Source organism: Microbacterium sp. CJ77, from assembly GCF_002911615.1.
Taxonomy (GTDB): domain Bacteria; phylum Actinomycetota; class Actinomycetes; order Actinomycetales; family Microbacteriaceae; genus Microbacterium.
In genome coordinates, this window is the sequence record NZ_PQBR01000007.1 from 111,859 (window position 1) to 169,529 (window position 57,671).

Annotated in this window: 50 protein-coding genes and 1 pseudogene (2 of these 51 only partly in view); 24 read left to right on the forward strand and 27 right to left on the reverse strand. The window is 67.1% G+C overall.

The window, feature by feature from the left end:
- The 3 genes in view from C2868_RS06430 to C2868_RS06440 are tightly spaced (at most 5 nt apart) and all read left to right on the forward strand, a layout consistent with a single transcriptional unit that may run on beyond the window.
- Positions 1-670, forward strand: the 3' portion of a protein-coding gene (locus C2868_RS06430) for a lytic transglycosylase domain-containing protein (protein WP_100810848.1). The gene continues 53 nt to the left of window position 1, outside the view; the window shows 670 of its 723 coding nt (coding positions 54-723); the start codon falls outside the window, past its left edge; it ends in the stop codon at positions 668-670.
- 5 nt (positions 671-675) lie between these two features.
- Positions 676-957, forward strand: a complete 282-nt coding sequence (locus C2868_RS17690; RefSeq protein WP_100811339.1) for a hypothetical protein — start codon at positions 676-678, stop codon at positions 955-957.
- Positions 954-1,673 carry an alpha/beta hydrolase gene (locus C2868_RS06440; RefSeq protein WP_100810847.1) on the forward strand — a complete coding sequence of 240 codons (720 nt, stop codon included), beginning with the start codon at positions 954-956 and terminating at the stop codon, positions 1,671-1,673. Before C2868_RS17690 ends, C2868_RS06440 begins: the two co-directional genes overlap by 4 nt.
- A gap of 71 nt (positions 1,674-1,744) precedes the next feature.
- On the opposite strand, the gene C2868_RS06445 is transcribed toward C2868_RS06440, so the two are convergent.
- Positions 1,745-2,797, reverse strand: coding sequence for an AI-2E family transporter (locus C2868_RS06445; RefSeq protein ID WP_100810846.1), 1,053 nt, complete (start codon positions 2,795-2,797; stop codon positions 1,745-1,747).
- A 171-nt stretch (positions 2,798-2,968) separates the two neighbouring features.
- Between C2868_RS06445 and C2868_RS06450 the strand changes: the two genes are divergently transcribed.
- Both C2868_RS06450 and C2868_RS06455 read left to right on the forward strand, forming a co-directional pair.
- The gene (locus tag C2868_RS06450) at positions 2,969-4,846 is read left to right on the forward strand and encodes a glycosyl transferase (RefSeq protein ID WP_181003374.1); all 1,878 of its coding nucleotides are present in this window, start codon (positions 2,969-2,971) and stop codon (positions 4,844-4,846) included.
- Positions 4,843-5,823 carry a tetratricopeptide repeat protein gene (locus C2868_RS06455; protein WP_100810844.1) on the forward strand — a complete coding sequence of 327 codons (981 nt, stop codon included), beginning with the start codon at positions 4,843-4,845 and terminating at the stop codon, positions 5,821-5,823. Before C2868_RS06450 ends, C2868_RS06455 begins: the two co-directional genes overlap by 4 nt.
- A 54-nt stretch (positions 5,824-5,877) precedes the next feature.
- On the opposite strand, the gene glgB is transcribed toward C2868_RS06455, so the two are convergent.
- The 3 genes from glgB to glgX all read right to left on the reverse strand — a co-directional run bounded on the left by glgB (position 5,878) and on the right by glgX (position 12,291).
- Complete coding sequence (gene glgB / locus C2868_RS06460; RefSeq protein ID WP_100810843.1) at positions 5,878-8,067, reverse strand: 1,4-alpha-glucan branching protein GlgB; 2,190 nt, start codon at positions 8,065-8,067, stop codon at positions 5,878-5,880.
- Complete coding sequence (locus C2868_RS06465) at positions 8,064-10,031, reverse strand: maltotransferase domain-containing protein (protein ID WP_100810842.1); 1,968 nt, start codon at positions 10,029-10,031, stop codon at positions 8,064-8,066. Before C2868_RS06465 ends, glgB begins: the two co-directional genes overlap by 4 nt.
- A 178-nt stretch (positions 10,032-10,209) precedes the next feature.
- Complete coding sequence (gene glgX / locus C2868_RS06470; RefSeq protein ID WP_103663087.1) at positions 10,210-12,291, reverse strand: glycogen debranching protein GlgX; 2,082 nt, start codon at positions 12,289-12,291, stop codon at positions 10,210-10,212.
- A gap of 139 nt (positions 12,292-12,430) precedes the next feature.
- On the opposite strand from glgX, the gene C2868_RS06475 reads away from it, so the two are divergent.
- From C2868_RS06475 to ligA, 3 genes are all read left to right on the forward strand, one after another.
- A complete protein-coding gene (locus C2868_RS06475) occupies positions 12,431-13,630 on the forward strand; it encodes a cysteine desulfurase family protein (RefSeq protein ID WP_100810840.1) in 1,200 nt (399 codons plus the stop codon).
- A gap of 111 nt (positions 13,631-13,741) precedes the next feature.
- A complete protein-coding gene (gene mnmA, locus C2868_RS06480) occupies positions 13,742-14,875 on the forward strand; it encodes a tRNA 2-thiouridine(34) synthase MnmA (RefSeq protein WP_103663088.1) in 1,134 nt (377 codons plus the stop codon).
- Positions 14,876-15,228: 353 nt separating this feature from the next.
- Positions 15,229-17,484 (forward strand): NAD-dependent DNA ligase LigA, encoded by a 2,256-nt coding sequence (ligA, locus tag C2868_RS06485; protein ID WP_232711235.1) that lies wholly within the window; start codon positions 15,229-15,231, stop codon positions 17,482-17,484.
- A 43-nt stretch (positions 17,485-17,527) separates the two neighbouring features.
- On the opposite strand, the pseudogene C2868_RS06490 reads toward ligA, so the two are convergent.
- Both C2868_RS06490 and C2868_RS06495 read right to left on the reverse strand, forming a co-directional pair.
- Positions 17,528-18,460: pseudogene (locus tag C2868_RS06490) on the reverse strand (IS481 family transposase); the annotation flags it as partial.
- Between the two features lie 94 nt (positions 18,461-18,554).
- Positions 18,555-20,258, reverse strand: a complete 1,704-nt coding sequence (locus C2868_RS06495; protein ID WP_100810838.1) for a long-chain-fatty-acid--CoA ligase — start codon at positions 20,256-20,258, stop codon at positions 18,555-18,557.
- A 202-nt stretch (positions 20,259-20,460) separates the two neighbouring features.
- Between C2868_RS06495 and gatC the strand changes: the two genes are divergently transcribed.
- The 3 genes from gatC to gatB are packed head-to-tail and all read left to right on the forward strand — an operon-like array spanning position 20,461 to position 23,782.
- Positions 20,461-20,760 (forward strand): Asp-tRNA(Asn)/Glu-tRNA(Gln) amidotransferase subunit GatC, encoded by a 300-nt coding sequence (gene gatC / locus C2868_RS06500; RefSeq protein ID WP_100810837.1) that lies wholly within the window; start codon positions 20,461-20,463, stop codon positions 20,758-20,760.
- Entirely contained in the window at positions 20,757-22,280 is a 1,524-nt protein-coding gene (gatA, locus tag C2868_RS06505; protein WP_100810836.1) for an Asp-tRNA(Asn)/Glu-tRNA(Gln) amidotransferase subunit GatA, read from the forward strand. The genes gatC and gatA overlap by 4 nt, the downstream gene beginning before the upstream one ends.
- On the forward strand, positions 22,280-23,782 hold the full coding sequence (gene gatB / locus C2868_RS06510) for an Asp-tRNA(Asn)/Glu-tRNA(Gln) amidotransferase subunit GatB (RefSeq protein WP_100810835.1): 1,503 nt from the start codon (positions 22,280-22,282) through the stop codon (positions 23,780-23,782). The genes gatA and gatB overlap by 1 nt, the downstream gene beginning before the upstream one ends.
- 3 nt (positions 23,783-23,785) lie before the next feature.
- Here gatB and C2868_RS06515 read toward each other — a convergent pair whose 3' ends face one another.
- A complete protein-coding gene (locus C2868_RS06515; protein ID WP_157813912.1) occupies positions 23,786-24,391 on the reverse strand; it encodes a DUF2202 domain-containing protein in 606 nt (201 codons plus the stop codon).
- Positions 24,392-24,521: 130 nt separating this feature from the next.
- On the opposite strand from C2868_RS06515, the gene dinB reads away from it, so the two are divergent.
- The 3 genes from dinB to C2868_RS06530 are packed head-to-tail and all read left to right on the forward strand — an operon-like array spanning position 24,522 to position 26,731.
- The gene (dinB, locus tag C2868_RS06520; RefSeq protein WP_100810833.1) at positions 24,522-25,781 is read left to right on the forward strand and encodes a DNA polymerase IV; all 1,260 of its coding nucleotides are present in this window, start codon (positions 24,522-24,524) and stop codon (positions 25,779-25,781) included.
- Between the two features lie 52 nt (positions 25,782-25,833).
- Positions 25,834-26,154 (forward strand): hypothetical protein, encoded by a 321-nt coding sequence (locus C2868_RS06525; RefSeq protein ID WP_100810832.1) that lies wholly within the window; start codon positions 25,834-25,836, stop codon positions 26,152-26,154.
- Positions 26,129-26,731, forward strand: a complete 603-nt coding sequence (locus C2868_RS06530; protein ID WP_100810831.1) for a hypothetical protein — start codon at positions 26,129-26,131, stop codon at positions 26,729-26,731. The genes C2868_RS06525 and C2868_RS06530 overlap by 26 nt, the downstream gene beginning before the upstream one ends.
- 59 nt (positions 26,732-26,790) lie before the next feature.
- On the opposite strand, the gene C2868_RS06535 is transcribed toward C2868_RS06530, so the two are convergent.
- From C2868_RS06535 to C2868_RS06545, 3 genes are read right to left on the reverse strand one after another with little or no spacing between them, the layout of a single operon-like run.
- Positions 26,791-27,321 carry a DUF2017 family protein gene (locus tag C2868_RS06535; protein ID WP_100810830.1) on the reverse strand — a complete coding sequence of 177 codons (531 nt, stop codon included), beginning with the start codon at positions 27,319-27,321 and terminating at the stop codon, positions 26,791-26,793.
- Positions 27,318-27,623 carry an ATP-dependent Clp protease adapter ClpS gene (gene clpS / locus C2868_RS06540; protein ID WP_232711234.1) on the reverse strand — a complete coding sequence of 102 codons (306 nt, stop codon included), beginning with the start codon at positions 27,621-27,623 and terminating at the stop codon, positions 27,318-27,320. Before clpS ends, C2868_RS06535 begins: the two co-directional genes overlap by 4 nt.
- Positions 27,614-27,964: a metallopeptidase family protein gene (locus C2868_RS06545; RefSeq protein ID WP_100810828.1), complete on the reverse strand. Its 351-nt coding sequence runs from the start codon at positions 27,962-27,964 to the stop codon at positions 27,614-27,616. The genes clpS and C2868_RS06545 overlap by 10 nt, the downstream gene beginning before the upstream one ends.
- 134 nt (positions 27,965-28,098) lie before the next feature.
- Between C2868_RS06545 and C2868_RS06550 the strand changes: the two genes are divergently transcribed.
- On the forward strand, positions 28,099-28,428 hold the full coding sequence (locus tag C2868_RS06550; RefSeq protein WP_232212129.1) for a hypothetical protein: 330 nt from the start codon (positions 28,099-28,101) through the stop codon (positions 28,426-28,428).
- Positions 28,429-28,504: 76 nt separating this feature from the next.
- Positions 28,505-29,488, forward strand: a complete 984-nt coding sequence (locus C2868_RS06555) for a DNA-processing protein DprA (protein ID WP_082933605.1) — start codon at positions 28,505-28,507, stop codon at positions 29,486-29,488.
- A gap of 36 nt (positions 29,489-29,524) precedes the next feature.
- Here the strand turns inward: C2868_RS06555 and C2868_RS06560 are convergent, their stop codons facing one another.
- From C2868_RS06560 to mobF, 7 genes are all read right to left on the reverse strand, one after another.
- Positions 29,525-29,887, reverse strand: coding sequence for a hypothetical protein (locus C2868_RS06560; RefSeq protein WP_064862412.1), 363 nt, complete (start codon positions 29,885-29,887; stop codon positions 29,525-29,527).
- A 290-nt stretch (positions 29,888-30,177) separates the two neighbouring features.
- On the reverse strand, positions 30,178-30,936 hold the full coding sequence (locus C2868_RS06565) for a TatD family hydrolase (protein WP_064862411.1): 759 nt from the start codon (positions 30,934-30,936) through the stop codon (positions 30,178-30,180).
- Positions 30,933-32,207 (reverse strand): hypothetical protein, encoded by a 1,275-nt coding sequence (locus C2868_RS06570; RefSeq protein ID WP_064862410.1) that lies wholly within the window; start codon positions 32,205-32,207, stop codon positions 30,933-30,935. Before C2868_RS06570 ends, C2868_RS06565 begins: the two co-directional genes overlap by 4 nt.
- Entirely contained in the window at positions 32,204-32,626 is a 423-nt protein-coding gene (locus tag C2868_RS06575; protein WP_146048014.1) for a hypothetical protein, read from the reverse strand. Before C2868_RS06575 ends, C2868_RS06570 begins: the two co-directional genes overlap by 4 nt.
- A gap of 412 nt (positions 32,627-33,038) precedes the next feature.
- Positions 33,039-34,769, reverse strand: a complete 1,731-nt coding sequence (locus C2868_RS06585; protein WP_064862408.1) for a P-loop NTPase fold protein — start codon at positions 34,767-34,769, stop codon at positions 33,039-33,041.
- On the reverse strand, positions 34,766-35,617 hold the full coding sequence (locus C2868_RS06590) for a TIGR02391 family protein (protein WP_232711178.1): 852 nt from the start codon (positions 35,615-35,617) through the stop codon (positions 34,766-34,768). Before C2868_RS06590 ends, C2868_RS06585 begins: the two co-directional genes overlap by 4 nt.
- Positions 35,618-35,775: 158 nt before the next feature.
- Complete coding sequence (mobF, locus tag C2868_RS06595; RefSeq protein WP_232711233.1) at positions 35,776-39,387, reverse strand: MobF family relaxase; 3,612 nt, start codon at positions 39,385-39,387, stop codon at positions 35,776-35,778.
- A gap of 234 nt (positions 39,388-39,621) precedes the next feature.
- Between mobF and C2868_RS06600 the strand changes: the two genes are divergently transcribed.
- On the forward strand, positions 39,622-40,746 hold the full coding sequence (locus tag C2868_RS06600; protein ID WP_229745258.1) for a DNA cytosine methyltransferase: 1,125 nt from the start codon (positions 39,622-39,624) through the stop codon (positions 40,744-40,746).
- 7 nt (positions 40,747-40,753) lie between these two features.
- Here C2868_RS06600 and C2868_RS06605 read toward each other — a convergent pair whose 3' ends face one another.
- Positions 40,754-41,089: a hypothetical protein gene (locus C2868_RS06605; RefSeq protein ID WP_146048015.1), complete on the reverse strand. Its 336-nt coding sequence runs from the start codon at positions 41,087-41,089 to the stop codon at positions 40,754-40,756.
- A gap of 111 nt (positions 41,090-41,200) precedes the next feature.
- Here C2868_RS06605 and C2868_RS06610 point away from each other — a divergent pair, with 111 nt between their 5' ends.
- The 4 genes from C2868_RS06610 (at position 41,201) to C2868_RS06625 (ending at position 44,712) form a co-directional block, all read left to right on the forward strand.
- On the forward strand, positions 41,201-41,560 hold the full coding sequence (locus C2868_RS06610; RefSeq protein WP_026926287.1) for a helix-turn-helix transcriptional regulator: 360 nt from the start codon (positions 41,201-41,203) through the stop codon (positions 41,558-41,560).
- Entirely contained in the window at positions 41,557-43,461 is a 1,905-nt protein-coding gene (locus tag C2868_RS06615) for a cation-translocating P-type ATPase (RefSeq protein WP_100810823.1), read from the forward strand. The genes C2868_RS06610 and C2868_RS06615 overlap by 4 nt, the downstream gene beginning before the upstream one ends.
- On the forward strand, positions 43,458-44,033 hold the full coding sequence (locus C2868_RS06620) for a signal peptidase II (RefSeq protein WP_100810822.1): 576 nt from the start codon (positions 43,458-43,460) through the stop codon (positions 44,031-44,033). Before C2868_RS06615 ends, C2868_RS06620 begins: the two co-directional genes overlap by 4 nt.
- A gap of 76 nt (positions 44,034-44,109) precedes the next feature.
- Positions 44,110-44,712: a cadmium resistance transporter gene (locus tag C2868_RS06625; protein WP_100810821.1), complete on the forward strand. Its 603-nt coding sequence runs from the start codon at positions 44,110-44,112 to the stop codon at positions 44,710-44,712.
- A gap of 222 nt (positions 44,713-44,934) precedes the next feature.
- Here the strand turns inward: C2868_RS06625 and merA are convergent, their stop codons facing one another.
- Positions 44,935-46,314, reverse strand: a complete 1,380-nt coding sequence (gene merA, locus C2868_RS06630; protein WP_198519550.1) for a mercury(II) reductase — start codon at positions 46,312-46,314, stop codon at positions 44,935-44,937.
- Between the two features lie 95 nt (positions 46,315-46,409).
- Between merA and C2868_RS06635 the strand changes: the two genes are divergently transcribed.
- Entirely contained in the window at positions 46,410-46,799 is a 390-nt protein-coding gene (locus C2868_RS06635; protein ID WP_100811336.1) for a heavy metal-responsive transcriptional regulator, read from the forward strand.
- 289 nt (positions 46,800-47,088) lie between these two features.
- Here the strand turns inward: C2868_RS06635 and C2868_RS06645 are convergent, their stop codons facing one another.
- The 8 genes from C2868_RS06645 to C2868_RS06680 all read right to left on the reverse strand — a co-directional run bounded on the left by C2868_RS06645 (position 47,089) and on the right by C2868_RS06680 (position 55,457).
- Positions 47,089-49,659: a DEAD/DEAH box helicase family protein gene (locus C2868_RS06645; protein WP_100810819.1), complete on the reverse strand. Its 2,571-nt coding sequence runs from the start codon at positions 49,657-49,659 to the stop codon at positions 47,089-47,091.
- On the reverse strand, positions 49,652-51,328 hold the full coding sequence (locus tag C2868_RS06650; RefSeq protein WP_258034415.1) for an Eco57I restriction-modification methylase domain-containing protein: 1,677 nt from the start codon (positions 51,326-51,328) through the stop codon (positions 49,652-49,654). The genes C2868_RS06645 and C2868_RS06650 overlap by 8 nt, the downstream gene beginning before the upstream one ends.
- Entirely contained in the window at positions 51,325-51,969 is a 645-nt protein-coding gene (locus tag C2868_RS06655; protein ID WP_013601291.1) for an N-6 DNA methylase, read from the reverse strand. Before C2868_RS06655 ends, C2868_RS06650 begins: the two co-directional genes overlap by 4 nt.
- Positions 51,966-52,226, reverse strand: a complete 261-nt coding sequence (locus C2868_RS06660) for a helix-turn-helix domain-containing protein (protein ID WP_013601292.1) — start codon at positions 52,224-52,226, stop codon at positions 51,966-51,968. The genes C2868_RS06655 and C2868_RS06660 overlap by 4 nt, the downstream gene beginning before the upstream one ends.
- A 135-nt stretch (positions 52,227-52,361) precedes the next feature.
- Positions 52,362-53,498: an alpha/beta hydrolase gene (locus C2868_RS06665; RefSeq protein ID WP_013601293.1), complete on the reverse strand. Its 1,137-nt coding sequence runs from the start codon at positions 53,496-53,498 to the stop codon at positions 52,362-52,364.
- Complete coding sequence (locus tag C2868_RS06670; RefSeq protein WP_026926277.1) at positions 53,495-54,505, reverse strand: MAB_1171c family putative transporter; 1,011 nt, start codon at positions 54,503-54,505, stop codon at positions 53,495-53,497. Before C2868_RS06670 ends, C2868_RS06665 begins: the two co-directional genes overlap by 4 nt.
- Positions 54,502-54,966 (reverse strand): hypothetical protein, encoded by a 465-nt coding sequence (locus C2868_RS06675; RefSeq protein ID WP_013601295.1) that lies wholly within the window; start codon positions 54,964-54,966, stop codon positions 54,502-54,504. Before C2868_RS06675 ends, C2868_RS06670 begins: the two co-directional genes overlap by 4 nt.
- 59 nt (positions 54,967-55,025) lie before the next feature.
- Entirely contained in the window at positions 55,026-55,457 is a 432-nt protein-coding gene (locus C2868_RS06680) for a hypothetical protein (protein WP_013601296.1), read from the reverse strand.
- A gap of 310 nt (positions 55,458-55,767) precedes the next feature.
- On the opposite strand from C2868_RS06680, the gene C2868_RS06685 reads away from it, so the two are divergent.
- Together C2868_RS06685 and C2868_RS06690 are read left to right on the forward strand one after the other, a co-directional pair.
- Complete coding sequence (locus C2868_RS06685; protein ID WP_026926276.1) at positions 55,768-56,847, forward strand: ImmA/IrrE family metallo-endopeptidase; 1,080 nt, start codon at positions 55,768-55,770, stop codon at positions 56,845-56,847.
- Positions 56,847-57,671, forward strand: partial view of a bifunctional DNA primase/polymerase gene (locus C2868_RS06690; RefSeq protein ID WP_100810818.1) — the 5' portion only. Its footprint extends 108 nt past the window's final position; 825 of the gene's 933 nt are visible here — the first part of the coding sequence; the start codon lies at positions 56,847-56,849; its stop codon lies off the right edge, out of view. The genes C2868_RS06685 and C2868_RS06690 overlap by 1 nt, the downstream gene beginning before the upstream one ends.

A 57,671-nucleotide genomic window follows, 5' to 3' on the forward strand; every position in this document is an offset into this window, starting at 1 on the left:
CGTGTCGTCGACCCTCGCGCGTCGTACGCCCGCTGCTCGGCCGGTGCGCTGGTCCCGGCGTCGCGGGGTTCTCGGTGTCTTCGCGACGGTGGCCGCCGTGGGGTTCCTCGGTGCATATGTCGTCGTTCCGACCGGGGCCGCCCTCGCCGAGGCATCCGCGCAGGATGCCGGTGCAACCACGCTCTACGCGGCTGCGCGGAGCGACGCCCAGTCGCTCATCGTCGACATCGCGGGTGAGACGAGCGCGCCCGAGCTGTCGCGGGGCAGCTATCAGGTGTTCGTCAAACCCAAGCCGAAGCCGGTACCCGTCGCGGCAAGCAGCACCAAGGCCGCCAGCGGGTGGGCGCCGCCGAGCGTCGTTCCCGATCCCGGCTCGGCGCAGGCGATCGCTTTCGACATGGTCGCGTCGCGCGGGTGGGGGACGGGCGAGTTCGACTGCCTCGTCGCCCTCTGGAAGAAGGAGTCGGGTTGGCGCGTGAACGCGCACAACAAGTCCAGCGGTGCCTACGGCATCCCGCAGGCTCTACCCGGCACCAAGATGGCGTCTGCGGGCGCCGACTGGGAGACCAACCCGGCGACGCAGATCGCCTGGGGACTCGGATACATCGGTGGCCGGTACGGTACGCCCTGCGGTGCCTGGGGCCACTCGCAGGCCCGCGGGTGGTACTGACCGCGATGCCGCGGTCGAACCGACGCCGACCCGACCCTCCCGGTGACGGGCTCGAGCGCCTCATCGGCGGCTGGAAGAGGCCCGAGACGCGACGAGGCGTCGAATACACCGTCCAGCCCGTGTCTGCTCATCAGGCCGTCAAGTCGTACACCTGTCCCGGCTGCGGGCGCCCGGTTGCCGCGCACACCGCGCACCTGGTCGTCTGGCGCGCGGACGGCGTGCTCGGTGAGGCGGCCGATCTCGCGGCCCGCCGTCACTGGCACACGCACTGTTGGAGGATCGCATGACCGAGATTCGTGGACCGATCCAGCTGCCCGCCCGGCGCGAAGACATCGAGCTGCACACGCTCGACGACGTGACGCTGGTGGGGGAGTTGGCCCAACCGCTCGAGACGGAGCCGGTCGCAACGCTCGTGACGCTGCATCCGCTTCCCACGGCGGGCGGGTTCATGGATTCGCACATCCTGCGCAAAGCGGCCGGCCGTCTGCCCGCCCTTGCCGATCTCGCCGTGCTGCGCTTCAACACCCGTGGCACCACGTCACCGCGCGGGACGAGCGAGGGGTCGTTCGACGGCGGGCACGACGAGGCCTTCGACGTTGCCGCAGCGCTCGATTTCGTCCGGGAGCGGGGTCTGCCGAAACCGTGGCTGGTGGGCTGGTCGTTCGGCACCGAGCTGGCCCTGAAATACGGTCGAGATCACGACATCGCGGGAGTCATCCTGCTCTCGCCGCCGCTGCACCGCACGACCGACGAAGAACTCGCCGCGTGGGCGGGCGACGACCGGCCCCTGATCGCCGTGATTCCCGAGTTCGATGACTACCTCCGTCCGGATGCTGCGGTCCAGCGCTTCGCGCAGATCCCGCACGTCGTCGTCGTTCCGGTCGAGGGCGGGCGGCACCTGTGGGTCGGCGAGACGCAGACACGGCGGGTCTTGACCGAGATCGTCGCCGCGGTCAACCCGGCGGCGTTGCCGCTGCCGACCGAGTGGGACGGCCCGCTCTAGCCACGAATCGTGAACCCCGACGGTCCCGTACGGGCGCGGTCCGATCGTTGAGCAGCGACGCCGAGGCTGGATTACAGCTCGTTCATCCGCGGGATGATGACCTGCCGATAGATGATCAGGATGCTGGCTGCCACGGGGATCGCAACGAGCGCGCCGAGGAGTCCGAGCAGCGAGCCACCCGCGAGGGCCGCGATCACGACGACGGCACCCGGCACCGACACGGCTCGGTTCATGATGCGCGGCGCCAGCACGTACGCCTCGATCTGCATGTAGATCAGGTAGTAGATACCGGCGATCAGGGCGGTTCCCGGACTGCCGAGCCCCGGGATCAGGCAGGTCAGGACGATGATCGTCGAGCCCGTCAGCGTGCCGACGAGCGGGATCAGCGAGAAGAAGAACGCGATGACCGCGAGGACGGCGGGGAACGGCGCCCCGATGATCGTGAGCAGGATGGCGCTCAGGATGCCGTTGACGATGCCCAGCGTTCCCTGGCCCATGACGTAGTAGCCGACCGAGTCCGTGATCTGCTCCGACAGGTCGATGAAGCGGGCGCGACGCGATGCGGGAACGAGCTGGTACACGGCGGCCTTGAGGTTCGGCGTGGACGCCGTGAAGTAGATCGTCAGGATCAGGACGATGAATGCGCCCGTCAGGCCGGCCACGATGGCCGCGCCGAACGCCAGCACGCTCTCTCCGATCGCGGCGAAGTCGAGCGAAGTCAGCCAGTCATTGACGTAGGTGAAGACGTCATCCACCTTCAGCGTTGGGAATGTGGTCTGGAGCCAATTCCGGAGATCGTCGATGAACGTGCCCCGGGTGATGATCGTCTCGATCGCGGCCACGAGCTGACTGATCTGGGCAGCGATGATTGGCAGCACCATCAGCACGATTCCGGCGAAGGCCGCCAGCACGACCAGGATCACGATGAGGACCGCGACCCAGCGCTTCATCCGCCGACGTTCGAGGAACGAGATCGCGGGCTCGAGGCCGAGCGACAGGAAGAGCGCCGTGCCGACGTACAGCAGAATCGTCGAGAGCGTCTGAATACTCGAGATCAGGACGATCCCGAGCCCCACACCGAGCGTCGCGATGAATGCGACGCGGAACGGGTTGTGAATCTTCACGTGCACCTCCGGCTGCGACGCGCCCGACGCGCGTCACGTCAGAATACGGGCGGACCACCCTGTTCACGCGTTTCACGCGCGTGGGGCTGACATTCAGGCGTACTTCGGTAGTCTGGGATGTCCGCTTCCGCGCCGAAACTCTCCCGGGCGCGTCGATGGAGGAGTTTTCGTTTGCGTTTTGTCTGGGCTGTCGCGGCATTCGTGCTCGCCGCCGTACTGATCGGCGCGGGTATCGCGCAGCGGACGGTGTTCGTGGGCGCCGATACGACCGAGACCAAGATCAGCGCTTCCGACGGTCTTCCGTACACGCTGATCGATGGCGCGGTCCTGACAAGCGCACCGGGTTCGCAGACGCTGACGGCATCGGTCGACACCGGCCCCGTGTACGCCGCCTACGGGCGCACGGCGGACGTCACGGCCTGGCTCTCGGATGTCTCGTATACGCGTGTCACGCTGGATGACACGGGCGAGATCGTCACCGAAACGGTTGATCCGCAGAAGGAGGGCCCCGCAACCGACGGTCCCGCCGCGGATGGCGCTGCGGATGCAGCGACCGAGGGCGACACGACGTCAGACCAGGCCGCGACGGGGACCGCCGTAGGGCGCAACCCTGCCGGGTCCGACCTGTGGCTCGATGAGTTCACCGACGAGGGAACGCTCACGGCCCAGCTGCAGCTGCCCGACACGATGAGCGTTCTGCTCGCCGCGGATGGCACGGCAGCGGCGCCGGAGTCGATCGAGATCCGCTGGCCCCTCGACAACTCGACCCCCTGGGCGGGTCCGCTCATCGTGGCCGGAAGCATCCTGATGGTGCTCGGCGTGCTCCTGTACCTGTTGGGCATCCGGCACGCGCGCCGCTCGCGTGGTCCGCGGCGCAAGGGGCTGCCGCAGCCCGTGACGCAGCCCCTCGACACGATTCCCGCCGGAGATGCCGAGGCGAAGGGCGTGATCAGCTCGGGCGCTCCCTCCCGTCGTGCACTGCGTGGCGGCACCCGCGGCTTCGTCGTCATTCCGAGCATCGCCATCGCCGGGCTGCTCTTCACCGGCTGTACCGCCGAATCCTGGCCGCAGCTGGCGGCGTCGGCCACCCCCTCGCCGTCCGCGAGCGTGATCGCGGCGGACGAGCAGGACGCACCGGCCGTCACCGAGACGCAGGCGAAGCGCATTCTTGCGAAGGTCGCGCAGACGGTATCCGAAGCGGATGTCGCGGCCAACGGCGATCTCGCGGCGACGCGACTCGCGGGTGCCGTACTGGATGAGCGCAAGGCGAACTACCTGATCCGCAGCAAGGTCGCCGATCACCCGGCGCTGCCGGCGATCCCGACCGAACCGCTGCAGATCGTGCTTCCCCAGGCATACGACCTCTGGCCGCGGACGATCATGACGGTCGTGGGCGAAGAGGGCGAGACGACGGTTGCCCCGACCGTGGCCGTCCTGACGCAGCAGGATGCCTGGTCGGAATACAAGCTCACTTACCTCGCGAGCCTGGCCGCATCCGCTGAGTTCCCGGGTGGTGTCGCGCCCGCCACGATCGGTGCGGCGCTCGTGCCGCCAGACTCTCCGTTCCTGATTCTGGAACCCCAGGAGTTGGCCGCGGCGTACGCGGACGTGCTCAACAACGGAGAGAACAGCAGCTATGCGTCCCTGTTCGAGGAAGAGGGCGATCAGTTCCGCGTGAAGGTCGCGGAGGACCGCCGGACCCGTCTGGATCAGTTCAACCAGACCGGCGCGGAGACGGGCAGTCTGACCTTCTCGTCGGCCGCCGGCGCGTACCCCGCGATCGGCCTGGCGACTCTCGAATCCGGTGCGATCGTCGCCGTCAGCCTCACCGAGACCGACACCGTCAAACCGACGAACAGCGACGCCGTGATCAAGCTCGACGGCAACCCGACGGTGGAGGCCCTCGCCGGCACGGCCAGCTCGGCGTCCGGCTTCCAGACGAACTTCTCCGACCAGCTCTTCTTCTACGTACCCAATCAGGCCGACGGCGGACAGATCCGGCTGCTCGGCTATGCCTCGAACATCCTCAGCGCGGGAGTCATCCAATGAGTCTGAACGCCAATCCCGGCGCCGTCCTCCGCGGCGCCGTCGACCTGTCATCGCTGCGCAACCGCCCGCAGCCGCCCGCTCCGGGCGCCGCGGCCGCCGCGGCTTCCGGCGCCGGGGGCCCCGCCGCTGCGAGTGGCGGTGCCGGGCTGGTGCGAGACGCCACGGACGAGACGTTCGGTGAGATCCTCGAGCTGTCGCGTACGGTCCCCGTCGTCATCGATCTGTGGGCCGAGTGGTGCGGGCCGTGCAAGCAGCTGAGCCCGATCCTCGAGTCCGTGATCACCGAGCTCGGCGGACGCCTCGTCCTGGTGAAGGTCGACGTGGATGCGAACCCGCAGCTCGCCCAGGCATTTCGTGCACAGTCCATCCCGCTCGTCGTGGCCCTGGTCGGCGGACAGCCGGTTCCGCTGTTCACCGGTGCGGTTCCCGAGCAGCAGGTGCGCGAGGTGTTCGCCCAGCTCCTGCAGCTCGCAGCCCAGAACGGCGTGACGGGGACACTCTCCGTGACGGATGCCGAAGCCGGCGACGCCGACGGTGAGGCCGTCGAGCCGTCCGAGCCGCCGCTCCCTCCGCTACACGCCGCCGCGTTCGCGGCCATCGAAGAGGGCGACTACGACGCCGCCGTCCGGGCTTACGAGCAGGCGCTGGTCGAGAATCCGAGGGATGAGGACGCGCGCGCGGGCCTCGGTCAGGTTCGCCTGCTGAGTCGGGTGTCGGGTCTCGAGCTCGAAGCGGCGCGCGCCGCCGCGGCGGCCGCCCCCACGGATGTGCCAGCGCAGTTCGCGGTCGCGGATCTCGACATCGCCGGGGGACACGTCGATGACGCGTTCGGACGACTCCTCGACCTGTTCGCGGCGCTGCCCGACGACGAGCGTGCGCCCGTGCGCGAGCGTCTGCTCGAGCTGTTCGGGCTGATCGGCGATCCGGACCCGCGCGTCATCCGCGCGCGTGGCCGCCTGGCGTCGCTGCTCTTCTGAGAACGCGCCACGTCCGGGGCGGCGGGTCGATACGCCGCACCGGACGCCGTGCACTCACCGCGAGTGATGGAGCCAGATCACGCCGAGCGGCGGCAGCGTGATGCTTGCGCGAGCGGCACCGTCGCCCGCGGGCGCGGCGTTGACGATGCCGAAGTTGCCGACGCCCGAGCCGCCATACTCGACGGCGTCCGAGTTGAGGATCTCGGTCCAGACGCCGGCTTCCGGCATCTCGAGCTCGAAGTCGTGGACGGGCACGCCCGAGAAATTGCACAGCACAGCGACCGTGTTGCCGTGCCAGTCCGTGCGCGCGAAGGCGACGACGTTCGGGTTGTGCTGCGGACCGAACAGCCGCCGGAACGCGGCGCCGTCGTGATCGCGCGACCAGAGCGGTGCGTGCTCGCGGTAGGTCGCGTTGAGCACCGACACGAATGCCTGAAGCTGGGCGTGCAGCGGTTGGTCGAGAATCCACCAGTCGAGCGAGCGTCCCTCGGACCACTCCGAGATCTGCCCGAACTCCTGGCCCATGAAGAGCAGTTGCTTGCCCGGATGGCCCCACTGGAACCCGAGGAATGCGCGGGCATTCGCGAGCTTCTGCCAGTGGTCTCCGGGCATCCGTGACACCAGAGTGCCCTTGCCGTGCACGACCTCGTCGTGACTGATCGGCAGCACGAAGTTCTCGCTGAACGCGTAGACGAAGGTGAAGGTGATCTCGCCCTCGTGGTGCGCCCGGTACATCGGGTCTCGCCCGAAATACTGGAGCGTGTCGTTCATCCAGCCCATGTTCCACTTCAGTCCGAAGCCCAGTCCGCCCTGGCTGGTCGGGGCCGTCACACCGGGGTAGCTCGTGGATTCCTCGGCGATCATCGCGATACCGGGGTAGCGCTTGTACGCCGTCGCGTTGACCTCCTGCAGGAAGCCGATCGCCTCGAGGTTCTCGCGCCCGCCATGGATGTTCGGCGTCCACTCGCCTTCGTTGCGGGAGTAGTCGAGGTAGAGCATGGACGCGACGGCGTCGACGCGCAGACCGTCGACGTGGAACTCCTCGAACCAGTACAGGGCGTTCGCGACCAGGAAGTTGCGGACCTCGCGGCGACCGTAATCGAAGATGTACGTCCCCCAGTCCTTGTGCTCGCCGCGGTGGGGATCGGCGTGCTCGTAGAGCGGCCGTCCGTCGAATCGGGCCAGCGCGAACTCGTCCTTGGGGAAGTGCCCCGGGACCCAGTCCATGATCACGCCGATTCCCGCCTGGTGCAGCCGATCGATCAGGTGTCGCAGATCGTCCGGCGTGCCGAATCGGCTGGTCGGGGCGTAGTACCCCGTGACCTGGTAGCCCCACGAGCCCCCGAACGGGTGTTCCGCCAGCGGAAGGAATTCGACGTGGGTGAAGCCGAGTGAGGTGACGTGGCCGATGATGTCGTCGGCGGCGGTGCGGTACGTCAGGCCGGGGCGCCATGAACCGAGGTGGATCTCGTAGACCGACATGGGCTGGTCGACGGGCGTCGTGCGCGCGCGGCGTTCCATCCACTCGTCGTCCCGCCACTCGTGGCGCGCCTTGGTCACGACCGAGGCGGTTGCCGGCGGAACCTCGGCCCAGCGTGCCATCGGATCGGCTTTGATGATCCAGCGTCCGTCTCCCGTGAGGAGTTCGTACTTGTAGGCGGAGCCCTCGCCGACCGCCGGGACGAACAACTCCCACACGCCCGATCCACCCATCGAGCGCATCGGATGACTCTGGCCGTCCCAGCCGTTGAAGTCCCCGACGACCCGCACGGCCTGTGCGTTCGGCGCCCAGACGGCGAATGAGGTGCCCGCAACGCCCTGGTGATCGCGCAGGTGCGAACCGAGTACGCGCCAGAGCTCTTCGTGCCGCCCCTCGGCGATCAGGTGCAGATCGAGATCGCCGACGGTCGGAACGAAACGGTAGGGGTCATCGGCGGTCCACGCGGGTGCGGAGGCGTAGGTCGCCTCGATGCGGTACGGCACGGGGGCGCCGGGATGCGTGCCCTCCCAGATCCCGCTCCGCACGTGATCGAGAGCCGTGCGACCGCCGTCCGTGATCGCGGTCACCGTCTCGGCGAGGGGACGACGAACGCGAATCGTCGTGATCGCGTGGCCCGACGCATCCTGCCCGGCGTGATGCCCGAGCACACTGTGGGGCGAATAGTGCGAGCCCGTCGCCACCAGGTCGAGGTCGTTCTGCGACACGGTGTGTACTCCGTGCCCACGTGTCTCGTGCTCGGTCATCGGGGGCTCCTCACCATCAGAATGTGCACCGGCTCGGAGAAAGCATCGAGACGGACGTAGTTGCGGTCGCTCCAGGTCCACACGGCTCCCGAGACCAGGTCTTCGACCTCGAAGGTCTCGCCGGGCACCACGCCCCACTCCCGGGTGTCGAGATAGACGGTCGTTTCGCGCGCGGAGTGGGGGTCGACGTTCGCGACGACGATGAGCGTGTCGGACTCGCCCGTGGGGGTGAGCGCCGCATCGAGGTGCTTCGAGTAGACCAGGATCGCCTCGTCGTCGCTCCAGTGGATACGGATATTGCGCAGTTGCTGCAACGCGGGATGCTCGCCACGGACGCGATTCAGCATCCTGAGATACGGCGCGAGGGAATTGCCGGATGCCTCGGCACCGGCCCAATCGCGCGTCTTGTATTCGTACTTCTCGTTGTCGATGTTCTCTTCCGAGCCCGGTCGCGCAACGCTCTCGTACAGCTCGTATCCCGCGTAGACGCCGTAGGTCGGGGCGGCGGTGGCGGCAATGGCGGCACGCGTCTTGTAGGCGGCCCGGCCCCCGTATTGGAGGTACTCGGTGAGGATGTCGGGGGTGTTGACGAACAGGTTCGGACGCAGGAAGTCGGCCGTCTCGGTCGCGAGCCCCGTCAGGAACTCCTCGAGCTCCTTCTTCGTGTTTCGCCACGTGAAGTAGGTGTAACTCTGCTGGAATCCGGCCATCGCGAGTCCCTGCATGATCGCGGGGCGCGCGAAAGCCTCGGCGAGGAAGACGACACCGGGGTGTTCGGCACTCACAGTGCGGATCAGCCACTCCCAGAACTGCAGGGGTTTGGTGTGCGGGTTGTCGACGCGGAAGATCTCGACGCCCTGCGCGATCCAGTGCCGAAGCAGCCGCAGGGCTTCGGCGCGGATGCCGGGTCCGTCGTTGTCGAAGTTGATCGGATAGATGTCCTGATACTTCTTCGGCGGGTTCTCCGCGTACGCGATCGAGCCATCGGGCAGCGTCGTGAACCATTCGGGATGCTCCGTCACCCACGGGTGATCGGGCGAGGCCTGCAGCGCGAAGTCGATCGCGACCTCGATGCCCTCGGCGCGTGCCGCGCGCACGAACGCGCGGAAGTCGTTGAGCGTCCCGAGATCGGGGTGGATCGTGTCGTGCCCGCCCGCGGCGCCGCCGATCGCCCACGGCGAGCCCGGATCACCCGGTTCGGTCTCGAGTGAGTTGTTGCGCCCCTTGCGATGCGTTTCGCCGATCGGATGGATCGGCGGCAGGTAGAGAACGTCGAAGCCCATCGCGGCGACATCGGGCAGGCGCTTCATCGCGGTGCGGAACGTACCGCTCTTGACGCGTCCGTTCTTCAGGCGCTTCGCGCCCTCCGAACGGGGGAAGAACTCGTACCAGGCGCCCACCCCCGCGCGGCGGCGTTCCACGAGCAGCTCGCGCGTCGCGCCGATCGTCACGAGCGAGGCGACGGGGCGGGCCGCGAAGGATGCCGCGATCGAGGCGTCCTCGACGATCTCGAGCGCTTCGACATCCGTCACATCCGTGTCGCGAAGACGGGCAGCGGATGCCTGGAGCAGACGACGCTCGCCGGCCGGTCGGCTGCGTTCCGACGCGGCCCGCTCGAACAGGTCCGAGCCCATCCGACGCATCAGCGGTGCGTCGACGCCCGCGGCGATCTTCAGCCCGGCCGCATGGTGCCACGTCGCGTACTCGTCGGCGAAGGCCTCGAAACGGAAGGTCCACACGCCCTGTTCGAGCGGCGCGACGAGAACCCGCCAACGGTCGAAGCCGTCGTCGAGAGCCGTGAGCCGGTGCAACGACTCGTCACCGCCGGGGGAGAAGAGGCGCAGGTGCACGCCGATGCGATCGTGCCCCTCGCGGAACGCGGTCACGACGAACGGGACGGCCTCTGTCGCATAAGCCTTCGGCCGGTACAGGTCGCCCGGAACCGCCGGGTGCGGGTGGAACATCGGGATACGACCAGCCGCGGTCGTGCCCTCATCGGGCCACGCGACGGCGGGGCGGACGGGCAGGGCGGCGGCGCTCCGCCACGCTCGGGGGACAGCATTTGCAGAAGGGGCAGCCACACCCCGAACCTACCGTGCGTGCCCAGGCGACGATACGCCTTGCGCCGCCCGGCGAACGGTGTTATTCGGCGCGGAAGAGCCGCATCGACGTACCGGGCAACGGCACGAGATCACCCGGTTCGTAGGTCTCGGCGATCTCGGCCGGACGCTCGTCGATCGACGACCAGAGCTCGACGTAACGCGTCACCCCCTCGATGTCCGGCAGCGTGACGTCGATGGGCGACTCGTTGCCGTGGACCATGAGCAGGATCCGATTGAACGCCTCGTGCTCGGGGGTCGACGCCGCGACGTACTGAAGCGTCCGGTGCGCCGGGTTCGTCCAGCGATCGATCGACATCATGGCGCCGCTCTCGTCGTACCAGTCCATGACCGACGCGGAGGGGGTCGGCCGGTCCTGGACCGCGAAGCGGATCGGACGGAGCGCGGGGTTCTCGCCACGCAGCGTGATCAGACGACGGACGTGCGCCTGCAGGTCCTTCTGCCAATCGGCGTGGTCCCACGACAACCAGGTGAGGGTGGAATCGTGGCAGTACGCGTTGTTGTTGCCGCGCTGCGTGCGCCCGAACTCGTCCCCGGCGGTCAGCATCGGGATGCCCGAAGAGAGCAGGAGCGTGCCCAGTAGGTTTCGCATCGCCTTGCGTCGCGTCGCGAGGATGTGCGGATCGTCGGTCGGGCCTTCGGCGCCGTGGTTGAACGAGCGGTTGGTGTCCGCGCCGTCGCGGTTCTGCTCGCCGTTGGCGAGGTTGTGCTTGACGTCGTACGAGACGAGATCGCGGAGTGTGAACCCATCGTGGGCCGTGACGAAGTTGACGCTCGCGAGGGGCCCGCGCTCGTGCGAGAACGTGTTGGACGAACCGGCGAGGCGTGTCGCGAAGCCACCGATCCCGACAGGTGCCGTCGAGGCGCGTCTGGCGTAGTCGACGTCCGAGAGCCAGAAGTTGCGGACCCGGTCGCGATAGCGGTCGTTCCACTCACTCCAGCCGGCGCCGAAGTTGCCGGTCTGCCAGCCGCCCATGCCGACATCCCACGGCTCGGCGATCATCTTGACGTCGGCGAGCGCGGGGTCGTCCAGGATGGTGCGCAGCAGCGGGTGGTCCGGCGTGAAGTGATGCTGCGCGTCGCGGCCGAGGGTCGCGGCGAGGTCGAAACGGAACCCGTCGATCTGCAGGTCGTTCGCCCAGTAGCGGAGGGAATCGAGGATGAGGCGCGCCGAGGCATCCGTCGCCGTGTTCACGGCGTTGCCGCAGCCCGTCTCGTCGACGTAGGTGCCGTCATCGAGCTGGCGGTAGTACGAGCGGTTGTCGATGCCGCGGAAGCTCGACCGCGGTCCGCCCACGCCCTCTTCCGCCGTGTGGTTGTAGACGACGTCGAGGATGACCTCGAGTCCGGCCTCGTGCAGCAGGCGCACCATGCCCTTGAACTCGCGCAGGATCGCCTCGGGGCCCTCGCGTCGGCTGGCCTCGGTGGCGTACGCGGCGTGCGGGGTGAAGAAGTTGAGGGTGTTGTATCCCCAGTAGTTGCTGAGCCCGAGCTGGTGGAGGCGGGGTTCGCTCGCGAACGCGTGGACGGGCAGCAACTCGACGCTCGTGACGCCCAGGCCCTGGAGGTACTCGATCATCGCCGGGTTGGCGAGGCCCGCGTACGTGCCGTGGAGTGCGGGTGTGATCGCGGGATGGCGCTTGGTCAGACCCTTGAGATGTCCCTCGTAGATGACGGTGCGGTCGAGAGGTACGCGGGGTTTCTGGACTCCGCCCCAGTCGAACGATCCGTCGATTGCGACCGAGCGCCAGTCGCTGAACCCGCCGGACACCAGGCCACGGGCGTAGGGATCGAGCAGAAGGGTGCGGGGGTTGAAGGTGTTGCCGGGGCCGGTCGGGCCGCTGACGCGAATCGCGTAGCGCGTGCCGGGTCGGAGCAGCGGCGTGGTGACCTCCCACACCGAACCGCCGACGAGGCGCAGGGGAATCGTGTCAATGATCCAGTCGAGGTCGGTGTCGTCGAAGATCACGAGCTCGATGCCGTCGGCATGCCCCGACCACACGCGCAACCGACCGCCGTCGGACGTATACGTGACGCCGAGGTCATCGAGCGCGGGCGAGAGAAGTCCGGCGGGCGCGTCGGTCGTCGGTGTCGGGCTGACCATGGGGACAACCCTAACCAGCGCGTGAGTCCTGCGCGTTACGCGGAGGGGGACGTCCTCTCGGCGCACAGGCGTTCGTCGGGGCTCGGCGCGCACGCGTGCGTCTGAAGCCGCCGTGCCGCCGATATGTGAGAGTTGTGGGGTGAACGCCTACCTCGACCACGCGGCGACGACCCCGCTGCGGGCCGAGGCGCGTGCGGCGTGGCTCGAGGCATCCGCGGTCGTCGGCAACGCGTCGTCGATCCACGGTGCCGGCCAGTCCGCGCGGCGCCTGCTCGAGGACGCCCGTGATCGGCTTGCCGCCGCCCTCGACTGCCAGCCCATCGAGGTCGTCTTCACCTCGGGCGGGACCGAATCGATCAACCTGGCCCTCACGGGACTGCTGCGCGCCCGGCGTGCTGCGACCGGGCGCAACCTCCTCGTGGTGCCCGAGGGCGAGCACCACGCGACCCTCGACACGGTCCGCTGGCTCGAGACGAGCGGCGAGGCGGACGCGCGGTCGGTGCCGATCGACGCCGATGCCCGCATCGACCGGGACGCATGGAGCGTCGCTCTCGCGGACGAGCGGGTCGCGGTCGCGACGCTGCTCGGTGCCAACAACGAGGTGGGCTCGCTGCAGCCGGTGGCCGAGGCATCCGTCGCGGCATCCGATGCGGGCGTTCCCCTGCACGTCGACGCGGTCGGCACCTTCGGGCATGTGCCCCTGTCGTTTCGGGAGCTGCGCGGCGGGGCAGAGGGTGGCGCGGGGCTCGTCGCGCTGAGCGCGTCGGCGCACAAGATCGGCGGGCCGGTCGGGGTCGGGGCTCTTGTCGTGTCGCGGCACGTCACGCTCGAGGCGCTGCTGCATGGCGGCGGGCAGCAGCGGGGGCTGCGGGCGGGCACGCAGGATGTCGCGGGCGCCGTGGCCTTCTCCGTTGCCGCCGAGCTCGCGGTCGCCGAGTTGTCGGCGGAGGCCGTCCGGATCGGCGCGTTGCGTGACGAACTGGAGGCCGGTCTGCGGGCCACGATTCCCGATGTGGTCGTCTCGGCGAGCGGCGCGGATCGTCTTCCGGGGCACGTGCACGTCGTGCTGCCGGGCGCGCAGGGCGACTCGCTGCTGCTGCTGCTCGACGCCGCAGGCGTGGCCGTGTCGACCGGATCGGCATGTCAGGCCGGCGTGCCCGAGCCATCCCACGTCCTGCTGTCCATGGGCGTCGCGCCGGACATCGCGGCGGGTGCGCTCCGGTTCACCCTCGGCCGAACGTCGACGCCGGCAGACGTGGCGGCGCTGCTCGCGGCGCTCCCGTCGGCGTACGACCGCGCCCGGCGCGCGGGTCTGTCGTCCCGCACTCCGCGCGGCTGACGCGCGCGCATCGTGCTCGGCTGTCACACAACGGTGCTCCCGACCCGGCCGGGCGTCGATGTTCGACGAGCGGAGCGGCCCGCGCACAGGAGGCCCGCGTAGAATCGACGAATGCGTGTTCTCGCGGCGATGAGCGGTGGTGTCGACTCCGCGGTGGCCACCGCGCGCGCCGTCGATGCCGGACACGACGTCACGGGCGTTCACCTCGCCCTCTCGCGCGCCGGGGGGACGCTGCGCGCGGGGAGTCGCGGATGCTGCACGATCGAGGACGCGATGGACGCCCGTCGCGCGGCCGACCGTCTCGGCATCCCCTTCTACGTCTGGGACTTCTCGGAGCGCTTTCGCGACGACGTCATCGAGGACTTCGTCAACGAGTACGCCGCGGGTCGCACGCCGAACCCGTGCATGCGCTGCAACGAACGGATCAAGTTCGCCGCGGTACTGGAGAAGGCGCTCGACCTGGGTTTCGACGCCGTGGTCACGGGTCACTACGCGATCGTTCGGACCGGGGCATCCGGTGAACTCGAGCTGCACCGCGCGAGCGACGCCGCGAAGGATCAGTCCTACGTGCTGGGCGTGCTGACGGCGGAGCAACTGCCGCACACGCTCTTCCCGCTGGGTGAGACCCCCTCGAAGGCGCTCGTGCGGGCCGAGGCCGAGGCGCGCGGGCTGACCGTGGCGCAGAAGCCCGATAGCCACGACATCTGCTTCATCCCCGACGGCGACACGCGCGGCTGGCTGGCCGACCGCGTCGGCGCGGCGCCCGGCGACATCGTCGACGCATCCGGTGCCGTCGTCGGCGCGCACGAGGGCGCTCATGCGTTCACGGTCGGGCAGCGGCGCGGCCTCGCACTCGGTGTGCCCGCGGCCGACGGCAAGCCCCGGTTCGTGCTCGAGGTGCGTCCCGTGTCCAACACGGTCGTCGTCGGGCCGCGCGAGGCGCTGGCGATCGGCGAGATCTCCGGCGCACGGTTCACCTGGGCGGGATCCGCGGCGTTGTCCGTCGGGTCGGATCTGGCCTGCCATGTGCAGATCCGCGCCCATGCCGACCCTGTGCCCGCGACCCTGAGCTTCGTCGAGGGGGACGAGATCGACGGCGAGCCGATGCCGCGTCTCGTCGTGCATCCGGATGTGCCGCTCGACGGCGTCGCTCCCGGCCAGACCGCTGTGCTGTACAGCGGTACACGCGTGCTCGGGCAGTTCACGATCGACCGAACGGTTTCGGCGGTCCCCGCGGGCGTCTGACCCGCTTCGGCTGCGCATTCTCGCATCCGCTCCTTCGATCGATCGCGCGGATGCCGCGAACCGTAGCCGTCGTGTGGCCCGGGCACCCGAGACGCCGCGAACGGTCGCGATTCGCCGTGTGACGTCGCCGTGTGACGTCGTATCGCGACCGCTCGCGGAGCGCGGGCTGGGGTGGTCTGGCGGGACGGGACGCGAGACGGGCGGGTCGCGCCGGGCGGAGGACGGATGTCGGGGGCCGAACCTAAACTGAACCGGTGGCATCCGATATCTCCGAGCAGCCCGAAGCATCCGAGCTTCCCGATCTGACCCTCGAGCAGGCGCGTGACGCGTCGCGAGACCTCACCGAGCGGATCATGGGGGCGCGCGACGCGTACTACGGACGGGATGCGGAACTCGTCGATGACGCGACGTATGACGCCTGGATGCGTCGGCTCGAGGAGATCGAGCGGCTGTACCCCGAACTGCAGGGCCAGGATTCGCCGACCCTGACGATCGGAGCCGCGCAGGGGACGCAGTTCGCGCCGGTCGAACATGCCGAGCGGATGCTGAGCCTCGACAACGTCTTCTCGCTGGACGAGCTCCGCGAGTGGTGTGCGAAGGCACAGGCGGGGGCCGGTCGTGCGGTGAGATGGCTGACCGAGCTGAAGATCGACGGCCTGGCGGTCAGCCTGCGCTACGAGAACGGCGTCCTGACGTCGGCGGCCACACGCGGCGATGGGCGCGTCGGCGAGGATGTGACGTTCAACGCCGTGCGGGTGCACGGCATCCCGATGCGTCTCGCGGGCACCGGGCATCCGCCCCTCGTCGAAGTCCGCGGTGAGGTCTTCATCCCGGTCGCTGCTTTCGCGGCACTCAACGCGTTGCAGGCCGAGATGCGTGATCGCGCGGTCGAAGAGACACGCGCGCGTTCGCGCGCCTTCGACGAAGAGAAGGCACTCGTCAGCGCGGAACGGCGGTTTCCCTCCTTCGCCAATCCGCGCAACGCGGCCAGCGGCGGACTTCGTCAGCAACTCGACAAGAAAGACGGACTCGAACTCGAGGCGGGTCAGGCACGCCTGGACTCTCTTCGCCTCTTCGTGCACGGCATCGGGGCGTGGGCCAGCCCGCCCGTCGGCTCCCAGAGCGAGATCTACGGCCTGCTGAAGGAGTGGGGGCTTCCCGTGAGCCCCTATTTCCGGACGACGGATTCGATCGACGGGGTGACGGCCTTCGTCGAGCACTACGGCGAACACCGCCACGACGTCGAGCATGAGATCGACGGCATCGTCGTGAAGGTAGACGAACTCGCGCTGCATGACGAGCTCGGCGCCACGAGCCGCGCGCCGCGCTGGGCGATCGCCTACAAGTACCCGCCCGAACAGGTCAATACGAAACTGCTCGACATCGTCGTCTCGGTCGGACGCACGGGCCGGGCGACCCCGTTCGCGGTGATGGCCCCCGTCCGCGTGGCGGGATCCGTCGTGCGTCAGGCGACGCTCCACAATCAGGATGTCGTCCGCGCGAAGGGTGTTCTGATCGGTGACACCGTCGTTCTGCGGAAGGCGGGCGACGTCATCCCCGAGGTGCTCGGGCCCGTCGTCGAACTTCGCGACGGGTCGGAGCGCGCGTTCGTGATGCCCCGGGAGTGCCCCGAGTGCGGCTGGCCGCTCGCCCCGGCGAAGGAGGGTGACGTCGATCTGCGCTGCCCCAACACCCGGGCCTGCCCCGCGCAGGTCCGCGGCCGGGTGGAGCACATCGGATCACGGGGGGCGCTCGACATCGAGGCGCTCGGTGAGGTGACGGCCGCCGCGCTCACGCAGCCGTCGAAGCCGAGAACCCCACCTCTGGAGACCGAGGCGGCCCTGTTCGACCTCACCCTCGAGCAGCTCGTGCCGATCGAGGTGATCGTCCGGGATGCCGAGACGGGCGAGCCGCGCGTCGACGAGAGAACGGGGAAGCGGGTCCGCCGCGCGCCGTTCCGCCGCAATCCCTCTCCCGCCGAGAAGAAGCAGGGACTCACCGGGCCTCAGCCATCCGCTCAGGCGATCACGCTTCTCGAGGAGCTGCAGAAAGCGAAGTCGAAAGATCTGTGGCGCTTCCTCGTGGCGTTCAACATCCGTCACGTCGGTCCCGTCGCAGCGCGTGCACTGGCGCAGTGGTTCGGCTCGGTCGACGAGATCCGTGCGGCCTCGCACGAAGAGCTCGCTGCCGTCGAGGGCGTCGGCGACATCATCGCGGACGCACTGATCGACTGGTTCGAGGTCGACTGGCACCAGGAGATCGTCGAGCGGTGGGCGGCCGCAGGCGCCCAGTTCGCCACGCCGGGTCACCCCGGTCCCGGCGCCGCGGTCGCGGCGGGCGGGGTACTCGAGGGCATCACCGTCGTCGCGACGGGGTCGCTCGAGGGTTACACCCGCGAGGGCGCGCAAGAGGCGATCATCGCGGCCGGAGGAAAGTCCGCCTCGAGCGTTTCGAAGAAGACCGACTTCGTCGCCGCGGGTCCGGGTGCGGGCTCGAAGCTCGGCAAGGCCGAGGAGCTGGGCGTGCGCATCATCGACGCCGAGCAGTTCCGGCTGCTGGTGACGCAGGGGCCGGCGGCGCTCGACGCGCTCGATCCCGACGCGGGGTAGCGGGTCTAGCTGTACTGACCTCGACCGTTGGTGATTCGGTCGATGGGGTTCGGCCTCCGATGCCGAGGTGGGCTCTGTCTAGGTTGTAGTAGTCGAGCCAGGCCCGCAAGGCGGCGCGGCGTTCGGCGTTCGAGGTGAAGGGGCGGGCGTAGGCCCACTCGGTGGTGAGGGTGCGGTTCAGGCGCTCGACTTTCCCATTGGTCCAGGGGCAGTGTGGCTTGATGAACTTCTGCGTGATGTGGTGCGCGTCGATCACGCGGTGGAATGCTGCAGACTTTCGGTAGGCGAACGCGTTGTCGCTGATGACGCGTTCGACCGTGACGCCGAGGGTGGCGTAGAACGCGATCGCCCGTTCGAGGAACCCGGCAGCGGTGACGCCCCTCTCATCGTCATGGGTCTCGGCGTAAGCGACGCGGGAGTGGTCATCGATCGCGGTGTGGATGTAGTCGTAGCCGATCCCGCGGCCGCGGACCTTTTCGCTGCGACCGTGAGCGCGCCATCCGCCGCCGTCGGGGATCCGGCCGAGCTTCTTCACGTCGATGTGGATCAGCGACCCGGGATGGGCGTGCTCGTAGCGGTTCGCGGACCGCCGGGTTGCCTTGATCACGACGCCGGTGACCGGGTCGAGGTCCCGCAGCAGCGGAACATGATGGCGGCGCAGCACCCGACCGACCACGGACGCGTGCATCCCCAGCCGTGCGCCGATGAAGACCGGGCCGCGACGGGTCAGTTCACGCATGATCCTCACTCGCGTCTCCTGGCAGGGTCCCGTCTGGTGCGGATGGGTGTGAGCGACGCTGGAACGCTCCTGCAGTCCCGCGACGCCCGCCTCCCGGAACCGCCGCCACCACCGCCACGCGGTCGTGCGGGAGATGCCCATCTCCGCCGCGACATGCGCGACCGCACGCCCCGACTGGATGCGCTGGACCATGATCAACCGGCCGGCCGGAGTCAGCCGGGCATTAGCGTGAGACAAGAGAGACCTCCGTGGGTTCGAGCTGAAGAACTAGACAGCTCCAACTCGACCCCGGAGGTCTCTCCTACGTCAACAACGATCCGGGTCGGTACATCTAGCGCCCCGCGTTCAGCTTCAGGAGCGACTCGCGCACCTGTCGGCGGAGCACCTTGCCGATCAGGGACTTGGGCAGCTCGTCGACGACGAAGATCCGGCGCGGCACTTTGTAGGGCGTCAAGATGCCGCGCGCGAACTCGCGCACGGATTCCTCGTCGATTGTCGCGCCCGCGACGGGCACGATGGCGGCGACGACCTCTTCCCCCGAGCGCTCGTTCGGCAACCCGACGACGGCCGCATCCTCCACATCGGGGTGCTGACGCAGCGCGATCTCCACCTCGGTCGGCGCCACGTTGAAGCCGCCCGTGATGATGAGCTCCTTGATCCGGTCGACGATGCGGACGAACCCCGCCTCGTCGATCGTCACGATGTCGCCGGTGCGAAACCATCCGTCGACGAACACTCTGCCGGTCTCTTCGGGCTTGCCGTAGTAGCCCGAGAAGACCTGCGGTCCGCGCACGAGCAGTTCGCCGCGCTCACCGGCGGGCACATCGCGCGTGGGTTCGTCCGGGTCGACGACCCGGCACTCGGTGCCCGGGAGCGGGAGGCCGACCGTGCCCGGGACGCGGTTGTCGGCCACCGGGTTGGCCATGAGCACGGGGGAGCACTCGCTCAGCCCGTATCCTTCGACGAGGTACCCGCCGGAGGCTGCCTCGAAGGGCACGACGAGCTCATGGGGCAGGGCCATCGCGCCCGAGATCGCGACCTCGGTGCCGGCGAGTGAGACGCCCTTCTCGAGGGCGGCCTTCAACAGACGCTCCGCAATCGGCGGCACGAGCGGCAGGAAGGTGGCCGGATGCTTCTTGGTGACGGCCAGCACCATGTCGGGATCGAAGCGCGGGAACAGGACGAGCCGCGCGCCCATCGACATCGCGAATGTCAGGCACAGGGTCAGACCGTAGGCGTGGAACATCGGCAGGACGGCGTAGACGACGCATCCCTCTCCGCGTCGGATCGACGGGACCCACGCGCGCGACTGCGCGGCATTCGAGAGCAGGTTGCGGTGCGTGAGCGAGGCGCCCTTCGGGGTCCCCGTGGTGCCGCTCGTGTACTGGATGATCGCGAGGTCGTCGGTTTCGGGCTTCGGGACGGTCGAGGGCAGCGGATCGGCCGACACGAGGGTCTCCCACGGCACCGTGCCGCGAACACGTGTCGTGAGCGCCTCGCGTGCCTCGCGTGCCTTGCTGATCGGAAGCCTGAGAGCGATCCGGGTGCGCGCAGGCATCGCGCGCGTCACATCGACCGAGACGATGGTCTGCTGCTCCAGGTCGGCGGGAAACTCCTGCAGGGTCTGGACGACCTTGTTCCAGGCGATGGTGTGCACCGCGCCGTGGTCTTCGAACTGTTTGCGCAGCTCGCGCGGTGTGTACAACGGGTTGTGCTCGACGACGACCGCGCCGAGGCGCAGTACGGCGTAGAACGCGACGATGTGCTGCGGGCAGTTCGGCAGCACGATCGCGACGGGGTCGCCCCGCTTCACGCCCCGGGCGCGGAGTCCCGCGGCGGCGCGCTCGATCTGCTGCTGCAGCTCCCGGTAGGACGTGGTGCGTCCGAAGAACTGCAGGGCCGGAGCATCCGGATAGTCCCGTGCGGACGCCTCGACGATGTCGACGAGCGAGCCCGATACGGGTTCGAGGTCGTGCGGGACTCCGTCGGCGTAGCTCTGGATCCACGGCCTGGGCGGCTCATATGTCGTCGTCACGTCGCCAGCCTATTGCGGTGCGTGCGTCGATCGGGTGGGCCGCGCGGTGCGGTCCGGCGACACACCCCATGTGCGGCGCGATACCCTGTGGCGCGGGGTGTTTTTGCCGCGGGATGGGTGTTTCGCTGGGGGATGCGGGGTCAGGGCACCGGTACTAGCGCAGGCGCAGGGGAGCGGCAGGCCCGACGCCTAGAATGGGGCAGTGTCTGAAATCACCCCCGAACTCGTGCGCCATCTGGGCGTGCTCGCCCGGATCCAGCTGACAGACGAGGAGGTGGACCGCCTCACGGGCGAACTCGACGTCATCGTCGACAACATCGCCAAGGTGTCGCAGGTCGCCACCCCGGACGTCCCCGCGACGAGTCACCCCGTTCCCCTCGAGAACGTCTTCCGTCCCGACGTCGTCAGCGAGACGCTGACCCTCGAGCAGGCCCTCCAGAATGCCCCGGATGCAGCAGACGGGCGTTTTCGCGTGACCGCGATCATGGGGGAGGAGCAGTGAGCGATCTCACGCGGCTGAGCGCCGCGGCGCTGGCCGACGCCCTCGCGAAGGGCGAGGTCTCGAGCGTCGACGCGACCCGCGCACACCTCGATCGGATCGCCGCCGTCGACGGTGACGTTCACGCGTTCCTCCACGTCAGCGATCACGCCCTGGACGTTGCCGCCGACATCGACCGCCGCCGCGCGGCGGGTGAGGAGCTCGGCCCCCTCGCCGGTGTGCCCCTCGCGATCAAGGACGTGCTCGTCACGACGGACATGCCCTCGACCAGCGGCTCGCGCATCCTCGAGGGCTACATGTCACCCTTCGATGCCACCGTCGTCGCGCGGTCGCGCGCCGCGGGACTCGTGCCGCTCGGCAAGACCAACATGGACGAGTTCGCCATGGGGTCGTCGACCGAGCACTCCGCCTACGGGCCGACGCACAACCCGTGGGATCTCGAGCGCGTTCCGGGCGGCTCGGGTGGCGGGTCCGCCGCGGCCGTCGCGGCGTTCGAGGCGCCTCTCGCGCTCGGCTCGGACACGGGCGGCTCCATCCGCCAGCCCGCACACCTCACCGGCACCGTGGGCGTGAAGCCGACGTACGGCGGGGTCAGCCGGTATGGCGCGATCGCCCTCGCCTCGAGCCTCGACCAGGTCGGTCCCGTCACGCGCTCGGTGCTCGACGCGGGCCTGCTCCACGACGTCATCGGTGGGCACGACCACCGTGACTCCACCTCGCTGACGGATGTCTGGCCGTCGTTCGCCGAGGCCGCTCGCAGCGGCGCCCGCGGTGACGTTCTCAAGGGTTTGCGCGTCGGCGTGGTCCGCGAGTTGCCCGACAGCGGATTCCAGGCAGGTGTCTCGGAATCCTTCCGCGCATCGCTCGCGCTGCTCGAGGCGAACGGGGCCGAGATCGTCGAGATCAGCGCCCCGCACTTCGAGTACGGTGTGGCCGCCTACTACCTGATCCTGCCGGCCGAGGCGTCCAGCAACCTGGCCAAGTTCGACTCGGTCCGCTTCGGCATGCGGGTCACCCCGCACGCCAACTCGACGGTCGAGGATGTCATGGCCGCGACCCGCGAGGCGGGCTTCGGCGATGAGGTCAAGCGCCGCATCATTCTCGGCACCTATGCGCTCTCGGCGGGGTACTACGACGCATACTACGGCTCGGCGCAGAAGGTCCGCACGCTGATTCAGCGCGACTTCGACGCGGCGTTCGGCACCGTCGACGTGATCGCGACCCCGTCGGCCCCGACGACCGCGTTCCGCCTCGGGGAACGCGTCGACGACCCGTTGCAGATGTATCTGAACGACGTCACGACCATTCCGGCGAACCTCGCCGGTGTGCCCGGCATCTCGATCCCGTCGGGCTTGGCAGAAGAAGACGGCCTGCCCGTCGGCATCCAGTTCCTCGCGCCCGTCCGCGAGGACGCGCGTCTGTACCGCGTCGGCGCGGCGCTCGAGGCGCTGCTCGAGGATGCCTGGGGCGGACCGTTGCTCGATCGGGCGCCCGCGCTCACCACCCGAGGAGGGGTTTCCTGATGGCCAAGGCCCCGCTGATGGACTTCGACAAGGCTCTCGAACTGTTCGAGCCCGTACTGGGCTTCGAGGTGCACGTCGAACTCAACACCGCGACCAAGATGTTCTCGACCGCACCGAACTCGTTCGGTCGCCCCGCGAACACCGACCTGGCACCGGTCGACCTGGGACTGCCCGGTTCGCTGCCGGTCGTGAACGAGCAGGCCGTCCGCTACTCGATCAGCCTGGGTCTCGCCCTCGGCTGCCAGATCGCTCCATCGAGCCGCTTCGCGCGCAAGAACTACTTCTACCCCGATCTGGGCAAGAACTACCAGATCTCGCAGTACGACGAGCCGATCGCCTTCGAGGGCAGCGTGACCGTCGAGCTCGAGGACGGTACCGAGGTCGTCGTGCCGATCGAACGCGCGCACATGGAAGAGGATGCGGGCAAGCTCACCCACGTCGGGGGCGCGACCGGACGCATCCAGGGTGCCGAGTATTCGCTCGTCGACTACAACCGCGCGGGCGTCCCGCTCGTCGAGATCGTGACCAAGCCGATCTACGGGGCGGAGCACCGCGCGCCCGAGATCGCCAAGGCGTACGTGCAGACGATCCGCGACATCGTGCTGGCGCTCGATATCTCGGACGCGAAGATGGAGCGCGGCAACCTCCGCTGCGACGCGAACGTGTCGCTGCGCCCGCGCGGTCAAGAGAAGCTCGGCACGCGCACCGAGACGAAGAACGTCAACTCGATGCGCTCGGTCGAGCGTGCCGTTCGGTACGAGATCCAGCGTCAGGCCGCGATCCTCGCCTCGGGCGGCACGATCAGGCAGGAGACGCGACACTGGCACGAAGACACCGGCACGACGTCGCCCGGTCGTCCGAAGTCGGATGCCGACGACTACCGCTACTTCCCGGAGCCCGATCTGCTTCCCGTGGTGCCCGCGCCCGAGCTGATCGAAGAGCTGCGTGCCGCGCTGCCCGAGGCTCCGCCCGCTCGGCGCCGTCGGCTGAAGGCCGAGTGGGGCTTCACGGACCTCGAGTTCCAGGATGTTGCCAACAACGGTCTTCTTGCCGAGGTCGCCGCGACCATCGAGGCCGGCGCTTCGCCGACCGCGGCACGCAAGTGGTGGACGGGCGAGATCACGCGTCTCGCGAACGTCGCCGGGCGAGAGGCATCCGATCTGATCGCACCCGCGGATGTCGCGGCCGTGCAGGCTCTCGTGGATGCCGGAACCCTCAATGACAAACTTGCGCGCCAGGTGCTCGAGGGCGTCATCGCGGGGGAGGGGGGCCCGCAAGAGGTCGTGGACGCGCGTGGCCTGGCCGTCGTCTCGGACGACGGCGCCCTGATCGCCGCCATCGACGAGGCGCTGAAGGCGCAGCCCGATGTTCTGGAGAAGATTCGCGACGGCAAGGTTCAGGCGGCCGGTGCGGTGATCGGCGCGGTCATGAAGGCCATGCGCGGTCAGGCCGACGCGGCCCGCGTGCGCGAACTGGTCCTGGAGCGCGCCGCCCAGCTGTAGCGATCATGCCTGCCGCTCGAAGGCGGCCAGGTGGTTCTCGGAGGCGGTGAGCAGCCGTTTCAGCAGGGCGGCGATGTCAGCGGGCGCTCCGGGGATCGTGGCGGAGAGGTCGGCGATGTCGGTCTTCTCGATCGTGATGCCCACCTGGATCGCGTCCGCCAGCGACCGCGATCCGAGGGCGATCAGGTCGTCGTACATCGCCTGGAGCGATGCGTCGGTGAAGACTGCGAGCTCGTCGGTACGAGGGTCCGCGAGATCGTATGCGGGGAGGATTTCGGCGACCGCACCCTCGTGAGTGGTCTCGGATGCGGCGATGTTGGAGAAGACCCTGACGTCCCACATCTCGCCGAGCGCGGTGTACACGTCGTGTGCGAGCTTCTCTTCTTCGATCAGGTACGGCAGCCGTGATTCGGCCGACGCGGCCGGATCTGTCGGTTCGCTGGGCGCGGTGTCCTGCGCGGCACACTCGACGCGCTCCTGGGTCGCTGCGACCGTCCCTTCTGCCGCGGTGTCGTCTGCTGAGCAGCCCGCCAGGACGAGGGTGGACAGGGCGACGAACGACAGGGCGAGTGTCGTCAGCGACCGCGTTCGGGTGGGTCCGGTGTTCATCTCATTACCTCCGTTGCAATACCCCCGAGGGTATGTACGGCGCGTGATGGTTGTCTCTTCAGGGCCTATGGAAACGGTGAGAACGCCAAGCAGGCGAGCGAGTGTCGGTGCCCCAGGCGAGAATGGGAGCATGGGACGCGGCGACGGGAGCGGGCGGATCGTCTCCGCCGACGACGCCGACGACTCGGGCACGGGAATCCTGCATGTCGATATGGACGCGTTCTATGCAGCAGTCGAGGTGCTCGACAATCCCGCGCTGCGCGGCAAGCCCATCATCATCGGCGCGCCCGAGGGGCGGTCGGTCGTCTCGAGCGCTTCGTACGAGGCACGCCGTTTCGGTGTCCGATCCGCGATGCCCGTTTCACAGGCGCTGCGCCTGTGCCCCCGCGCGATCGTCGTCCCGCCGCATTTCGACCGCTACCTCGCGCTCTCGGCGGATGTCATGCGGATCTTCCACGACGTCACACCGCTCGTGGAGCCGCTGTCGATCGACGAGGCGTTCCTCGACGTCCGCGGCGCCCGACGACTCTGGGGGAGCCCCGGCGAGATCGCCCGGATGCTGCGCCAGCGCGTCAAGGAACAGACGGGCCTGACCTGCAGCGTCGGGGTCGCCGCGACCAAGCACGTCGCGAAGATGGCGTCGACCATCAGCAAGCCCGATGGCATGCTGATCGTCCCGGCGGCAGAGACAGCGGCCTTCCTGGGACCGCGGTCGGTGCGCGCCATGTGGGGTGTCGGTCCCAAGTCCGCCGAGGCGCTCGAGGCGCGAGGCATCCGCACGATCGCCGACATCGTCGAGACCCCGCGCGACGTCCTCGATCGGATCGTGGGCGCTGCTTCGGGCGAGCGGCTCGCACAGTTGGCTCGAGGGATCGATCCCCGCGAAGTGTCCACGACCCGGGTCGAGAAGAGTATCGGCCACGAAGAGACCTTTCACGAGGATGTCTCGGACCCCGCATTCCTCCGTTCCGAACTCCTGCGCCTGTCCGATCGCGTTGCCCGGCGGCTGCGCGCGGGGGGATGGGACGCCGCGACCGTGGCGATCAAGGTCCGCTTTGCGGATTTCACGACGATCAGCAGGTCTCGCACACTGTCCGAACCGACGGACGTCGGTCAGCGAATCGGTGACGAGGCGCGTGATCTCTTCACCTCGATCGACGCACGGCAACCGATTCGCCTGCTCGGTGTGCGCGCCGAGAACCTCCGTCCAGCGGCGCGAGGGCAGTCGTTGTGGGATGACGACGAAGATCGTCGAAAGCTCGAAGACACCCTCGATGCGGCGTCCGCGCGATTCGGCGGCGCCGCCGTCATGCGTGCCACCTTCGTCGGCCGGTCGGAGCGGCCGACGGCCCTTCCGTCGCACCCCCGTCCACCCGCGTCCCACGACTGATCGCATCCGCAAACCTCTCGTCACTGACGGGATCGCGCGCTAGCGTGGGGGGATGCCCAACATTGCACAGGAGCTCGCCAAGCAGTCCGTTCACTTCGGCGTCAGCAGCGCCTACGGCGATCAGCAGGACGTCGACGGCGTGCGTATCATCCCCGTCGCCGCGACGTGGCACGGCTTCGGCGGCGGGTCGGACGAGAAGGGCAACGAGGGTGGCGGCGGTGGCGGCTACTCGATGCCCTTCGGCGCGTACATCCGCCGGGGTGACGACCTGCGTTTCGAGCCGAACATCATCGCGCTGCTCGGCGTCGGTATCCCCTTCTTGTGGGTCGCCGGCCGGGCGCTCAGCCGTGTCATCCGCGCCCTCAAGAAGTAGGCAGACGCCGGACGACCCTCTCGTCGCGGCGTCCGAAGCCGCGGTCGCGCGCATCGTGCGCGACGTGCGCGGCCTCGACGCCCTCAACCCCGTCGTGCTCATCGATGGTCAGAGCGGTGCAGGGAAGTCGCGCTTGGCGGCGGCACTCGTGCGGCAGTGGCCATCCGCGGGTCGAGTGCAACTGGTGGCGCTCGATTCCATCTATCCCGGGTGGGACGGCCTCGGGTCCGGGGTCGAGATCGCACGCCAGGACATCCTCGTGCCCCACGCCCGAGGGCTGATGGGTGTGTGGCGTCGCCATGACTGGGAGATGGATGCGCCGGCCGAGGCGCACGCGGTCGATCCATCGCTCCCGCTCATCGTCGAGGGCTCGGGCATCATCACCGCCCAGACACGGCGTCTGTGCGATATCGCCGTCTGGGTCGACGCCCCTGTCGAGGCCCGCAAGCGACGCGCACTGCAACGCGACGGTGATACCTACCGACCCCACTGGGACCGGTGGGCGGCTCAGGAGCGTGCGCACATCCTCGCGGACGATCCCGAGGGGCGGGCGACGCTCATCGTCTCGATGCCCTGAGCGACCGCTCCGCGAGAGCATGGCGGGCGGTCATCCCGTAACGAGCACTCCGCGGTCCGTCAGTCGGCGGTCTCGAGAGCGCGGACGATCCCGTCCAGGCGGAAGCCGATCCAGTCGTACACGGCGAAGCGGTCATCGTTCGGATCGTGGTCGTCGTCGTCGCCCACTACGCCGAGTCGTGTGGCGATCACGAGCCGAATGGCGGTGAGAGTACGCATCCAGGCCCACCCGGCGTCACCCTCGATCGCGAGATCGATCGTGTCGTCCTGCGGGGCGATGGTCGGATGGAGCGCGTGCGGGTCGCCGGAGGCGAACGACGGCGCCAGGTCGGCCAGCACCCGAAGGGCGTCGTGCTGGCGGCGCTCGAGCAGATCGTGGCGCGTCGCGTCGTGGAACTCGGCAGCGGCCTCTTCGTCGTCGGGGTAGGGGTTAGGCGCCAGGCGGGCGAGCGCCGGATCATCGGCCGCGTCGGACGCCTCGGCATCCGCGACGGCGTGGGGCTCGAGCAACTCCGAGAACTGGGCGACGAGGTCGGCGAGTTGCTGAGCCTCGAGGCGCGAGATCGTCAGAATGAGCGCATTGTCGGTCATTGGGGAACCCTCCGAACGGTGGCCCACAGGCCGTAGTCGTGCATCGCCTGCGCGTGCAACTCCATCTGCTCGCGTGGGCCCTCGGCCACGATCGCGTGTCCACGTTCGTGGACATCCATCATGAGTGCGGTAGCGCGATCGACCGAAAAGCCGAAGTAGGTCCGGAACACGTGCACGACGTAGCTCATCAGGTTGACCGGGTCGTTCCAGACGACGGTCTGCCAGACGGCCGGATGCTGGGGGTTCTGCTCTTGCCGCACGTCTCGGTCGATGTCGGGGAGGGCGGTCGACATCATGCCCAGCCCAATTCGTGCAGACGCTCATCATCGATGCCGTAGAAGTGGGCGATCTCATGCACGAGGGTCGTATGCACCTCGTCGCGAAGCTCGTCTTCGTTCTCGCAGGCCGCGAGGTGGGGCTCGCGATAGACGATGATGCGATCGGGCAACTCGCCGATCCCGTAGCGGTCCCGCTCGGTGAGTGACGTGCCGTCGTACAGTCCGAGCAGATCGAGAGTGCCGTCCTCGGGGCGGTCCTCCACCACGAAGACGACATTGTCGAGCCCCTCGACCATCTCGTCGGGGAGCGCATCGAGTTCTGAGACGACCAGCGCCTCGAACGCCTCGGCATTCAGATCAATCATTGGGGTGCCTGAGTAGTACGTTCGGCAACTCCGCCCCCAAGACAAAGACCCTGGTCAACCGCCTAGACCGTGGGGTCTACGAGGTCTCTCGACGCCCCCAGGATACCGCTCCGAAGGACGATCGTGGCCCCGTTGTGAGGACTGTCGAGACGGCTCAAACTTTCCTCACCGCCGCTGAGGTGGACGCGCTCGTCGGCGACTACCTGGCAGGGATGAGCGTCAAGGCACTCGCCGAGAGGTATGGCATCCATCGCGCCACGGTGTTCGCGCACCTGCGTCGCCGCAACGTGCCTAGCCGCCGCCCGGGGCTGGGGATCGACGAGAAGGCGGAGGCGGTGCGACTCGCCCGAGCGGGCGTCTCGATGCGCGCGATCGGTCGCCGGATGGGCGTGGATCGTAAGGCCGTACGTGCGGCGCTGGTCGAGGCCGGACTCATCGTGGACGAAGCGAGCGATGACTCCTAGCTGCGGTTCCGAGTTGCTGATCCGTCGGTAGCGCTCTGCGCACCTCGTCGGTAACGAGCGCCGAGAGGAACCGATGATGGCCAGCTTGAGTGATGTCGCGAGCGATGAGCGCACTGCGAGGATGGTGCTGTCGATGCTCGTCGAGCCCAATGACCCGGTGACAGGACGCATCTTGGCCCGGCTCGGCGCAGTTGAAACGCTTTGGCTCGCTGAACACGACGGTGCAGTAGTCGGGCTGAGCCCTGTGGACGCGCAGGTCTGGCGCGACCACCTCAGCGTGCCAGACGCGAAGGAACTCGCCGCGCGTATCGACCAGGTGCAGCAATCGGGAGTTCGAGCACTCGTCCCAGGCGATAGCGACTGGCCTACCGCCGTCGACGATCTTGGTGAAGTTGCGCCCTACCTGCTGTGGACTCGCGGCGCGTCATCCTTCCTCTCCCGTCCGATGAGCGATTTCGTCACGATCGCCGGCGCTCGGGCATGCACGTCCTACGGCGACTACGTAGCTCGGGAACTCGCCAGTTCCGTTGCCGCAGACGAACGAGTTGTCGTTGCGGGAGGCGCCTACGGGATCGAAGGCGCGTCACATCTGGCAGCCCTCGCGGCGGGTGGCGACACGATCGCCATCCTCGCCAACGGAGTCGATCGTCCGTACCCCGTCGGCCATCGCGACCTGCTTGATCGCGTCGCTGATGTCGGTCTTCTTGCAAGCGAGGTTCCGCCCGGCGCCGTTCCGTCTCGGCACCGGGTCATCGCCCGCGCCCGGCTGATGGCTGCGCTGTCCTCTGCGACGGTCATCGTCGAGGCAGGCGGTCGGTCAGGTTCACTTGTGGTTGCCCAGCGAGCCGCCGAACTCGGCCGACGTGTCGGAGCCGTCCCTGGCCCGGTCACGAGTGCCGCGAGCGTTGGGCCGCATCGTTTGCTGCGCGATGGCATAGCGTCCCTGGTGGCGGATACTTCGGACCTCGCGAGTCTGGTTGGACCAGGCCAGGTGTCACGAGAGCGACTCGACATGGAGCAGGTCCGCCCACCTTCGCCTGCTCCGACGCGCACGCTGTAGCGCGCCGGGTCGGCACAGGCCGCCTGGCACTTGAACTCAGCGAGGGCTTCGAGTGAGTTCGCGCAGTGTCATATCGGAGCGTTCCTGCCGCTGCGCGCGGTACGCACGGGCGCGAGCTTTCGTGAGGAGAACGACGCTCACAGGGCCGATGGCCAGCATCTTGAGAGCGTTCCAGATGCAGAGCAGGACTACGAGGTGGAGCCACCCCGGGCCGCCACTCTCGATGAGCGTGGTGCACCAGAAGGCGACGGCCAGGTAGGGGCCGGCAAGAAGCATCGCTGGCACGCCCCACTTCAGTCCCTTCCGGGTGCGGATCAGGTCGAGCAGGACATTGCTCGGCATGTAGCGGCGCAGGAAGTAGCGAACCTCGGCGCTGGCCGTCCACAGTAGGCGGATCATGATGGGCTCCTCTCAACACGCGAGTCATTGTCGAGACGGTGCGTGGAGAGTGACCCGAAGGTCTGCCGCGAGCGGCCCAAAGGTAAGGAGAAATCCGCCTCGCCTTCCAGGGTACGCCGAGGTGTCGACATTTGGAAGGCTCCGAAGGGCCCGGGCGCGACCCGCATGTGGGAAGCCTTCAGCCCCTGCGGCGTGCTGAGAGGTGGCGGCTTCGTTGAGCGCCGGGAGCGCGCGGAGGGCGCTGTCACGACTCCGACCCTGCGGTAGTGGAGCCCCGGTAGGCCCTCGCCTCAGACGGTCAGAAGGGTGTCGGCTAGCGACTCGGACACTACGTCGATAGCGCCGGTCACGACAGCGAGGCGCTTCAGATTCGTCCAAAGCTGATGGCGAGTTTCCTGGTTCGAAGCCCGCCACAGGGTAGCAAGGCGTTTCTCCAATGCGGTCGTCTCACCGGGTGTCCGCGCACGTACCTGCCGTGCCGGGAAGTCGGTCTCGGGCAGCACTCGGTCACGAGGCATAGCCGTTAGCAGAGCGTCACTCATCGCGCTGTTCACCGAGAAGTAGGTCCCAAGTCTCATTGCCTCAGTCAACTCGCTAGACGTACCAAGAAACCAGTGGAGAATGACGCCGGGATGGGCGCGTTGCTTCACCAGGTCGAGGACTTCGCGTGTGCGCCCGGTGGAGTGGATGGAGATCATGACTGGCTTGCCGTCGCAGGCGTCGAGGACGTCACTGAGTATTTGCTCTTGCTCGTCGCGAGCGCCGCGACGGTCCAGACCGACCTCTCCCACAAGCGCAAACCGAGGAAGGAGCTGACGAAACACTTCTGGGTTGTACTCCGCACGCGCAGTCGCGACCGCTGGGTGGACGCCGATACCCCAGGTAAGACCGCGGTCGTCGCGGTTCATGACAAGTCGTGCCTCGGAGAGACTGCGGGTAACCGCGAAGACGTGAGAGTGACCGAGAGTGGCGAGTTGGCTGTGAGTCACGTCTGGTGCGACGTGGGCATGGCAGTCCAGAGTCGGGAGTCGGTCTTGGCGATTGCTCATGGGAGCTCCAACATCGCGAGCTCATCCAGTCCCCGCTGAACAAGGCCCTCAACGCGATCGAGATCGTAGTCGGGTGGCCAGGTTCCGGAGTCGATTGCGTCCGCGTCCGCTCCAGCCTCGATTGCATATCGGACGGCCTCGATATCGCCCCGTCGGGCGTCAATGAGTTCGGCGAGGTGGGTTCCGGATATCGCGTGACAGAGGTACTGAGTCTTGTCCGGAACCTCGGCCTTGATGAACGTTGCGCGGCGCACCATGCAAGGCACGCAGAGACCGCAGTTGAGATTGGGCGATCCTCCGAACCAGTTGCCGCCGAGCTTGCTACACGAGAGCGTGGCGGCTGCAGTCTCCTGCCAGCCGGACGGTGGGCGGAGGCCACGGATGCTCTGCATCATTTCGCCCTTCGTCATCCATTCGAACGGGTTCGTGACGGTGACGTCGATGTTCAGTGCGGTCAGAATCTCTGCGACGCGCCTGAACGTCTCGGGATGGGTGGAGCGGGTTGACAAGGCGCCGCCTCGATTGGGTCTCAGTGGCAGATTGATTCCTGTGTAGCCGTTCTCGGGGATAATCAAGCTCCGTGAACCAAGGCTGCTCGCGACAGCGACGCCCAGGCTCAGAAACATGAAGGCCCTGCTGCGACTGCTCGGCTCACGGCGCCTGATTGCTTGTGCGAGTTGGACTCGCGTGTAGGACGGTGCAGGAGCGAAAGACTGGCCCAGCCAGGTTCCGACAGTGGACTGCGCACCGCGGATCGACGTGGCGCTGTCCTTGTGCCCAACGAAGATCGTCTCGGCGCCCGACATCAGCAGTTGGATCGCACCGAGGAACGAGTCCAGCCCGCCGCTCAAGAGCGCAACCGAGCCGTTCTCGCCGACCTTCAGGGTCTCCTCGAAGTCGACCTCGGCTCCTCCGGCCACGGTTAGGTTCCAGGTGTCGCCGGTAAGCCAGCCTAGAAGCTCCGAGGTCGTGTCGAGGAGCTCCTCGGTCCACAGTTCTGGGGCCACGACCGTAACGTGGAGCGCGATGTCTCGGCTGAAGCGGGCTCCGCGCCTGGTGCTGCGATCGGCCATGTATGCGCCGGCGGCGATGTGGACAAGGTCCGCCACTGCGGGGGCAACGTCTTGCAGAGGTGCGAGGTTCCAAGCGAGGTCTGACACGACGGACTTCGTGTGGCCGGGCGCGGTTGGCCACTTGAGGGTGTCGTATCCCTGGAGCCGTGACTTCTTGTCGCCTTGAGCCCTAACGACATAGGCCCCGGATGCTGTCACGATCGCTCGCCTTTCAGGAGTCGCAGCACGTCGGCGCTCATCTGGCGTGCGACTTGGTGGAAGTCTCGCGTCGTGACGGTGCCGTAGCTGCCGAGGTCGAGCTTGTTGACCTTGGCTTTGACCCACTGTCGAAGTCCTGTTTCGCGCTGGTGCGCCTGCTTTGCCGTAACGGAGTTAGCGAGTATCTGGTCTCGTAGTTCTATCAAACCGAGTCGGACGGTCAGTTCACCTATGAAGTTGCGGATCGCCTCAAGCCCTGAGAGATTGCTGGACTCGGGGCCGCTTGCGAGCAGGACTTTGATCTGTTCCAGAGACGCCTGGCGCATCGCTTGCTCATCTGGGTGCCCGGCCTGCCCGATCGCGACATCGAGAATCCGCGCGCACCGCATTCGCGGTGACAGCGCGTCCAACTCCTCCAACGTCAGTCCGTAGCCAGCGAGCGTTGCGGAGTCGCGATCTCGGTACGCCGTTGCGGCACCGATAGCGCTGCCGCCCCGAGCTGCCTGTGCCGTGACCCGGCGCCCACCACCCGATGAGCCGCCACCTCCTGAAGCACCCCCGCCGCCTGACGAGCCCCCGCCGCCTCCTCGGCCACCACCGCGACGCGGCAGGGTATCCGACAGTGCGAACGACGGGACAGAGGGACGGCGCGCATCGGGGTCCTCGCCAATCAGAGCTCCAGCGATTGCAGAGAGGAGTGCGTCGTAAGCCGGGTCGCCATCGATTCCCGGGGCGTCATTACTCGGTGCATCAGTGGACTGGCCCCCCAATGAGGTCCATTCGTCACGTACCTGATCCCAAGCGGCGGCGCCACTCCCGCCAAACGCTCCGTTAGTGCCCATTGGTGCTCTCTATCTCCATCTTGGCCGCTTGTGCCACCATGTCGTCTATGCCGTCTTCGGTGGCAAGTCGTTGGAGGATCGGCTGGTACTGAGCTTTCAGTGTGGCGCCGTTCATGTTGACTACCGTTCCCGTGGTCAGCCGACGGAGTAGTTCGCCGGCGGCCTCGATGACGAGTTCGACGAGGCTGGGTGTCTTGTCGGCCCACTGGATTGTCATCTCGAACAAGACGTCGAGGTCGTCGAGTCGTCGGCCTTGCCTGAGGCTCAGCTCCATCGCTGCTCGCTGTTCGGCTTCACCGAGCGCAGTCAGCTCGACGAGTGCTGCTTCGCGAGCTGCGGTACCCGTGCCAAGGAGGTCCGTGACGAGACGGATCACTGTGTCACTTGTGTCCTCGCCAGCGCGGACGTTTAGGAGCGATGCGGCGAGGTCCAGGTAGAGGCTTAGGTCAAGCTCCGCGAGCGATGGTTCGCTCGCCGCCCAGTGGTGGGTGTCTTCGCCGATTTTGTCTGGGCGGGTCACACCGTCTTCACCGTGCGCCCACCCTTCCCATGCGGTAAGTAGCGCAGTCCTCTCAGGTCTCGGAGTTGCGGCCAACGTCTCGAAGGAGGATCGGTGGAGGTCCTCCAGTAGCAACATCTTCATGAGAACTGCGGGAGCGATGGAGACCTTCCGGGAGTGAGCCACCATCGACCGCACCCCGAAGGCGTTGAGGAAGCGCTTGATCTGACGAGGGTTGGCCAATCGGTCGGCGGACAGCCCTTCGGCCAACTGGGCAGCCAAGCTCAGGCTCTCCTCGCTCGGCTTCGGGCTTAGCTTGCCAAGGTCTCCCAGCAGCGGCGATAGACCCAGTTGACGGCGACTGGAACAGTGGTTTGCGAGTGCTTCGATCTCGTCTGGGGTTGCTCCCTCGGTTTGAGTGAGCAGCAGGCCGATGTATGCCTCGGCGTCGGCTGTTGCCAACCTCGGTAGGGTCACTGGAAGTTGAACGATCTTCTCTAGATAGCGGGTGGCAAAAGCCCCGCTGCGGTTGGTCTCGCCGAGGCTGACCGCGATGGAGTCCCGGACCATCTCTTGGTCGGCAGCCACGACGAACACCATCTTGGGCACAGCGAGGAACAGCTTGATTCCTTCGAGTGTTGCCATGACGGCAGGAGGCAGGCAACGGTCCAGATCGTCAACCATCACGACTACTCGATCAACGTCTGGTAGCCCGCCTATGAGCTTGCCGAAGGAGTCCTTGAATCCGCTCATGGACTTGTCATCCGAGCGTGCCTTCGGGGTGAACGCGTCAATCAACTCGTCCGGTTTCCACTGCATGGTGAGGGCGCCCTTGCCAAGGGCGAGCCCAACGCGGGTCCAGCTGATGCGCTTCAGGAGGTCCGCGACGCGATCCTTCACGGTGCTATCCGCTTGGAATGCGGCCCCAAGTTGGTCGAGCACTTCGGCAATCAGTGAGCCGCGTACGTCATCGTGGTTGTCGTACTGCCAAGGGTCCGTTCGTATGACGACGTACCGCCCCGCGGCTTCCAAGCGACTCTCTAGAAGATTGAGCACCGTGGACTTGCCGCCGCCCCAGGGGCTGTGAACGCCGATCGCGAGCGGATCGACGTTGGCCGTACCGATCGCCTTCACGATTGGGTCGACGACAGCGTCAAATCCGAGGAAGTCGTCGAGGCTAGGGTTGTCGTCCCAGAGCCGCAGTGTCGCGGAGTCAGTCATGGCGTTGGCTCCTCGCTGGTCAGCCGCTTCACGGCGTCGAGTTGACGATGGACATAGGAGAAGAAGGAGAAGGCGTCGTAGAAGTCAGCGAGCTCTTCGTCAATCAGGATTCTGTTGGAGTGCGCTCGCGGGTTTCGAAAGTGCCCGTGGATGCCTACCAGCAGGTTCTTAAATCCTCGGTGCGCACTGATCTCGGATTCCGATCCGTGACCATTGATCGACCAGATGGGTCGTTCGCGATTGGTGCCGAACACCCCGTCGTAGAGCGTTGCGCCGTCGCCGGCGAGCCCTGTTATCGCCCGGACCCTGGCCGGGATGCTCTTCGACGCCTCAGACATCGCGTGGAACAGCGAGCGATTGACAAGTTCCTCATCGCAATAGCGGAGCAGTTCGGAGTGACAGCCGCGACGCTTCAGCTCGGTCTGAAGACGCCCCGCGAGCGCTGCCCCTTCCTCGATTGTGGATGCCTTCTTCCCCGTCACGAGCTTGCCGGTCTCGTTGATCGAATAGCCATAGAACACGAGGAACTCATTGAGCCGATCGCGCAGATCGTTGAACCGGTTCGGCTGAGTCACGTACCTGCCTGGACTCATGGCCCTGGCGATGAAGGCACCGACAACGTTGCCTGCCTGCTGTCGGGCCTGAACATTGTGCAGAGTGACGTACAGACTCTCGCGCTTGTTCGCGCCAGTCTCCCGCTGATCGACTCGAACCATGCGAAGAAGGGAGTCGATCTCTGAACCTGTGAGGCCAGGAAAGTCCGTCTGCGCGAGCACATCACACACGCCCTTGACCATCTCCGTGGGGAACGGCGGTATCTTCTTGGGTCTCTGAGTGGTGGTCGTCACCGAGCGTCCCTGTTCTCAGGCGACCGACCAGAGTGCTGCGCCTAGTGAGTAGTTGTCATGACGCCTCAATGGTCCCACGCTCCTCCAGGTCGGCGGAGGCGACGCACCGACACCGAGCAAGCTCGTCGACCTTCGACGGTCGGGTCTCGATGGCGAGGTCAGAGACTCCTAGGTGCATCGCGCTGCACTGAAGTGGCGGAGGCGATCATGCTCTCCACGCCCCCAACTTGTCTGCGCATTCCTTCGTAGGCGGATCGCGCTCGCGCGGCGTCGATCTTCTGGGCGGCTGACTCGGGCGGAGCACCGAGAGGTGCGTCGTCGGTGATGCGGTAGCGGTCTCGGTAGGCGGCGACCGCGCGGGCGGCCTTGCGCCAGGTGGCGGCTCGTCGCCGGTCGTTCGGCTGCGCTCCAAGAGCGTCCGTCCACGGCGCGTTCTCGGCGAGCGCAGCTTCGAGCGCGGCATCGGCGCGCGCCTCGATCAGCTCCTCTCGCTCGTCGAGCGCCGCGTACATCTCGGGGTCGATGACTCCGTGCGCCTGTGGGATGAGGCCGGCGATGAGTCGCGGTGGCTTGCGAGTCCTGCCCGAGCCTGCGGGCCGGGCGGTCGCCCGTTCGACCCGGTAGTGGAGTACGGCGGCGATGTCGTCGGCGTCGTCGAACCCGCGCGCTGCGACGAGGCGTGGCAGCAGTACGTCGACGTTGTGATGGTTGGCCTCGGCGCGTCGGAGTTCGGCCGTGAGCGGGCCGAACGCTTCGGACTCGATGGCGTTCTCGGCCTGTTCGTCGGTGAGTCCGGAGCAGCGGATGAGGGTTGCCCAGCGGTCGTGTTGGGCTGCGGCGGCGATGGTCTCGTACTCGGCGGCGAGCTGGGCGATCGAGCCCCACTGTTCCTGTTCGGCGACGATGGTCTCGTGCGCCGAGAGTTCGGCTCCGCTGTGCTGGAGAACGCCGTAGAGCACGCTTCGCGCGGTGGCATGCGGGTCGTCGCCAGGGTGCGGCTGGGCATGGTCGTCTGCGCGGTCGAGAGTCACGTAGGCGTGGTTCGAGTGCCGTCCTCGGGTCATCGCGACGTAGAAGGTCTCTCTCGTCGAGGTCGGTTCGACCAACACGTGTGCGGTGTCGGTCGTGATGCCTTGCGCTCGGTAGGCGGTGACTGCGTAGCCGAGATCGACATGCTCGGCCACGTACGAGGCTGGGAGGACGATGCTGCCGCCGAACCTGCTCCTTCGCTTCCGAGCCCTGCTGGTGCCGTCGTCGCGAACAACGGTGCCGGTTCCGTAGTCGCGTGCGATGGTGATGGTCCCGTCGTCGCCGACGGCGGTGATGGTCCAGATGTCGCCGTTGCGCACCCAGTCCCGCCCGGCCAGGGTGCGCAGTTCGCGCTTGTTGAGTCGCGTGATGATGGTGTCGCCGACGCCTGCGGCGGTGCCGTCGCGCAGCTCGACTTCGCGGTCGGGGTTCAGCGTCTTGTTGAGGATCAGGTCGGCGCGGGCGCGACGGTTCAGCGTGGTCACGTCTTCGTGGGTTTCGGCGATCAGCACCGAGACGAGTCCGGCGTCGCGGTCGGCGCGCCAGGCGTTGTAGGCGGCGTCGGTCATGGCCTCGGAGTCGCCGTCGGTGATGCGCTCGTGGGCGAGGTAGGTGTCGATAGCCGCCGTGCGTCCGTGACGTAGCTCGAGTGAGGCGGTCTTCTCCCAGGTATGGGTGAAGCGGTGGACGTCGACCAGTTCGGGGGTGTCGGCCCGGTCTCTGGCGATCATTGCGAAAGCGCCGCCGGCGTCCACGGATTGCAGTTGGGCGTAGTCGCCGACCAGCAGCACCTTCGCGCCCGCTTCCTGGGCGAGGTGGGTGATGCGGTCCAGTGACAGGGTGCCGGCGAGGGAGGCTTCGTCGATGACGACGAGCTGACCCGCCTCGAAGGTGGTGCCGTGGAGGAGGTGGTTCTGCCACCACTTCGCCGTGTTCTCAGTCTCGATCCCGAGATCGTCGGCGAGGACCTGGGCGGCAACCGCTGACGGGGCCAGGCCGACGACCGAGCCGGGGCCGTGCTCGGCTTCCCAAGCGCGACGGAGCGCATTCATGGCGGTGGTCTTGCCCGCCCCGGCGGGACCGACAAGCACGTCGAGCACCCGTCCCGACACCGCGATGCGGGCCAAGGCGTCGGCTTGGTCGTCGCCGAGCATCAGGCCGTCCGCGTCGGGTCTGGCGGTGATCTTCTCGACCGTGGCAAGCGGCACCGTCGGCCCGGCCAGGTTGGCAGCTCGTTCGAGGAGTCTGTCCTCGGCAGCAAGCTGGGACTCGGAGGTGAACACGGTAGAGCTCTTCGGACGGAACACTGAGGTGCCGTCAGGCCGACGGAACACGACCGGCGAGGCCGCGAGTTCGGGCGGGGTCAACCGAAGCGAGACGAGCTCGGCGGCGTCGGTGACCATCGCGACGATGGCTTCCCGATCCTGCATGGTGGCGAATCGCCAACCCATTGTCTGCCGGGATGCCTCGGCCATGAGATTCCACCGTCGCCAGGTCGAGCGCTTCTCGCCGACCACCTCGACGACTGAACGCCCAATCTCGCCGATCACGTCGAGCGGCACGTCGTCGGCGCGCAGCAGGAGCGGTTTGTCGTTGTCGGTCATCTCGCGTGCCCACGTCGTCGCGTCCCGATCGAGGGTCTTGGACGCGCGATCCCGCCACTCAGCGGTCAGGTCAGCCAAGGATCGGACCTGCTTCTCAGGCCTCGTAGCCAGCGTGGCCTGGGCTCGCAGTTTGAGGATCGTCGCGTTCGATGGTTGGTGTCCGTGCTGGGCAACGTACTCGGCGATGAGCCGGTTCTTCTCGGCGTCGATGTGGCGAGCGCGGGTGGAGAACTCCGCGACCAGTTCCTCCGGCACGCCGGTGATAGCCCACGCTGGGTTCCGGTCCCGCCCCATCTCGCGGGCCTCCCACGAGACGCCGAAGGTGCGCGTCATGTGGTCGGCGAACGCAGCTTCGTGCAGTTCGGAGAGCGCGACGACGGCGGCGTGCATCGGTCTGCCGTCGAGCGATCGCCATTTCCCATCGAGGACGGTCTTGGCCTTGTTGCTGATGACGACGTGCGTGTGGAGGTGGGGGTCGCCGGCGCGGGAGTCGAAGTGATCGAAGGCGGTTGCGATGAGCCCGGTGACATCGACCTGTGCAACCGCGCCGTCACCGGCGGTTGCGCCCGTGCGGGTGGCTGCAACCTCGCGTTCCATGAACGCAGCCACCTCCGCAACCGCTCGATGATGCGCCTCCGCGATCAGCGCTTGGACCCCGGCGTCTGCGACCGCCCACAACACTGACGCGGACTTCGGGATCGAGAAGGTGAAGTCGAAGCCAGCTACCGCGCGTCGTGTGCTCCGGGCAGTCTCCTCGGCAACGATCTGCGCGACGGCCTCGCCCTTGGCGCCAGGCGTCATCGTCGGTTCGAGGTCGGCGATGCGCGCCTCGATCCGCTCCGCCTGGCTCCTGTAGGTCGGGAAGGAACGACCGAGCGGCTGGTCGGTGATCGGATCATGGCCAGTCCCCATCAGTAGCTGGAGTTGGTGTTCTGATACTCGGTCGCCCAACTGAATCTCGCCCTTGCCGAGGGCCGCTACGCCCGCGCCGACCCAGCGGCCGGGCGGGGTGCCTACTTCCATGTAGTAGCGAGTGAGTGGCGTCGAGAGCGGCCTGTTGCCGTCGGCTGCCGCGACGGTCTTGAGCAGGTACTTATAGCCGTCACCTGCCGACATCACGCGCATCGAAACCGTCATGCTCACCTCCGCTCCTGCCGGGCAGGTGAGCACCCTCACCCGGTGACCTCTGCCGCGGTAATGCCCGGCTACCTCGATCTGCAAGACGCGTGTGACCTCGGATGGCGGTCAGAGCGAAGGCCGGAGATGGGGGCGTCGGGCGGTGTCGCTCGCGTGGCTCGACGAGCTGCGGGCGTGCCGGAGTTGTGCACCTGACAGTTGGCCAGCTCGGCATCAGTGCTCAACGAGGCACGGATGCCGGGGACGACCTTCACCGGAGCAGACTTTATGCACGACCTCGACATCAGCGGCGAACCACGACTCAGGATCGGGTCGCTGTTCAGCGGCTACGGCGGCCTCGACCTCGCCGTCGAGCACGTATTCAACGCCACGACCGTGTGGTTCTCCGAACTCAACGCGCCCGTCGCCCGCGTCTTCTCGCACCACTGGCCCGAAGCTCCGAATCTTGGCGACATCACGGCCATCGACTGGAGTCAGGTCGAGCCCGTGGACATCCTCATCGGCGGATTCCCGTGCCAAGACGTTTCCACGGTAGGCAAGCGCGCCGGCCTTGCTCCGGGTACGCGCTCGGGTCTCTGGGCGCACATGGCCGTAGCCATCGACGCGCTCCAGCCCGAATGGGTCGTCATCGAGAACGTCCGCGGGCTGCTGTCCTCACCCGCGACGCGGCCATCCGCAGAAGGAGATAACCATGACCGACGCAACCCAGGCGATGCATCCCCCGACGGCGCAACCCTTCGCAACGTGGAACCCGACCCGTGGCATCTGGGAGACTACGCAACTCGACCTCTTCGGGCTCTCGGCGCCGTTCTCGGCGATCTGGCCGACTTGCGGCTGGATGCAGGATGGATCGGCTTACCGGCTTCCCTTGTCGGCGCTCCTCACCAACGCTTCCGCATCTTCGCCCTCGCCCGGCGCACTGTTCCGCACCCCGCTGGCGACGGACTCATCGCGCGGTGGAGAGACTCTCGACCAGGTGCGAGCGAGACGAGGGACGATTGCGCTGTCGCACCAGATCATCGACTTCGCCCTCCACGGACCGGGTGGCTCATCGAACAGGAGAGCCGAATCGGAGACGCTGTGGTCGCTGATCGACGGACTGTTCAGCGATGGGGACGCTACGCCGACGCCATCACTCGTTGGGAACACATCACCGGGCGACCCGCGCAAGCGCCAGCCCTCCTGAACGACGCCGACGGCCCCCGCCCAGCACCGGCATTCGTCGAATGGCTCATGGGCCTGCCGACTGGATGGGTCACCGATAGCGGCGACCTGACGCAGAATCAACAGATCACCGCCCTCGGCAACGGAGTGCTACCCCTCCAGGCTGTGTCCGCGCTGTCACTGCTCGCCGCGTGAACATGGGCTACGCGAGAGCGGCGTCCTCCGGTGCTCCCGGTGTCGTTCCCAGAGCGGCGAGCAGGCGGACCCGGACTCGCTGCTTGCGCTGCTCGAAGAACGAGGTGAAGTCGGCCAAGTCGAGCGGAAGGCCGTCGAGGTCGTCCTCGGCAAGGTACGTAGCTCGCTTGTTCTCGCTCGGGAAGGCGGTGTCCATCCACTCCGCAGGCAGTCCATCCTGCTTCTCGATGTTGGCGGCCCCACCCAGCAACTGAAGGTTCGGCAGCAGGCATGCGGCGGCCAAGTAGTCGTCGACCTTAATCGAGCGGGACGCCGGCACCGAGGAACGGGACATATTCTCCACGACGGATCTTCGAGCACTTCGCCACGCTCGCTGGTAGGGAGCTGTCAACTGACTCGCCGCTCGTGAGGACACCTGGCGCCGAATATACATCGTACAGTGTATAGTCATCGTATGCTGACTATTTCCGATCGACTCGACGTGATGAACCGGCTCGGCCGAGCTATGGCCGACCCGACCCGCTCCCGCATTCTGCTGACCCTGCTGGCCGGGCCGAGCTACCCGGCGGTGCTGTCCCGCGAGCTGGGGTTGTCGCGCTCGAACGTGTCGAACCATCTGACATGCCTGCGCGGGTGCGGGATCGTGGTGGCCGAGCCCGAGGGCCGACAGACCCGCTACGAGGTGGCAGACCCGCACCTGGCCCGCGCGCTGACGGCGCTGGTGGATGTCACGCTTGCGGTCGACGAGAGCGTGCCGTGCATGGACCCGGACTGCGGGGTCGAGGGTTGCCAGGCGGGGGAGGTGCGGGCGTGAGCGCGGTCACAGGTTCGCAGGTCGAGCACGTCGACCTCGACGACCACGATGATGACGATGACCGGCCGTGGTATCGGAGCCCGAGCGTTCTGATCCCGATCGCCTCCGGCGTCGCGTTCGCCGCCGGCCTGGTGTGCGAGTGGACCGGCGCGGAGACCGCGGGCCTGGTGCTGTTCTGGATCGGCCTGCTGCTGGGCGCTTACACGTTCGTGCCGGGCGCGCTGCGCAAGCTGTTCACCAAGGGCAAGTTCGGCATCGGGCTGCTGATGACGATCAGCGCGACCGGCGCGGTGATCCTCGGCTACGTCGAGGAGGCCGCCGCGCTGGCATTCCTGTACTCCATTGCGGAGGCGCTGGAGGACAAGGCGATGGACCGCGCCCGCGCAGGGTTGCGGGCGCTGTTGAAGCTCGTGCCCGACACCGCACTCGTCAAGCGCGGCGACGCCACCGCCGAGGTCGAGGCGAAGGAGCTGCGCGTCGGGGATGTCCTGGTGGTCCGGCCGGGCGAACGGATCGCCACCGACGGCACCGTGCGGGCCGGGCGAAGCAGCCTGGACACGTCCGCGATCACGGGTGAATCGATCCCGGTCGAGGTCGAACCGGGCACCGACGTCTCGGCCGGGTCAATCAACACCACCGGCGTGCTCGAGGTCGAGGCCACCGCCGCCGGCACCGACAACTCGCTCACCACCATCGTGGAGCTGGTCGAGCAGGCGCAGGCCGAGAAGGGCGACCGTGCCCGCCTGGCCGACCGGATCGCCCGCCCGCTGGTGCCCGGCGTGATGATCCTCGCCGTGCTGGTCGGCGTGCTTGGGTCGCTGTTGAGCGGCGACCCTGAGCTGTGGATCACCCGCGCTCTGGTGGTGCTGGTCGCAGCCTCGCCGTGCGCGCTGGCGATCGCCGTCCCGGTCACCGTTGTTTCCGCGATCGGCGCGGCGTCGAAGTTCGGTGTGGTCGTGAAGTCCGGGGCCGCGTTCGAGCGGTTCGGCGGCATCCGCCACCTCGCCGTCGACAAGACCGGCACGCTGACCCGCAACGAGCCCACGGTGACCCGCGTCGTCACCACCGGCGCGACCGAGAATGAGGTGCTGGCGTGGGCGGCGAGCCTGGAAGGTCACAGCACGCACCCGCTGGCCGCCGCGATCACGAAGGCCGTCCCCGACGCCCCGACCGCGCACGACGTCACCGAGACCGCCGGGCGCGGCATCACCGGCACGCTCGGTAGTGCCCGTCTCGCCGTCGGTAGCCCCCGCTGGCTGGATGCCGGATCACTGGCCGACCAGGTGCGGGCGATGGAGTCCGAGGGGATGACCGTCGTCATCGTGCACCGAGGCGACCAGCCGGCCGGGGCGATCGGGGTGCGTGACGAACTGCGCCCAGAGGTTCCCGAGGTCATCGCCACGCTGAACCGCCGCGGGATCGGGGTGACGATGCTCACCGGCGACAACGCCCGCACCGCCGCAGCGCTGGCCGACCAGGCCGGCATCAGGGACGTGCGCGCCGAGCTGCGCCCCGAGGACAAGGCCACCGCCGTCGCGAAGTTGTCGAAGTCTCAGCCCACTGCCATGATCGGGGACGGCATCAACGACGCTCCCGCGCTGGCGGCCGCGGATGTGGGGATCGCTATGGGAGCCAAGGGCGCCGATGCTGCGATCGAGTCGGCCGACGTCGCGTTCACCGGCCACGACCTGCGCCTCATCCCACAGGCCCTCGCCCACGCCCGCCGCGGCCGCAACATCATCAACCAGAACGTCGTGTTGTCGATCGCGATCATCGTGGCGCTGCTGCCGCTCGCGATCACCGGAGTCCTCGGGCTCGCCGCGGTCGTGCTTGTACACGAGGTCGCTGAAGTCGTCGTCATCCTCAACGGGCTCCGCGCGGCGCGGCGCACGAAGGCATGACCGATCCCCTTGACGGCTCCGCTCCCTCCCCGGGAAAAGCGGATGCCGTGGAAGCGAGTTCTGCCGGCCCGGCGGCGGCGCGCGTCCGGCTCCGCTGGTTCCTGCTCGCGTGCGCCGTCGCCGCCGGCGCGGTGCTGATCGACCAAGGCAGCAAGGCACTCGCCCTCGCTCAGCTCAGCTCAGCGAGGATGACCGCAATCCCGCTCTTGGGAGACTGGCTCGGCTTACAGCTCGCGTTCAACCCCGGCACCGTCATGTCCTTAGGGTCCGATTCAACGTGGCTGCTCACCGTCATCGCGACCGCGGCGTCCATCGCCCTGCTCATCGCCGCCGCGCGCGCTCCATCGGCCGGGTGGGCGGTCGCGATCGGCCTGGTGTGGGGCGGCGCAGTCGGCAACCTCCTGGACCGGCTGTTCGCCCCTCCCGGATTCGGCCGCGGTCATGTCACCGACTTCCTCGCCTACGGCAACCTGTTCATCGGCAACCTTGCCGACGTCATCCTCGGTTTCGGCGTCGCCCTGGGCGTACTGCTTTACCTCCGAGGCCCAAACCACACCAGGAACGGACAATGATGGTCGCAGAGTATCAACGGCACGCGGCTGCCGGAACCGCTGGGCCGCCAGGCGGCTGTAACGCGGCGGTGGGCGCATGATCCTGTCCTCCGTCCTGCAGGCGATCGGCCTATTCATCGCCACGAACATCGATGACATCATCGTGCTCTCCTTGTTCTTCGCCCGAGGCGCGGGCCGGCGCGGGACCACCGCCCGAATCCTGGTCGGACAGTACCTCGGGTTCGCTGGCATCCTGGGCGCTTCCGTGCTGGTGACGCTCGGGGCGGGAGCGTTCCTGCCGCCGGAGGTCATCCCCTACTTCGGACTCATTCCGCTGGGGTTGGGACTTTGGGCTGCGTGGCAAGCCTGGCGCAACCGCGGTGCCGACGATGACGATGAGGCAAAGGTCGAGGGCAAGAAGGTTGGGGTGTGGACGGTGGCCGGGGTGACCTTCGCCAACGGCGGGGACAACATCGGCGTCTACGTCCCGGTCTTCCTCAGCGTGGGCCCAGCGGCCGTGGTGGCGTACTGCATCGTGTTCCTCGCCCTGGTCGCCGCCCTCGTCGGCCTGGGCAAGTTCGTCGCCACCCGCCGACCGATCGCCGAACTCCTGGAACGCTGGGAACACATCCTGTTCCCGATCGTGCTCATCGGCCTGGGCATCTTCATCCTCGTCAGTGGTGGTGCCTTCGGCCTCTGAACTCGTAGCCGACTGCGTAGATGGCAGCGTGCTGTGGTTGCTACCTGGCGGCTGAGTGTCCCGGTGCGCTCCGCGTGTGAGCGGCCCAGACGACGTGCTCGGCGCCGCTGCCTCAACTGAGCCCACGCTGACCGCGTAGGCGTCGATCACGCGGTCGGTGCCGGTGTTGAAGGCGTCGCGGATATCACTTGGATCACCACATCGCTGGGCCCGGCTCTTGTGTCAGGCGCAGCAGGAGGTGGGGAGTTCGTTGCGGAAGAGGTTCGCGGTGAGGCGGATGCCTTCGGCCATGGTGAGGTAGGGGGCCCAGGTGTCGGCGAGTTGGGTGACGGTGAATCCGGCGGTGATGGCGTAGGTTGCGGCGAGCATCATCTCCCCAGCGGTGTCGGCGAGGGCGTGGATACCGAGGACTTTGCCGGTGTCGGCGTCGGCGACGACCTTGATGCCGCCGCGTGTGTCGTGGTTGGCGATGGCCCTGGGCACGTCGGAAAGTCGTAGGAATCGGCAGGCGCACCGGTATCCGGCGGCGATGGCGCTGGCTTCGGTGATCCCGGCGGAGGCCAGTTGGGGTGAGGTGAACAGCACAGACGGCAACCCGGTGTAGTCGACTCGCTCGTCGTGACCCAGGGCGTTGTGCGCGGCGATCTTCCCAGTCCTCGCGGCGACGTACACGTACTGGGGCACGTCAGTGACGTCACCGGCGGCGAACACAGCCGGGTTCGTGGTCCGCTGCTGCTCGTCTACGATGACGAAGCCGCGCTCGTCGGTCGCGATACCCGCAGCAGGAAGGTTGAGCCCTTCGGTGCGCGGGGTGCGACCGGTGGCAACGAGGACACGTTCACCGGTCGCGTCCTTCCCGTTGCGGGTCGTCACCTGGACCAGGCCCTCGTGCTGGGTGATCGTGGCTGCGCGGTCGCCGATGACGCTGATCCCCTCGGCCAGGAAGGCCTTGCGGAGCTCGGATGACAGTTCCGGTTCGGCGTGCGGGGCGAGCCGACCGATGACGGTGACCTCTACTCCGAGCCGGGCGAACAGCTGCGCCTGTTCCAGGCCGACGAAGCCACCGCCGATCACCACGAGCGACGCGGGCAGTTCCGTCAGTTCCATCGCTGTGGTCGACGTGAGGTAATCAACCTGCTCAAGCCCAGGGATTGCCGGCACGTGCGGCTCGGCGCCGGTGGCGACGAGATACGACTTCGCGCGCACCGGTCGTCCATCCACGAGCAGGGTTCCCGCGTCTGTGAACGTTGCAGTGCCCGGGAGGATGTCAAACCCGTAGGCAGCGGCGATGTCGGCGTACTTGGTCTGGCGGAGCATCCCAACCAGATCATCCTTCTGCTCGATGAGCGCGCTGAGATCGACCATCCCAGCAGAGCTGGGGGCGCCTGAGAACGGGTTCGTGAGGGCGGAGTGCCGGGTGTGCGCGGCCGCGAGAAGCGTCTTGGACGGCACACAACCCACGTTCACGCAGGTACCGCCGAGGGTTCCCGATTCGATGGCGACCACGCTGGCCCCCTCGAGGCGCGCGTGGATCGCTGCGGACATCGCCGCCCCGCCCGTCCCGATCACCACGAGATCAACCTCTGTGTGCTGTGTCACGATGCCTCCTCAAGTTCGAACCGGCCACTCATGCGGCCACTCCTGAAAGAATGGACCTTAAAGTATGCTTGAAGGTCAAGTCGGTGGCGGAGGTGACGATGCGGATCGGAGAACTCGCGGGGAAGGCGAAGACGAGGGCGTCCACGCTGCGGTATTACGAGGAGCGCGGGCTGCTCCAACCTCCGGAGCGTACCCCGGCCGGGTACCGCAACTACGGCGACGAGGCGGTGCAGCGGCTCGAGTTCATCGACCGGGCCCGCGCAGCAGGGGTCACCCTCGCGCAAACCGCCGAGATCCTCGAAGTACGTGACGCGGGCGGGTCGCCGTGCGGTCATGTTCGAGACCTCCTCGACCGGCGACTGGTCGAGATCGACGAGCAGCTTGAGCATCTCCGCCTGCTCCGTACCAGCGTCGCCGAGCTCCGCGCGAACGCAGCACAGACGTCGCCGGAGGCCTGCACACCCGAGTCGATCTGCCGGTACCTCTGACCAATCGGCTGAAGGGTCTTGCTGCCCGGAGGGAACCGTTGTCTTGTCCGCGTAAGGTTGTCGCGCTCGTGGTAGTTCGTCAGGAACTCGTAGAACGTGTACGACTGCGCGGTCTCGGGCTTGAAGTTCCAGAGCAGGAAGGAGCCGACAGGGTATCCGTGCTTCAGACAAATTCACGATGGATAGCTGGCATCAGATACTCGCGCTTGTGGATGGCGGTGAGCATCTCCTCGATGCTGCGCCGGGTCTGGAAGGACATGCGGCTCTCTCGATACGGGCTGACGGGTGGTCAGACTACGGTCTCGTCGTTGACGGCGACGACGGTGTCGTAGAGGCCGTAGCGACGCAGGCCCTTGTGGGACTCGATGCCGGTGTAGGACAAGGAGGAGTCCTCGTAGCGGCGGAAGGCGAAGACGGCCTGGTTCATATGGGTGGCGTTAAAGACGCCGAGATTCACGAGGAGGTGGAAGTCCTCGACGGTCAGTCCGGTGACGGTGCGGAACAGGCCGGGTTCGAGCTTGGTGATGACGTCGGTAAGAGTGTTCTCACGGAAGTCGGTCAGGTACATGAATGCAGGGATGCGGGTGGCGAACTTGACCAGCTTCTCCTGAATCTGCTTCCGCTTGGACTTGTACTCCTTCTCCTCCGCCGTCAGCTCCTTCTTCTCCGCCGGAGTGATGTCCTCGCCCTTCTCCTTCTTCACCTTCTTCACGGCGTCACTCTTGTTCACGACGGTCTCGAAGATGTCGTTGCCGAGTGCACGGAAACCCTCGATGTTCATGACGGCGTTGAGGGCGTCGGGGCTGTTCATGATCTTGCGCAGGGTTTCGTTGTCGACGTTGACGAGGATCGCGGACTCCCACTTGCGGGCCAGGAGGGTCGCGGAGGTGCCCGACATGGCGATATCGAGGATGCCGCCGGCATCGACCTGGGTCATGTTCGACCCGTCGTAGGCCAACACGGGCAGGAACTTCACGAGTTCCTCTACGGCTTGCTCGGGGTTCGGCGTCTCCGGTGAGAGGCCCGCGCCGTAGTCGGCGATCTGACGCAGCGCGCGGGTCGGCGCGAAGTCGAACACGAAGCACACCGGCTTGAGGACGGCTTCGGCGCTTGGGTTGTCGCCGTCGGGGTTCTTGATCGACCACGGTGACTGCACACGGAAGGCTGCCTGGAAGTAGGTCTCGGGTGAGTTGAGGTTGCGCAACATCAGGATCGAGGACCACTGCTTGACGGTGACGCCCGTGGTGAGCTTGCCGCACGACAGGGTGATCGTCTTCGTGTCGTGGCCGTCGCCGATCGCCGCCCGCACTGGCGGGAGAGCATCCAGCCCGATGCCCGCGCCGGGACCCGCGACGACGAGGACCTTGTAGTCGTGCCAGAACACGTTCTGCTTCTCCGCGAGCAGGTTCGACATTGCCTCGCAGGCAGCAACGTTGGGCAGGAACCAGAACGAGTGCTGAAGGTACGGCAGGAGTCGGACATCGGAGTACGGGAATGGCGGGCGGGTGCCCATTCGCATCGCGTCGACCTGGGTGGGCAGGTGAGCGCCGCGGACGAGATCGAGCCACTTCTGCACGTCGGTCTTGCGGGTGAACTCGGCGTCCTTGCCGGCGCCCTTTGCCTCGAAGAACTCGTTGAGGTCGAACTCGTCGAACTCTCCCTGATTCGCAACGGCAATCAACTCGTCAGGCATCTGGTACGTGAACAGACGCATCTCCGGGAGTGCCCCGTACGGGTTCCAGGCGTCCGGTTGCGCGACGGCGTACTCGGCCTTGGCGCGCTGCTCATCGGTGTAGGTCCAGTTGAAGATTTGCTCCTCGATAAACTCACCGGTTGCCAGCGCCTTGAATGGCGTGCCCGACAGGTACAGGTAGGCGCGGGTGGTGATCGGCAGGAAGTCGTCCTCGTCGTTGCCGAGTTCGTCAAGCTCCTCGTCGAAAGCCACGAGGCCGTCGTTGTACTCCGCGGCCAGTTCCTTCTGCTTGACTTTCTCGTCCTCGCCCTCGAACAGCTCCTTGGCGGACTCTCGCCACGCACCGAAGTGGTATTCATCGAAGATGACGAGGTCCCAGTTGGTGGTGTGGACCCACTCGTTCTTCGCCTTGATGAGGCCGGTCTTCCGATCTCGCCCGAGTAGGTCCTGGAACGAACCGAAGTAGACCAGTGGCCGAGTCTTGTCCGCCTCATCTGGGTTGCCCCCGGCGGCCGAGGAGAGGTACTGCCAGCCGTCGAAGTCGGCGTGAGACTCCAGGTCGGTCTGCCAGGCGTCCTCCACTGCGGGCTTGAAGGTGACCACGAGGATGCGTTTGGCGCCGAGCCGCTTCGCGAGTTGGTAGGAGGCGAAGGTCTTCCCGAAGCGCATCTTGGCGTTCCACAGGAACCGTGGCACCGCGTGAGAGTCCTCGGCCCAGATGGACTCGTAGTAGCCCTCGGCCTTGTCCACGGCGCTGGCTTGCTCCGGGCGCATCGGAAACTTCTCATGATGGGTTCCACTGAGCTTCACGCCTGTGCGAAGCTCAGTGATCGCCGTGCGCACATCGTCTGGGGTGCACCGCATCCACTCTCGCGCTGAGCCGAAGATCGGGTTCTCGAAGCCCTTGTCGATCAGCCGTTGGCGCACATCTGAGTCGCGAAACACCGTCCCGTCGCCTCGTTCGGCGAGCTCATCAACGTGCAGCGTGTATGCCTGTTGCATCTGCCCCTGAGACTCGCGGATGCGCGCGTTCACATCCGCCTTCGTCGTCTGTCCCACCTTGAGAAGGCCCGCGTAGCCGACTGGTGGATCGTTCGGCGACCACGCATAGATACGCAGTCGTGCCTCGGGCTTCTCCGGGAGAAGCTGATCGATGTCTCTACTCATCGCCGTCCTCATCGGAACCAGGCACGTCGTTGCTCGGACGCTCGGCGATCAACGACTCTATGAATGAAACCTGCTCACTATCGATGTCGTAGCGCTCATAGAGGTCACGATCAGTCCAGACTCGATCCATCGAGAGCCTTGGGACAAACAGGTAGGAGTCGCGAGTGATGTTCTGGGTGATCTTGCGAAGCGAGACGAGGAATCGAACGAAGCGCGTCCGCATGTAGATGGCCAGATTCCGAGCCTCTGTTTCGGAGTCCACAACCCCGATCACGAGGTAGGTCTCGGTACACGCGGTACCTGGGCCGGCCACGACCGGTTCGCCCAGAATCGTAACGTCATCGCGGCCACTCGTTCCGTGGGCCTTGACCAATAAGACCTTCCACTTGTCGACCCATTCGACGTTGCTCGTAATCGCAGATCGCTCCATGTACGACTCAGTCTGGTTTCCATACACCAGGACTGGATCATTCAACCCGACCGGAGTCGCCTTGCCCCTTTGGTTCGTCAGCCCAAATGGCTTCCTGGCAGACACCACATCGCCGAGGAGAGGCTCCGACTCTCCGTCAACTCTGTGCGCCCTCACCTTGTCCAGAATCCGCACGCCCTCGTTGCGACGCACGAGCACGTCATAGGCGTCAAGCATCCGAAGTGCGGGTACGCCGATAGCCTCGTCTCCGATCTTGGTGGTGACCTCGCACGGTCCCTCATGGTCTCGACTCCACAACCAGTACGACACGCCGCCTCGAATCTTCACGCCAGGAAAGACGTCGTACAGCTGCGGATAGTCGATGAGTTTCGCAAAGCGGTGGTCGGCGAGCATCCGATCCCGGAAATCGTCCAGACCCTTCCCGCCCGAGAACCATCGCGACGGGGTGATCATCACGGCATAGCGAGGGTCGAGCGCGAGTGCCTTCTCGACGAAGAGATTGTAGATGGGCGTGGCCGACGCGCCGCCACCACCGCCTCCATCCCCCAACTGATAGGGCGGGTTGCCGATGATGACGTCGAACTGCATGTTGTCTCCGAACAGCTCGGCGATCCGAGCTCTGATGTCGTCGGTATGGATGAATGCGTAGGCGTGAGTTTCCAAGTCGTCACCGCGTGCGTAGCTGCCTTCGCTAGCACCGCAGTAGGTGCACTTGCGGTTGGTATAGACGGCGATCTCTTCGCGCGTAAGCGGATCAACCCGAAACTCGCGTTTGCCACCGCCCCAGGCGTGGTCCGTGCGATCGAACCAGATGTTGCCGTCCTCGGTCGTGAACGACCTGGCGATCGAGTGCGGGCCGTTGGCGAACTTCGAGCAATAGACACTCCGGCGAGCCAGCAGTGCAGTGAGCTGTGTGATCCCGATGCCGAAAACCTGACGGGTGAGGATGTGATCGACGCGCTGGGCGAGGTCAGGGAACGTCAGGATCAGTCCGTCGGTGAGGCGGCGAGTGATCTCGCGAAGGAAGACCCCCGACTTGGTGAAAGGATCGAGGAACGTGACATCGGGGTTGGTCCAGATGTCGGCGCCGTCGTTGGCGTCTGCCCACGCGGCGGCAAGCGTGTCGAGCATCTGGTTCGCGAACTCCGGCGGGGTGAAGACCTCATCGTTGGAGAGGTTCGCGATGCACGTCAACACATCCGGGTTGTGCCCTCGGAGGGTGAAAGGTGCAAGGGTCACGCGGCGGCCTCGGCGATCTGACTGACGGTCATCGTCGGGTAAGTCTGCGCGGGGACGAACAGGTCCTCGTCATCGAGCTCGCCGAATAGGGTTCCCTCGTACGAGGCGCGCTGAGTGAGGTCGTCGTAGCGAAAGTCGCGCCTCTGGAACTTGCCTTTGCCGAGGTAGCCCCACTCAGGAAAGGTGATCGGCTGGCCGCTTGGCACGGTCATGGTCAAGGCATCGCCCTGGACGATGTTCACGGCGAGAACCGCGCGGGCCGCTCGCGCCCACTGGTCATCGTTGCCGATACCCAAGAATGTGTTGAACACCTCGGCGAGATTGTGGCGGCACTCTTCGGCGTTGTCTGCGAGAAGTTCGATACCGTAGGTGCACATGAGCGCGAACAATGCGTAGTGGCGCTTCTCGAACTCGCTCTTGCCGTGCCGAAGCTCGACCGTGGCGAGCTTGCGAGCCAGGACGGGGATGAGGAAGTTGCCCGAGCCGCAGGCGGGTTCGAGTACGCGGGAGTCGATCCGCTCAGACTCGTGCTTAACGAGGTCGAGCATGTCCTCGACCATCCACGCCGGCGTGAACACCTCGCCGTGGTCCGCAACGCGTTGCTTGGACTTCACCAAGCGCTGGGCGTCTTTCAGGTTCATCTTCCCCCCTCCCCGTGCTCGTCGTTGTCATGAGCGTAGGAGCGTCCACCGACACCGGGATGGGCTACGTGGAGCTCTTGGTCACTGGCCGCCGCACCCGCGCGCACCCAGTCGTCTATCTCGCTGGCTTGGAACTTCCAGAGGCGTCCGACCTTGTGGGCGGGCATGGCCTTCTCGGCGATCCAGGTGTAGACGGTGTCCTTGGTGACCCCGAGGTGGGCGGCGATGTCGTCTGCGGACAGCCACGGCTCAGCCACGTTGGTCCTCCCTCGCTCAATGGCCCAGGCAGGCCAACACCCACGATGATACCGGCTGAGGTACGGCTTGAGTTGGGTTTCTCCGGGCGTGGCCGAACGAGACGGGTTTCGAGAGTGGCCGCTGCGTTCTGCCGATCAGCGTGGGATGCGCACCTTGAGCCAGGCGGTCACCGTGTTCCGCCAGCGGTCCAGATCGCTGTTCCAGCAGAGGGTGTGGCCGGCATCGAAGGTCTCAAGCTCAACGAGGTCCGGGCGAGCGTCTCGGAGTGCTTGTGAGAGCCGGATCGGCACGGAGTCGTCTCGGGTGCCGTGGAGGATCAGGGTCGGCGTGTTGAGCTCTACGGCTCGGGATGTCCAGTCGAAGGTGGGAAGTGGGATGCGTCCTGGCAGGCCGACTGTGCGTGCCAGTGGGTCGAGGGTGAGCCACGGGATCGCGAGGTGCCCGGCTGCTGCAGGCCATCCGCTGCGGGCGCAGTTGGACTTGATGACTTCGGTCCAGTTGAGGACTGGGGAGTCGAGTACGAGCGCGGCGATCAGTCCCGGATGTCGCGGGTGGTCGGCGAGCTGGAGAGCGACAGCGGCACCCATCGACCAGCCGAAGATCACGACCTGTTCGGCTCCTCGTCGGACGGCGTACCCGATGGCCTCGTCAACGTCGCTCGTCTCTGCGTAGCCGAAGGTCGTCCGGCCGGTGCCAACTCGCGGCCCTTCTGCTGTGTTGCGGTAGCTGACGACGAGGGAGGTGTAGCCGAGTTCGGTTGCGGCGAGGACGCCGCGGAGGGTGCCGGCGCGGGTGCTGCCGAGGCCGTGGATGTGGATGGCCCAGGTCGCGAGGTCGCCGTCGATGCGCCAGGCCGGGCATGGTCCTGCGGGGGTCGTGATGGTGATGTCGCGTGTGTGGAGTCCGGCGTCGGCTGGGGTGGCGTAGTAGATGCCGCTCCAGGAGGCGCAATCGCCGGTCTTCGGAGTGAAACCCGATGTGGTGCCCGTGATCCTGCGAGCGACGCGGGTGGGTCCTCGATCGACGGTATCTGTGGCGAGCTGCGCCCAGCCGCCGTGCTCGAACCAGAGATTGTAGATGCCTGGCGCGGCGGCCTGGTCGGTGCGGTCGAGCACGATCAGGTCGCCGTCGTCGGTGTACTCGACGCCTCGAACGGTGAGGTCGAACATTCGTGGGCCGACGGGTGCGGTGAGCCGCCGCGCGATGGCCCACCCGACCCCGGCAACCGCTGCCGCCGCGGCCCCAGCGCCGAGAGCGATGCGGCCTATCACGACTCCCGCTCCTCGACGTAGGGAACGGGCGAGGTCGTCGCGAGGGCACTGTCGCTTCCGACGAGGTGGCTCTCGGCGCGTTCGAGCAGGTCGCGGTCGTCGGTGCTGATGTCGAAGGTGATGCGAGGGTCGATCATCGCGTCGCGGATTTCGACGATCACTCGGTGGAGGTGCCCTTCGGGGTCTTCGCTACTGGCGGCGAGGGGGTCGGCCTGGCTCAGCCCGGGCCGTGCGCGCGTCGCCTGGTGCCAAAGCGACTCCAGCTGCGCTGTGAGGGCGACGGTCTGCCTCTGCCGGGCGCGGTGCTGAGCGCGACGGACGGCAGGCTGGATCGCGAACCCGGCACAGAGGAACACGAAGGTCAGGACGGAGAGCGGATCGTAGGCGGACTGGATAGTGTGCATGAGGTCGAGGTGGCCCGTGGCGTGGGCAACGTCCATGACGATCACGGCGAGGCAGAGCGCGACGCCGAACGCCGACCCCAGGCTCAACAGTGCCGCGGGGAGGTGCTGGATGCCGGTGTTGTGCCGGTACTGCCTTATGGCGAGGACGAGCATCGCCACGACAATGACGAGGCAGTAGGTGAAGTTGATGATCGAGTAGACCGCCGCCGCTGGCTGTGCGCCGAGGTCGATCATAAATCGTGTGGTAGTGGTGCCGCGGTCGATGAGCAGGAACGATGCGGTGATCGCGAGCAGCGCGACGAGCAGGACGGGGATGCTGACGGCGGCTCGGACGAGCCTGGGCCGGTACTCGCCGGTCTTCATGACGCCGCGGCCGAGGAAGAACAGCCCGGTCATCAGGAGCGCGTCCGCGATCAGGGTGGCGAGGTTGGTGCCACCGAGCAGTCGATCGACGGCGCTGTAGGCGGCATCCACGTTGAGCGTCATCGCGATGGCGATGGTGAGGGCGGCGTAGGTGATGCTTCGGTCGGTGCGTTTGCGTCGGAAGATGAGCAGGCTCGCCACGAGCGCCCACATGAGCGTTGCGACGAGCGTCTGGATCATCCGAATATCTCCGAGTATCTGGACTCTGCGAACACCGACCCTCGGATGCCGGCGGCGAGCCGGTCGGCGAGGGACTCGGCGGCGATCTCGGTTTCGCTGTCGAGGTCTTGCCGCCTGAGCAGGCGACCTCTGGTGTACGGCGGGATGTTGGGCAGCAGTACCTCCCCGACTGCACAGCCGTCGCCTTCGCCGTGGCCAAGGATCATGTGGGCGAGCTCGTGGAGCACGAACTGCTGGCGATGCAGCGCGGAGTCGCTGCGGGCGTGAAGCACGACGTCTTCGGCATCGGTGGAGAGCCAGAGCGCGCAGAGGCCGTCGTGGGTGTCGAGGTCTGCGAGTTCGACGACGCGGAGCCTACGGTGCCGCCGGTCTTGGACGGTGTGGAGGAGATCGTCAAGGGCGAAGGTATTGCCGAGCTCAAGGCCCGCGACGGCCGCCGATACGGTCTGTTCGATCTTCACGGTTCGCCCCTTCTCTGTAGGGAGCAGGGACCGGTGGCGGCTCCATCGTGCGGTACCGGTCAGTGCTCGGGCATGTGTGTCATTTCCTCGTCCAGGAACTTGGTGATGGCGTGGAGTGCTTTCGGCGAGATATCGCCGAGGGTGCGGGCAGCGTAGGACTTCACCTTCGCGGCACGCATGGACCGAACCAGGTCGAGCTGCGCAGAGACCTTCTCGGGAGTGGCAGCACCGTCCTCGCCGAGCAGGAACGCGGCGTCCACGTCGAAGAACTCCGCGAGCCCTTCGAAGACGGCGGGGTCTTGGACGTAGCGGTGGCCGTTGACCATGTACGTCCAGCGCGACCGCGACAGGTTGGTGCCTCGTTCTTGGAGGTAGCCGGCGATCTGCGAGTAGGTCGGCTCCGTGCCGGACTCGGCGACGGCGACATCCATCAGGAGCCGCAGACGTTTGGCGAGGTCTTCGGCCGCAGCCTGGCTCTCGTCTTCGGTCATGACGGTGACCCCCTTCCCTTCGCAACGGGCAAGGCATCGATGTAGTCCACCCAGAAGGTGGTTGTGCATGCTCAACCGTACTCGTTGAGCATGCACAAATCAAGGCTTGCGCATGCTCAACGGTCAGTGTTAGAACAGGACTCCGGGGCATTTTGAGCATGCTCAATGTTGCGTCCCGGTCTCGGCTCGGGCTGCCTCAAGGAGGTGAACGATGTCCAGCTCACGGTCTGGGCGCGGGTGTTCGCGCCTACCTGCCAGGTGTACCGCCGCGCGCAGCCGCGTCGCGGCCCGCCGAAGAGGAGGCCGGAGCATGGCATCGAACGAGGACGCCCGCGCGGCGCGAGAGGCGAAGCTCGACGAGCTGCACGAGAAGCTGACCGGCGCGGTCGAGTCGCTGGTCTCGGGTGACGACTGGCGCCAGGCGCTCGCCTTCGCGGCGCGGTTCCGGTCGCGGTCGTTCAACAACACGATGCTGATCTGGGTGCAGCACGAAGCCGCGTTCGAGGCAGGCCGCGTGCCCGAACCCTTCCCCACCCTGGTTGCCGGGTACCGGCAGTGGCAGGGGCTCGGTCGGCAGGTGATGAAGGGCCAGCCGGGCTACATGATCTTCGCGCCCGTGACGGGCCGGTTCGCCACCGCGACCCCTGCCGATGCGGGCTCGTGGCGGCGGCTCGGGCCGAGGGAGACGCCGAAGGCCGGCGAGGTGGTGCGCTCGCGGATGGTCGGAGCCCGGCCGGCCTACGTGTGGGATGCCTCCCAGACCGACGGAGAACCATTGCCAGTTCCGCCCGCTCCGACGCTGCTGGAAGGCGAAGCACCCTCGGGGCTGTGGGACGGGCTGGCCGGGCAGATTCGCGGCGCGGGGTTCGAGGTGCTGCGGGTGCCACACGAGGGGATGATCTCCGGCGCGAACGGCATGACCGACTATGAGGAGCGCACGGTAGCGGTGCGGGAGAACATGGACCCTGCTGCGCAGGTCAAGACGCTCGCGCACGAGCTGGCGCACGTGCTGATGCACGATCCCGACGACGAGGAAGCACGTCAGCATCGCGGCATCCGCGAGGTCGAAGCCGAGTCCGTCGCGCTGATGATCGGTGCCGCGCACGGCATGGACACCACCGGGTACACGATCCCGTACGTCTCGACCTGGGCCGCCCGCGTGGACGGCCAAGAGCCCGTCCAGGTGGTGCAGTCCACCGGCGAGCGGGTGCGGAAGACCGCGCTGGCGATCCTCGACCAGCTCGACACGCTCCAGGTCGGCGACGGCACCCCGCCCGGACTCGAACGCGACGCTCCCAGTCCGCGCACCTCCCGTACGGCTGCGAACTCGGTGGAGACCGATCGTCCGCGTGCTGCGTCGGCGCCAGCGCTGGCAGGGCGGAGGCTGTGATGCCCGAAGCATTCGATGTCCTGGCGGCGCTCATTCGCGTGGATCGTTCACCGAGCCTGGGGCTCGCGGCGCGGAGCCTCGCGGCGGCTGGCGTGCCCGTGTTTCCGTGCGTCGTCGAGGGGAAGCGTCCGCTGACCCGCCGTGGGTTCCTCGATGCGAGCAGCGACCCGGAACAGGTTGCCGCGTGGTGGTCGCGCACACCGAACGCGAACATCGGCATCCCGACCGGCGCTCCATCCGGCGTTGTCGTCGTCGATGTCGATGTCCACGGCCCCCACGACGGCCGCGCGGCGTTCCAGCGCGCCACCGACGCGGGGCTCGTCGATGGCGCGGGTCTGCTCGTGCGCACACCCACCGGAGGCGCGCACGTGTACTTCCCGGCGACCCCGGGCCGCGAGCAGCGGTCGTGGCAGGCAGCCACCGCGGGCGTCGACTTCCGGGGCGACGGCGGCTACATCATCGCTCCGCCTTCCCGGCGAATCATCGACGGCAACGTCCGCCGCTACGAGGTCGCCGACATCGCCGCTCACTCGGTCGGCACCGTGGATGCGGCCCGGCTGCGGGACTTCATCGATCCGCGCCCCGTCGCTCCACCACGCGCGAGCAGCGGCTCGATGGATCTGGATTCTGAGCGGTTGGCGGCCTGGGTCGCTGGACGGGGTGAGGGCGAGCGGAACCGGGGTCTGTTCTGGGCCGCCTGCCGCCTCGCCGAGAACGGCGTCTCGCTCTCCGACGCGCTCGATGCCTTGGGTGCTGCGGCGCAGTCGGCGGGTCTGGGCGATCGCGAGATCACCACGACCGTGCGCTCGGCCTACCGAGCCACC

Bases quoted from the DNA above. Each gene is read 5' to 3' on its own strand.
- C2868_RS06610 (WP_026926287.1), top strand. From the start codon at position 41,201: ATGCTGACTATTTCCGATCGACTCGACGTGATGAACCGGCTCGGCCGA.
- C2868_RS06600 (WP_229745258.1), top strand. From the start codon at position 39,622: ATGCCGGGGACGACCTTCACCGGAGCAGACTTTATGCACGACCTCGAC.
- C2868_RS06625 (WP_100810821.1), top strand. From the start codon at position 44,110: ATGATCCTGTCCTCCGTCCTGCAGGCGATCGGCCTATTCATCGCCACG.
- C2868_RS06455 (WP_100810844.1), top strand. From the start codon at position 4,843: ATGAGTCTGAACGCCAATCCCGGCGCCGTCCTCCGCGGCGCCGTCGAC.
- C2868_RS06545 (WP_100810828.1), bottom strand. From the start codon at position 27,964: ATGATTGATCTGAATGCCGAGGCGTTCGAGGCGCTGGTCGTCTCAGAA.
- C2868_RS17690 (WP_100811339.1), top strand. From the start codon at position 676: ATGCCGCGGTCGAACCGACGCCGACCCGACCCTCCCGGTGACGGGCTC.
- C2868_RS06680 (WP_013601296.1), bottom strand. From the start codon at position 55,457: ATGACCGAAGACGAGAGCCAGGCTGCGGCCGAAGACCTCGCCAAACGT.
- C2868_RS06515 (WP_157813912.1), bottom strand. From the start codon at position 24,391: ATGAACACCGGACCCACCCGAACGCGGTCGCTGACGACACTCGCCCTG.
- C2868_RS06525 (WP_100810832.1), top strand. From the start codon at position 25,834: ATGCCCAACATTGCACAGGAGCTCGCCAAGCAGTCCGTTCACTTCGGC.
- C2868_RS06670 (WP_026926277.1), bottom strand. From the start codon at position 54,505: ATGATCCAGACGCTCGTCGCAACGCTCATGTGGGCGCTCGTGGCGAGC.
- glgB (WP_100810843.1), bottom strand. From the start codon at position 8,067: ATGACCGAGCACGAGACACGTGGGCACGGAGTACACACCGTGTCGCAG.
- C2868_RS06465 (WP_100810842.1), bottom strand. From the start codon at position 10,031: ATGTTCCACCCGCACCCGGCGGTTCCGGGCGACCTGTACCGGCCGAAG.
- C2868_RS06655 (WP_013601291.1), bottom strand. From the start codon at position 51,969: ATGAACCTGAAAGACGCCCAGCGCTTGGTGAAGTCCAAGCAACGCGTT.
- mnmA (WP_103663088.1), top strand. From the start codon at position 13,742: ATGCGTGTTCTCGCGGCGATGAGCGGTGGTGTCGACTCCGCGGTGGCC.
- C2868_RS06560 (WP_064862412.1), bottom strand. From the start codon at position 29,887: ATGATCCGCCTACTGTGGACGGCCAGCGCCGAGGTTCGCTACTTCCTG.
- C2868_RS06535 (WP_100810830.1), bottom strand. From the start codon at position 27,321: ATGACCGACAATGCGCTCATTCTGACGATCTCGCGCCTCGAGGCTCAG.
- mobF (WP_232711233.1), bottom strand. From the start codon at position 39,387: ATGACGGTTTCGATGCGCGTGATGTCGGCAGGTGACGGCTATAAGTAC.
- C2868_RS06620 (WP_100810822.1), top strand. From the start codon at position 43,458: ATGACCGATCCCCTTGACGGCTCCGCTCCCTCCCCGGGAAAAGCGGAT.
- gatB (WP_100810835.1), top strand. From the start codon at position 22,280: ATGGCCAAGGCCCCGCTGATGGACTTCGACAAGGCTCTCGAACTGTTC.
- dinB (WP_100810833.1), top strand. From the start codon at position 24,522: ATGGGACGCGGCGACGGGAGCGGGCGGATCGTCTCCGCCGACGACGCC.
- C2868_RS06645 (WP_100810819.1), bottom strand. From the start codon at position 49,659: ATGAGTAGAGACATCGATCAGCTTCTCCCGGAGAAGCCCGAGGCACGA.
- C2868_RS06440 (WP_100810847.1), top strand. From the start codon at position 954: ATGACCGAGATTCGTGGACCGATCCAGCTGCCCGCCCGGCGCGAAGAC.
- C2868_RS06635 (WP_100811336.1), top strand. From the start codon at position 46,410: ATGCGGATCGGAGAACTCGCGGGGAAGGCGAAGACGAGGGCGTCCACG.
- C2868_RS06685 (WP_026926276.1), top strand. From the start codon at position 55,768: ATGGCATCGAACGAGGACGCCCGCGCGGCGCGAGAGGCGAAGCTCGAC.
- ligA (WP_232711235.1), top strand. From the start codon at position 15,229: ATGGGGGCGCGCGACGCGTACTACGGACGGGATGCGGAACTCGTCGAT.
- C2868_RS06585 (WP_064862408.1), bottom strand. From the start codon at position 34,769: ATGACTGACTCCGCGACACTGCGGCTCTGGGACGACAACCCTAGCCTC.
- glgX (WP_103663087.1), bottom strand. From the start codon at position 12,291: ATGGTCAGCCCGACACCGACGACCGACGCGCCCGCCGGACTTCTCTCG.
- C2868_RS06555 (WP_082933605.1), top strand. From the start codon at position 28,505: ATGGCCAGCTTGAGTGATGTCGCGAGCGATGAGCGCACTGCGAGGATG.
- C2868_RS06565 (WP_064862411.1), bottom strand. From the start codon at position 30,936: ATGAGCAATCGCCAAGACCGACTCCCGACTCTGGACTGCCATGCCCAC.